Here is a 57671-nt window from a genome sequence, read left to right as displayed (position 1 = left end):
GAACCTCGGGATCGGGCTGCCGACACAGGTGGCGAACTATCTGCCGGAAGGCGTGCATATTACCCTGCAGTCAGAAAACGGGTTTCTCGGCCTCGGGCCGGTAACCACGCCGGATAAAAATCTGGTCAATGCAGGCGGGCAGCCGTGCGGCATCCTGCCGGGCGCGTCCATGTTTGACAGTGCCTTTTCCTTCGCCCTGATCCGCGGGGGTCATGTGGATGCCAGCGTACTGGGTGGCTTACAGGTGGATGAACAGGCCAACCTCGCCAACTGGGTGGTACCGGGCAAAATGGTGCCGGGTATGGGCGGCGCGATGGATCTCGTGACCGGTGCGCGCAAAGTGATCATTGCTATGGAACACTGTGCAAAAGACGGTTCCGCCAAAATCCTGCCGGAATGCACCATGCCGCTGACCGCGGTGAAAGCAGTGGATGTGCTGGTAACGGAACTGGCGTTATTCCGCTTTGAAAACGATCAGATGATTTTGTGTGAATACGCGCCGGGAACGGATATCGGTACCATCCGCGAAAAAACCGCCGCACATTTTATTGTGTCACCGGATGTCTGTGAAATGCCGCTGGTGAGTGCGGGGGAAGCCGTATGATAGGACGCATCTCACGAGTCATGACCCGTGTGGTGAGCCGCTATCTGCCGGATCCGCTGATCTTTGCAATGCTGCTGACCATGCTGACGTTTATTATCGCGCTGGCACTCACACCAAGCACACCGATGGATCTGGTGAATTTATGGGGGAACGGATTCTGGAACCTGCTGGCGTTCGGGATGCAGATGGCGCTGATCATCGTGACCGGTCACGCGCTGGCCAGCTCCCCGCCGGTTAAACGCATTCTGCGGCTGACCGCCTCACTGGCAAAAACCCCGGTTCAGGGAGTGATGCTGGTGACGTTTTTCGGCTCAGTAGCCTGTGTCATTAACTGGGGATTCGGACTGGTGGTCGGGGCGATGTTTGCCCGTGAAGTGGCCCGCCGTGTGCCGGGCTCTGACTACCCGCTGCTGATCGCCTGTGCTTATATCGGGTTTATGACCTGGGGCGGCGGTTTCTCCGGCTCCATGCCGCTGCTGGCCGCCACACCGGGTAACCCTGTCGAGCATATCGCCGGGCTTATCCCTGTCAGCCAGACCATGTTCACCGGGTATAACCTGTTTATCACCCTGACACTGATTCTGGTGATGCCGTTTGTCACCCGCATGATGATGCCGCGCAAAGACGACATCATGATGATCGACCCGGCACTGCTCGAAGAAGAGCCGGATTTTCAGAAAAAATTACCGGAAGACGCACCGGTTTCTCTCCGGATGGAAGAGAGCCGCCTTATTGCGTGGATTATCGGGATTCTGGGTTTCACGTTCCTCGGCATGTATTTCATCAAAAACGGTTTCAATATCACCATTAACACCGTGAATATGATTTTCCTGCTGACCGGTCTGCTGCTGCATAAAACCCCGATGGCGTATATGCGTGCCGTCAGTGCCGCTGCCCGCAGTACCGCCGGGATCCTCGTGCAGTTCCCGTTCTATGCCGGTATCCAGCTCATGATGGAAGGCTCCGGACTGGGCGGGCTTATCACTGAATTCTTTATCAACGTCGCCAACAAAGAAACCTTCCCGCTGATGACGTTCTTCAGCTCTGCGCTGATCAACTTTGCCGTGCCGTCAGGCGGCGGTCACTGGGTGATTCAGGGGCCGTTTGTTATTCCGGCGGCCCAGGCACTGGGGGCTGATCTCGGTAAATCCGTGATGGCGATTGCCTACGGTGAGCAGTGGATGAACATGGCACAGCCGTTCTGGGCGCTTCCGGCACTGGCGATCGCCGGGCTGGGGGTCAGAGACATTATGGGGTACTGCATCACCGCCCTGCTGCTCTCGGCACCGATTTTCATTCTTGGTCTCGTTTTCTTCTGACAGATAATAAACAGTAAGGATTTCGCAATGGAAAATATCGTTATTGTCAGTGCCGTGCGTACCGCAATCGGCAACTTTAACGGCGCACTGGCGGGTGTCAGTGCCGTGGAACTCGGCTCGGCAGTGGTCAGCGCGTTACTGAAAAAAACGCAGCTGGAACCGGGGCTGGTGGATGAAGTGATTATGGGGAATGTGTTACAGGCCGGACTCGGGCAAAACCCGGCGCGCCAGATCCTGCTGCGCAGCGGTATACCGGAAAGTGCCTGTGCTTTCACCGTCAATAAAGTGTGCGGCTCCGGCCTGAAGAGTGTCGCGCTGGGTGCACAGGCGATCAGCAGCGGTGACGCGGATATTATTATTGCGGGCGGCACGGAAAATATGAGTCAGGCGCCGTATCTGCTCGACAGCCGGGCCCGCCGGGGTTACCGCCTGGGTGACGGTGTGGTGCATGATGTGATCCTGCGTGACGGGCTGTTATGTGCCGAGAATAACTATCACATGGGGATCACGGCGGAGAACATCGCCAACGCCTATAATCTGACCCGCGAAGAGCAGGATGCACTGGCGCTGTCCTCACAGCAGAAAGCCGTCAGCGCGATTGAGCGTGGCGCCTTTAAGGCGGAAATCGTGCCGGTGACGGTGAAAAGCCGTAAAGGGGATATCGTGGTGGATACCGATGAGTTTCCGAAAGCCGGATCAACGGCAGAAGGGCTGGCGAAACTGCGTCCGGCTTTTGATAAAGCGGGAACCGTCACAGCCGGTAATGCTTCCGGTATCAATGACGGTGCGGCGGCGCTGATGCTGATGACAGAAACCCGTGCCAAATCACTGGGACTGACACCGCTTGCCCGTATCCGCGGTTATGCTTCCGGCGGGGTTGCGCCATCAATGATGGGTCTGGGGCCGGTTCCGGCCACGCGGAAAGTGCTGGAAAAAACGAGGCTGTCACTGAAGGATATCGATCTTATCGAAGCCAACGAAGCATTTGCCTCCCAATTCCTCGCGGTCGGCCGTGACCTGGGTTTTGATCCTGAAAAAGTAAACATCAACGGCGGGGCGATTGCCCTGGGCCACCCGATTGGTGCAAGTGGTGCCCGTATCCTGGTGACATTGCTGCATGCATTACAGGCTCAGAATAAAACCACCGGACTGGCGACACTGTGTATCGGTGGCGGGCAGGGGATTGCGATGGTGATTGAACGTCTGTAATCCGGTGAAATAACAGGCAGATATTCAGCTGGTGGCAGGATAACGGTCACCGGCTTTTTTGCGCCGTTTTCGGTATTTTTGACAAAATCTGAAGTAAGTTAATTTCCCGGGTAAAATATTTACATTAATTTAATTTATTAAATGTGGTTTGATAGTCATATTAGGATGAGTTTTCATTCTGTTATGCTGAAATCCGAGGTGTGGGATCAAACACACCTTTTCACATCCTGTAAAAGCTCGGAATTTTTATTCGAATGGAGTGAAAACATATTTTTTTTCTAATTATTTGGTATATAACACTTATTTTACCAATTCATTGTTCTTTCGATCGATTTATATTTTGTAATATTATCTCGTTACACTATGATTTTAAAGGTGAAACATATAGAAACATCCGGTCTCATTTTCCCTTTCATGTACTCATAAACAGTATAACCTTTGGTTTTTCAAAAATGCCCCTATCTGCGATAAACTACTTATAGTTTTAAGTGTTTTCTCCGGGATCAGTGAGCTAAACAAGGAATTTTAGTGATGGTCTTTATAGGGTTATTGATTAATGATGAAGAAATATGCGGTATCCGAAGCTATCGGACAGGTTATCAGACAATACCGGACCAATGCAGGTCTGACCACAAAGCAGCTGGCACACAGAATAGGGATCAGTCAGCAGCAGCTTTCGCGTTATGAGCGGGGGGTAAACCGTATTGATGTGGACACGCTGTTACGTATCAGTCTGGCGTTCAGACTCACTCCGGGGCGTTTTTTTGAGGAAATGAATACAACCGGCACCGGGCTGGATGACATTATTTATGAAAATGAAGACGGGGATATTCAGGAAATCCGGATGAGCCTTATTGCGGACAGCATTATTTCGCCGCGTGATTTTTAATTACGATTATTTCCGCTTTTAAATAAAAAAGACAGACCGGTACAGTTTATTTACGGATTACTGTACGGGTTTGCCGTGCCCGCCATCCGGCAGAAATAAAACAGTAATACCGATGACAGGGTGGCACCGGGATCGATTTCAGGCGAAAAAAAGCGGGAGAGGGTATCTCCCGCAATATACTGACCAATTAAGGAACTTAATAATATTGTGGTCAGAAGGACAGAGGTTTTTTTATTCAGACTGCGGTGCTGAGTTTTTTAACTTTCCGGAACCGGTGCTGTGACCGGTTCCGGGGTTTTACTTTATTTCAGTCAGTGCGGGGCACCGACGGATGGCCTGTTTTCTCTTACACGTCACTCAAGGTATTTGAAGAACGGTGCGATGAGCAGCAGGATACCGAAGCCCATAACACACCAGGCTTTCCAGTCTTTGAATTTTTTCAGTTTCGCGACACGGAATACCAGGTAAACAGGAATTAAGCAGGAAACGATAGCGTATAACGGGCTGCCAATCTGGAAGAAGACAACCACGGAGAACCCTGTTGACACCCATGCAGTCAGTAATGCAACGATGAAGACAGAGATACAGACGTTTAATACAGTATGGTTGATTTTCTCTTTATCCATGAAGCGGGAAAGGATGTTAACCGCAAGCCCTTTCACGGATTCCTGGAAGCCCAGATAGATACCGAAGAATGCTGTCAGAACCGCAAAGATGTTCAGAACGGTGGTCATCACACTCACGACCGCGCCCGGAATAACCTGAGCAGCAATAGCCAGTGCAGAGATGTTCTGTTCAAACGCGGATACGGCCTGCTCATGACTGATAGAAAACGTAAAGGAGAATGAGAAGAACAGGATGATAGTCACCAGGGTGATATAGGCCACGCGGTGGGCGCGGATAGCACGGTAGGTGGCAACACGTTTGTCTGATTCCAGTTTGCGGTATGCGATGTTCATCGGGTTCAGGATCTGAACGAAGACCGCAGAGAAGAACGCAAACGGTACAGTCAGCAGCACGTCACGGGTAAAGTCACCAATCGGCGGGAACGCAGTGATGTTATTGAAATCCCAGTGAGGGATCATCACCAGACCCAGCGATACAATGATACCGACTTTCACGATAACCATCGGACCGGAGATTTTAAACAGCAGCTTCTCGCCCTTGGAGGCAATGAAAATCAGTGCGGCAAAGACAGCCACACGATAGATCAGTGAGCTTGAAAGCACACCCTCTGTCACACCGAACGTATGGAGATAAGAGGCACTGTCGAAAATAACAGAGAGAGAGTAAATAAAGATACCGTGGATAAGCATCAGGAAGTAAATAACCCCCAGAGCCACACCCCAGTTACTGCCCAGATACTGTGTGATTATGTTTGTGTAGTCTTCACATTCTTCACTTTCAGACAGCGTATTCATGTACAGCTTCTGCAACATATAGGTTGCCGGATACGCAATCATGAAAGCTAAAATAAATACCCAAATACCTTTCAGACCGATCTGAATCGGCATTACAACGGTACCGGCACCGATCGCCATACCAATACAAAGCACTACCCAGCCGGCGTCATACATTGTAAATGGTATTTTGCCCAGCGCTTTCGCGGAATTCTCGGTTGAGGTCATGTCCGCCATACTAAGCCCCCTTGGTTTTCATAATAATTTATTGTGATTATGGTTTCTAAAAAATTTCAGCACTGCGTTGTTCTTTTTATTACCGCTAAAAATAACCTGTTAAATACTTAAAAAGCACGCCGGAGAGAATTCAGAGTGGCTCTCAATGAATTTTTCCGCGTGCTTCGTGTACTCACCCCGTCTGTGTGTTAACGGCAAATGAGGTGAGTACATACTGCAGGACTTAATTTTCCGCTCTGATCTTAAGCAACTGCTTTCGCAATAGCCTGTTCCAGGTCAGCAATGATGTCTTCAGGTGTTTCCAGACCGACAGAGATACGAATCAGACCATCGGTGATACCTGCTTTCAGACGCTCTTCAGCCGGAACCGGAGAGTGAGTCATTGATGCAGGGTGCTGAATCAGCGTTTCAGTATCGCCCAGGCTTACTGCCAGCATGCATAACTCAACAGAGTCCATCACTTTACGGCCTGCTTCGATACCGCCTTTGATTTCAAAGCTGATCATACCGCCGAAGTTGCTCATCTGTTTTTTCGCTAACTCGTGCTGCGGGTGAGACGGCAGACCAGGGTAGAATACCGCTTCCACGTTCGGGTTAGATTCCAGATATTCAGCCACTTTCATTGCGTTAGAGCAGTGGCGTTCCATACGGACGTGCAGTGTTTTCAGACCGCGCAGGGTTAACCATGCGTTGAACGGGCTCATGACACCACCGGTGATGTCTTTAACACCGACCAGACGGGCAGGAACCAGGAAGTCAGCAGGTCCGACAATCACACCACCGATAACATCACCGTGGCCGTTGATGTATTTGGTCACACTGTGAACCACGATGTCTGCACCTAATTCCAGAGGACGCTGGCAGTACGGAGACATGAAGGTGTTATCCACAACCAGCATTGCGCCGCCTTCGTGAGCAACATTTGCCGCAGCTTCGAGGTCGATCATTGCCAGAGTCGGGTTAGCCGGAGTTTCGACGTAAACCATTTTGGTGTTTGGTTTCATAGCCGCTTTGATGTTCGCAGGGTCATTTGCGCGAACGAAAGTGACTTCGATACCGAATTTAGGCAGGGTGTGAGACAGCAGAGCATAAGTACAGCCGTACAGAGTGTCAGAAGCAACGATATGGTCGCCCTGGCCGCACATAGTCAGGATAGTGGTAGAGATTGCTGCGATACCGGAAGACGTCGCCAGAGCTGCTTCGCCGTTTTCCAGTACACGCATTTTTTCTTCTAATGCTGCGTTAGTAGGGTTACCTAAACGTGAGTAGATATAACCTTCTTCTTCTAATGCGAAACGTGCTGCCCCTTGTGCTGCGCTGTCGAAGACGAATGTAGAGGTCTGATAGATTGGGGTTGATAACGCACCAGTCAGTGGATCAGCCTGCTGGCCGGCGTGAACAATCTTAGTGTCATAACCTTTATTCGTATAATCGTGCATAAATCCTCCAAAGAATAATTTTTTATTATGCCAACATGTGCTGTTGTTGCAGTAATAAAAGCAATAGCCGTGCCAACTCAGGATTTATTTTTATAACATATTGAATTAAAAGATATAAATAATTTTAAGACATAGCTTAGATGAAGTAAGAACAAAAGAAGTGGAAAGCAGAGTGTAAGTAAAAATGACAAGGTGTAAAGAAAATTGACAGTGGGTTGCCACTTTCTGATAGTGAGGTTAATCATATTGGGGGATAAAACCGGACTTGCGTCACATTATAGCCTCAAAAGGGAAGAGTGATCCAGATCTCTTTTTAAATTTTCCTCTGAATCGATACGTCCGGCGGTTGATAATGATCAACGTCAGGAATAATCAATTCCATTAGTTATCGCATTTTTAATGATTTACCACTTCAATTAATGCAGGCATAAGGCTGATAACGGATAGGCTTTTTTCATAGAATTGAGATATCTGGCGGGTACAAGGCAGCTGAACTTGTTTATAGTACAGAATGTAACAGAACCCAAAATAACAATTATACTCTGTATGATAAGCCCGCTTATTATATGGTTTTTTTATTGCGCACTATTTTGTTGTATTTCGCCCTTTGTTCACCTCTTCATGGGTACCTTAAATAGGTTAACTCTGGCAAGGTAGGTGAAAAATGAGCACTACATACACTAACCGGGAGTGACTAAACACATGTCTGCATATAGATGGTTAATTAATACCATTGACCGCGTCGCCATGGTGGAAGAAGTCATCAATGAGTTTTCGGCCTCCGGGATCAGCATTAATTCCATGGAAGTCTTTCCGTGCAAAATTTATGTCAAATTCAATACGGGGTGCGAACAGGATGTTAAGCTGCTGCTGAGCAAACTCCTGCTTAATCCTGATGTTATCAGCGTCACCCGTTCCAAATTACAGCCCTACGAGCGTAAAGAAAAAGAATTACAGGCAATTCTGGAATCCACCACGGATGGCATTATCGGTATCAATAATCAGGGTAATATCAACTACTTCAATAAAGTGGCGGAAGATTTTTTCTCGATCTCACGGGAAAATATTGTCGGCGTCAATATCAGCAAAATTCTCAGCGGTAAAAACCAGGCCGTGCTCACCAAACTGCTCGGCGGCAACAGTTTCGATCACTATCAGATGGTCACCGGTACCCCGAAAGGGGAGTTGTACTATATCTGTTCCGGTCGTCCGATTCTGAGTGAAGAGTCCCAGGTGATGGGGGCGGTGATCACCTTTAAAAGCCTGCGTTCAGTGCAGCAAATGGCATCGTCGGTGAATAAAAGCCTGCCGTTCAGCTTTGATGACATTATCTGTGAAAGCGAAGTCATGATGAATCTGATTGATTTTGCTAAGAAAATCTCAATAAGCCCGTATACCGTGCTGATCCGCGGTGAAACCGGTACCGGGAAAGAGCTGTTTGCCCGCGCCATTCATAACGCCAGCGATCGCAGTGCGCATCCGTTTGCACCGATTAACTGTGCGGCACTGCCGGAAAACCTGATTGAGAGTGAGCTGTTCGGTTATGAGGGCGGCGCGTTCAGCGGTGCCAGCAAGGGCGGAAAGATGGGGTTGTTTGAATCCGCCAACCACGGTACGGTGTTTCTGGATGAATTCGGCGAGCTTTCTCTTATCCTGCAAAGTAAATTATTGCGGGTATTACAGGAAGGTGTGATCCGCCGGGTCGGCGGGCATAAAGAGATCCCGGTGGATGTGCGGATCATTGTGGCGACCAACCGGAATCTGGAAGAGATGATCGAGAACAAATCGTTCCGTGAAGATCTCTATTACCGGATCAACGTGATCCCGATTAATATCCCGCCACTGAAAGAGCGGAAAACTGATATCCCGCTGTTATTGCAGCGTTTTATCAGTAAATATACAACGGAACTGAATAAACAGCTCAGTCTGTCCCAGGATGCATATCACCAGTTAATGGCCTATTCCTGGCCGGGCAACGTGCGGGAACTGCAAAACGTGATTCTGCGGGCCATTCATCTGGCTTCCGGGCGGGAAATTACCGTCGGTGACTTATGGCTGCCCCATGAGGAAGTGATGGCGTCCCCGGTGGGCCGGCCGCAGCCGGTACCGAAAACGGAAATACCTCCTGTGGCCTTACCGGTGCAGGCAGACATTAACCTGAAAGAGTCCCTTGCGCGGCAGGAAAAAAGCCTGCTGGAAGATTATCTGCGCCGCTATGGTTCAGCCCGTAAGGTGTCCCGTGAAATCGGGATGTCCCACACCACCGTACTGAATAAAGCCCGCTATTATAATCTGGAGCATCTGCTGACCTACAGCACGGTGCGCCGGTCAGCAGACAAAACAGATTAATACGGATTGTCATCCCCGCCGGCAGCGGCCCGGCGGGCGGTTTCGTAAGCATCGATAGCCCTGATCCTCGCCATCCGGTGATCAACCACCGGTTGCGGATAATCAATCTCCCGCCGGTTTTTCTCCGCCCATTCATGGGGCGTGTGAATGTATTTCGCAGGTACTTCTGCCAGTTCCGGCAGCCAGCGGCGGATAAAACTGCCGTCCGGGTCAAACCGTTTACCCTGGGTGACCGGGTTGAAAATCCGGAAATACGGTACTGAATCATGACCGGTGGAGGCCGCCCACTGCCAGCCACCGTTATTGGCGGCAAATTCACCGTCAATCAGCTGCGACATAAAATAGTACTCACCGCGCCGCCAGTCAGTCAGTAAATCCTTGACCAGAAAACTTGCCGTGATCATCCGCAGGCGGTTATGCATCCAGCCGGTTTCATTCAGCTGACGCATGGCGGCATCGACCAGCGGGAACCCGGTTTTTCCCTGCTGCCAGGCAAGCAACCCGCTGCTGTCCGGTGACCAGACAATGGCCTCTGTCCAGCGTTGCATCGGGCGGTGACGGCTGATATCCGGATGCTGTGCCAGCTGATGCAGATAAAATTCCCGCCAGATAAGCTCACTGAGCCAGGTATAAGCGCCGCTTTCCGGCTCATCGGCGACCATCGGGAAATGCAGGCGCAGGCTGGTCAGACACTGGCGCGGGGACAATATCCCGGTGGCAAGATAGGCGGAGATGCGGCTGGTACCGTCAATCGCCGGGAAATCCCGCTCTGTTTTGTAATCCGCAGCGTGCTTCTGACAAAAATCCGCCAGCCGCTGCAGCGCGGCATCTTCCCCGGAAGGGAAAAGAGCATGCTCCTGTTGCGGCAGGTTAAGCGGTACCGGGGAAACCGGCGGACCTTTGGCATCCGGCACCGGCAGCACACGGACGGTGGTCTGCATCAGTGCGGTGAGAAACGCGCGCCGGAACGGGGTGAATACTTTGTAGAGGCCGCCCTGTTGTGTGCTCACACTGCCCGGCGGCAGCAGAACACTGTCATCAAAGGCATAAAAACGGCAGGTATCCGGCAGACGGGCAGCAAAGCGGGCATCACGGCGCTGTTCATTCAGTCCGTACTGTTTATTGACATAGACAGCGGGGATACGATGTTCCCGGCACCATGCGGCCAGCCAGTCAGCGGCATCCTCAAAGGTATTGCACGGCTGCACATGCAGGGTGATCCCGAGTGCGGCTGCGGATGTGTTCAGTGCGTGCAGCTGACAGAAAATCAGCGCCTGCTGTGACGGGGACATAGCGTGCTGCTCCCACTGTCCCGGCGTGAGGGTAAAAATCAGTTTTACCTTCCGGTGTGCCTGACAGGCGGCGTAAAGCGCCGTGTTATCTGTCAGCCGCAGATCGTGCCGCAGCCAGACAACGGCCGGTGCTGAATCCGTCATAACGTTACCTCCCGCATAAATAATAAAAAGGCCCGCATCCGGAGAGGCGGGCCTGAGCAGGACATCAGTCCAGTTTAGGGTGCTGATCAATCAGTGACTGACGGCGTTTCTGTAACGCGGCAATCTCCTCATCAATCGCCTCAATCTTGTGTTCGATATTATCGTAATGCTCGAGCAAAATCTCTTTGGCTTCCGCACGGTCAGATGCCGCCGGTGTGGCTCCGCGTAACGGCTTATTGGCGGTTTCTTTCATCACAATCGCGGTAACGGCCCCGATAACGGCAATGACCATCAGATAATAGGCCGGCATATACAGGTTATTGGTCACTTCGACCAGCCAGGCGGCGGCTGTCGGGGTGGCACCGGCAATCAGCACGGAGATATTGAACGAGATAGCCAGCGCACTGTAGCGGATTTTTGTCGGGAAAATGGCCGGTAAAATAGAGGCCATTACACCGGTAAAGCAGTTCAGCAGCACTGCCAGGATCAGTAAGCCTAAGAAAATCAGGCCGATGACATCACTGTTAATCAGCATAAATGCCGGAATGGCCAGCACAAATAACCCGATACTGCCTGCGAGAACAAACGGTTTACGGCCGATGCGGTCACTCATCATCCCGATCAGCGGCTGTACAAACAGCATACCAATCATAATCGCGATAATAATCAGCACACCGTGATCCGCACTATAATTCAGGTTATGCGACAGATAACTCGGCATGTAGGTCAGCAGCATGTAATAGGTGACGTTGGTGGCAATCACCAGCCCGACACAGATCATCAGACCTTTACCGTATTGTGAGGCAATGCTGCGCAGTGAAACACGGGGCTTATCTTCGCCGGTTTCCGGGTTGGCGTTTTTCATATCCTCAACATGCTGCTGGAAAGCCGGGGTTTCCTCCAGGGCATGACGCAGATACAGGCCGATCACGCCCAGCGGCAGCGCCAGGAAGAACGGAATACGCCAGCCCCATTCGCGGAAGGTTTCTTCGCCGAGAATACTGGAGATCAGAACCACCACACCGGCACCGCAGACGAAACCGGCGATGGAGCCGAAGTCCAGCCAGCTGCCCATAAATCCGCGTTTACGATCCGGTGAATATTCCGCTACAAAGATAGCTGCACCGGAATACTCACCGCCCACGGAGAAACCCTGAGCCAGTTTTGCCAGCAGTAACAGAACCGGTGCCCAGATCCCGATACTTGCATAAGACGGGATCAGACCGATACAGAAGGTACTGACGGCCATAATAATGATGGTGACGGAAAGGACTTTCTGACGGCCGAATTTATCGCCCATAATGCCGAAAAAGACCCCGCCCAGCGGACGTACCAGAAACGGTACGGAGAACGTGGCTAACGCCGCGATCATCTGTATGCCCGGAGAGGCGGAAGGGAAGAAGACCTGACCCAGCACATATGCCAGGAAGCCGTAGACCCCGAAGTCAAACCACTCCATGGCATTACCCAGTGAGGCAGCGGTAATGGCTTTCTTTAATTTTCCATCATCAATAATAGTAATATCATTGATATTTAAAGGTTTTTGTTTTATTTTCTTGCGTCTCATCGTTGTATCCTTTTGTTTTATGACGGGGATTCACGTGACTGAGATTCACTCAAACCCACAACGACTCTTTATATATAGTGAATTCATCGGTAGCAGGAGATTTTTAATACCAACATAGTAAGTATAAATACGTGTTTTTTTCCCGTATTCATGTTTCCCGTTAAACAGATTGATTATCGGGTATAACGCCGCTAACGGCAGACGGCACAGGAAACCGAAGACAGGACAGGAAGAATAGGAAAGTAGTGTGTTGTAATAACCAAAAAAAGCCCCTTTCTTTTTAAACGAGGTCACCTAATTTAGCATAAATCATATTTTTTGTAAAACCAGTGGTTTTTTGTACTGATTAATACCGTGTATTTGGCATTTAACTCCCGTGATCACAATATGTTCAGTGCTGTTTTTTTCTTAAAAATCAGTGAAAATACAGTCTGTTCTGAAAATAATATCGTTTGGTTTGTTATTTTTTCAGCGGTTTTATTTCGTAAAAGGAGGAATAAGTGGCGTCAAAATCGGATGTATTTTAAATTATAAGTGAAATTATCATATAGTGGTTGAACGGTAAGCAAAATATAGGGCTGTTCCGCAAGACTGACAATGTTATCAGTATGTTTCACCTGATTTCTCAATTTTCTGTATACACTTTCCCGATAATTACATCCATTGTAATTAATACATAATCACTGTACTCAATGATTTCTTCACGTAATAATAAGATAAACTTTGGCGTTATATGCTGAATATGAAAATATTACAGTGATATCTGTTAATAGCAATTTAAGAAATATATAAATGTTTCAAGATATATCGTTTTTTTTCCATTTAATTGGGGTTTCTTACTCTATTAAAGCCAAATAATTACTATTTTATACCACGAATATGTCATTTTATTTTTAGTGATTTGTACCTAGTTCAGGGATGGGAGTAAAGGTAAATATACTATAATACAGTGGGTTATCACTCTTTCGCACACCGAATAATTCTTTTTTTTACAATCCGTTAAGTGCAGGAACGGCAGGTTTCAATTTGGTAAATGAATATGTAATATGTGTTTCAACATGTGTACGGGGATGGTTTGCATCAGTACATTCATGCGGAAGTTAAAACAACAACAAAGAGTAAAACTTTGTGAATATCAATTGGTCCACTTTCTTTAATAAACGCATATTTTTGTTAGTTATCAGAGAGGAATCTGATGATTATCACAGCCATATGTGAGGGATAGCGACATGACCAAAGCAAAAAACTCGATAGCGCGTGCTGTCGGGCAAAAAATTCAGGTGTTACGGAAAGATCACGGTATTACTGCCGCAAGACTGGCTGAAATGATCGAAATCAGTCAGCAGCAGATGTCACGTTATGAACGTGGTGTAAACCGTGTTGATGTGGATTGTTTAGTCCGTATTGCGGATATCTTTGAAGTGCCGGTTGGCTGGTTCTTCACCGAAATTGAAGGCCGGAGTAAACGCGACAGCGGGAATGAGCGGGAATCCTGGAAAGCAGAAACCGTTATTTTGCCGGTCGAATCTGAACTGATGTAATTTCGTGATATTGAGTGATACTGAATCTCATCTCAAAAATCCGTTATTAGTCCGCTAATAACGGATATCGCTTTTTACGGGACGTGTTTATTTCTTCATCACCCGCCTTGTGCTATCATCCTGATACACAGCATGTTGTATTACTCTTATAACCCTGTTATTAATCATTTTAATATTTTTAATCCGTTTTATAACTGGATAAATAAGCAATGAACATTAATCAGCTCAAAAGTTTTGTTGAGGTGGTCAGGAGTGACTTTAATATCACGAATGCCGCCGAGAAGCTGTACACCTCGCAGCCGACAGTGAGCAAACAGCTTAAAATTCTTGAAGATGAACTGAACGTTTCTTTATTCAACCGGAAAAATAATAACTTATTATCGCTCAGTCCGATTGGTGAAGAAGTTCATCGTGTTGCCTGCGATATTCTTGCGCAGTTTGATAAAATTAAAAGTCTGGTGTCTCATGAAGATACCACGACAAAACAGAATCTCCGTATTGCCACCACCCATACGCAAATCCGTTATAAATTACCGAAAGTGATTGAACGTTTTAATGCGCGTTACCCGAATATTTCGCTGCATTTCCATCAGGGAGCGCCGGCACAGCTGGCGGAAATGGTGAAAAACGGGGATGTGGATTTTGCAATCGCCACCGAATCCCTCCATCTGTATGACGATTTACTGACGCTGCCGTGCTATCAGTGGTCCCGCAGTGCGATTGTGCCGCACGATCACCCGCTGGCACAGAATGAGCAGCTGACGATTCAGGAGCTGGCTCATTATCCGCTGATCACCTATGTATTCGGATTTACCGGCCGTTCCAAGCTGGATCAGGTTTTTTACCAGAACCACCTGACGCCGAATGTGGTATTAACTGCAGTCGATACAGAAATTATTAAATTCTATGTGAAGCGGGGAGCCGGTGTCGGTGTTATTTCCTCCGTGGCGTTTGATCCGGCGGAAGACAGTGATTCGCTGCGCTGTATTAATATCGGGAATCTGGTGAAGCCGAGCTATACCCATATTTGTATCAGCCGTCATACACATCTGAAGGATTATATGTATGACTTTATTTCCTGTTATGCGCCGCATCTTGACCTGAATTATATTCATCAGCCGGAACAGTGGCTGCCGGTTGATCCGAAAGCCCGTGACCGGCTCTACCGTGCATTACCTGAACTCTGATTCATTCGGTATTCCGGATAAAAAAAGCCCGGTAACGTTTGTTACCGGGCTTTGTGTTTGCTGTGTGTTATCTTTTTTAGCGGGTGGCAATATTAATAAAGATTTGCGCACCGATCAGCAGGCAATCGTCATCAACAAAATACGGATTGGCATGCAGATAGTTATTAATTCCTTTGGCTTTGTTACCGCTGCCGAGGAAATACATGGCACCTAATCTGTCTTTGGTGGCATTAATCATATAGCTGAAATCTTCACTGCCGGTCATCGGTTTACCGTTTGAATCAATATTTTCAGCCGGTAAGAAGGCTGCTGCCGCGTTTTTAATGACTTCCGCTGCCAGCGGATGGTTAATCACTGCCGGGTAACCACAGGCTTCCAGAGTGGTTTTAAAACCACCGGCTTCACTGCGGGCCACAATCTCTTTAAAGCTGGCTTTTAAGATCTTATCGGTTTCTTCATCCATCGAGCGGATGGTGCCGCGCGCCTGCACATAATCAGCCAGTGCATTCGGAATGGTACCACCGTTGATCATACCGCAGCCGAAAACGGCCGGGCTGAAAGGATCGGTTTTCTTGGCGACAATATAATCCATGTAATCAATGATGCGGGTGGCTTCGCGGATAGCATCCAGCCCTTTGTGCGGGGTGGAGCCGTGCGCGGAAACGCCGTGTACGTCGAGCGTCCAGGCAGAGCCGTAAGAGGACATCACACCCGCGTTAAAACGGATGCAGCCGGTTTCAATCGCGGCATCGTTGTGGAGCCCGTAGACTTCATCCACGCCGTCCATGCAGCCCATTTCCACCATTTTATCCGCACCCGGCACGCGCATATCTTCTTCCGCCATCTGGAAGACAAAACGGACGTTATGTGTCAGTTCATCACGATGTTCGCTCAGGTATTTTGCCGCGGTCAGCGCGATGGTCATATGGGTGTCGTGACCACAGTTGTGGGCGCAGCCTTCGTGTACGGAACTGTGCTCGTTGCAGGTCATGTCCGGCATTTCCAGGCCGTCGATGTCGGTGCGGTACGCAATCAGGCGGTATGCCGGATTGACGGTCAGTTCAGCGGTAAAGCCGGTGTATCCCTCAAACTGACGGATGGTATAGCCGAAGCTTTCCATCAGTTCACGGCAGTATTTTGAGGTTTTATATTCTTCACCGGACAGCTCAGGGATTTTATGTAAATCCTGGCGCGTTTTTTTGCTGAACGCCTCAAGCGCAAAGAGTTTTTCACTGACATTGTATTTATTGGTCATTACATTTACCCCGTAACTGAAACCGGTTGGTGTGCTGATAAAGAATCCCTGATGTAAGCGCGGGTATGACCGGAAACCGGTCATACCACAGCGCCGGCGCAACATGAGTACATTTTATTTTTACGAAAAAAAGTCTGCTTTCCGGAACCGGCGGGTTTCTGTCAGCAGCTGTTTTCGTTATTATTTGCAGGAGGGATTTTAACGTCAGTATTAAAAAAATGAGCGTGACAGAGATCGTGTTTATATCATATCAGTATTTCATGGTGCATGAATAATAAGGATGATCTCTGTGATAAATAATATAAATCCGACGATTTATATTATATTTATCTTTAATATCAAACCATTAAATAGATTTTCATTTCCCGGGTTTTTATACTTAATTTGTGTGAAATATAAATCATCCTCCCGGAATGACAATAACATTAATATTATTAAACAGAAGTTAAGATAAGAGTATTTATATATCCTCGCAGCCATTTTTGTATTATTCCGCCGGTTCTCCGGAAATACCCTGAATTAGTGCTGTAAATTTACCTTATTACTGGTGGTTTTATCTGCGGCGAGCCCGGGCTACACTGAATTGACAGGATAAACACACAGAGCAGACCGGTATTGTTCTGTGCGGCATCTTATTGCGAATCAGATTTATCACCAGTAAGAGGGAAGATTTACGATGAAGCAGACTGTAGCGGGTTATATCGCCAAAATGTTAGCGGATGCAGGAATCAACCGTATCTGGGGTGTCACCGGAGACTCACTGAACGGGTTGAGTGACAGTTTACGCAAACTGGGCAGCATTGAATGGATGGGCACCCGGCATGAGGAAGTAGCGGCGTTTGCCGCCGGAGCGGAGGCGCATCTGACCGGTAAACTGGCGGTATGCGCCGGTTCCTGCGGGCCGGGTAACCTTCACCTGATCAACGGATTATTTGATTGTCAGCGCAACCGCGTGCCGGTGCTGGCAATTGCCGCACATATTCCTTCCGGCGAAATCGGCAGCCACTATTTCCAGGAAACTCATCCGCAGGAGCTGTTCCGTGAATGCAGCGTCTATTGTGAACTGGTTTCCAACCCCGAACAAATCCAGCAGGTGCTGGGTATTGCTATGCGCAAGGCGATTCTGGAGCGCGGTGTGGCCGTAGTGGTCATTCCGGGGGATGTGGCATTAAGACCGGCACCGGAATCGGCCCGCAATGTCTGGTATGAGCCGTCTCTGCCGCTGGTAATGCCGCAGCGGGATGAGCTGGTGAAACTGGCGGATGCCCTTAACGGCGCGAAAAATATCACGCTGATGTGCGGCGCCGGGTGTGCCGGGGCGCATGATGAAGTCATCAAACTGGCGGAAACCCTGAAAGCACCGGTGGTGCATGCGCTGCGCGGCAAAGAGCATATTGAGTATGATAACCCGTACAGTGTCGGGATGACCGGGCTTATCGGTTTCTCTTCCGGCTATTATGCCATGGAAAATGCAGATACCCTGGTGCTGCTCGGCACACACTTCCCGTACCGCGCGTTTTACCCGGCCAAAGCAAAGATTATTCAGGTGGATATCAATCCGGGCAGCCTCGGCGCGCACTGCGCGGTGGATATGGCGGTCATCGGGGATATCAAAGCCACACTCAACGCCATTCAGCCGCGCCTGCAGGCCAAAGAGGATCACACCCATCTCGATGCGGCGCTGAAGCATTATCAGACCGCCCGCAGTGACCTTGATGCGCTGGCAACCACAAGTAAGCGGGAGCTGATCCACCCGCAGTATCTGGCGAAGAAAATCAGTGAGCTGGCGGATGATGACACCGTGTTCACCTGTGATGTGGGTACCCCGACTGTCTGGGCGGCGCGTTATCTCACCATGAACGGCAAACGGCGGCTGATCGGATCCTTTAACCACGGTTCGATGGCAAACGCCATGGCGCAGGCTATCGGTGCTCAGGCACTCGACCGCAAACGCCAGGTGGTGGCGATGTGCGGTGACGGCGGGTTCAGTATGCTGATGGGGGACTTCATTTCCCTGGCGCAGATGCAGCTGCCGGTGAAAATCGTCATCTTTAACAACAGTGTGCTGGGCTTTGTGGCCATGGAGATGAAAGCGGGCGGTTATCTGACTGACGGCACCGATCTCCGCAATCCGGATTTTGCCGCAATGGCCAATGCCATGGGAATTAAAGGGATCCGCGTTGAAGACAGCGAATCACTGGATGATGCACTGAAAACTGCATTTGCCCATGACGGTCCGGTTTTAGTGGATGTGGTGACCGCAAAACAGGAACTGGCCATGCCGCCGGAAATTAAGTTTGAGCAGGCCAAAGGCTTCAGTCTGTATATGCTGCGCGCGATTATCAACGGGCGTGGTGATGAGATTGTGGAGCTGGCAAAAACCAACTGGCTGCGCTGAATCCGCAGAGAGAAAAAATGCCGCGATTGCGGCATTTTTTGCTCAGTACCCGGCGGCGGACTCCAGCCGCCACAGGTGGGCGGCCATCAGAGCCCGCCAGGGCGCGAAATCTGCCAGCCATTCCTGCGTTTCATCCGCCGTTATTTTTTCATCCCGCGCCAGCAGGCGCTGCAGATTACGCCGCACCGCAACATCGCCGTGCAGTGAGCCGTTCAGATAGTTAAAGCCGCGCAGCAGAGCATAGCTGACTGTCCAGGTACCGATACCCTTTATCGCCGTCAGTGAGGCGGAAACCGCATCCGCATTATCCGGTGTAACCACATCCGGCAGCATCAGCGCCCCGCTTTCCAGTTGTTCGCTCAGCGCCAGCAGGGCATTGGCTTTACCGACAGAAAAACCGCAGCTGCGCAGCCCGTCAAAACCGGTCTGTAAAATATGAGCTGCGTCCGGATAGCACCACAACCCGGAGGAGTGACGCAGGCCGGTATGCTGAATCAGGCGGCGGCGGATAGAAATCGCTGCCTGAACACTGATCTGCTGCCCGATAATCGCCCAGTTAATGGCTTCAAACGGCGTGGCGGACTGGTAGATCCGTAATCCTTTCTGCCGCCTGATCAGCGGCCCGGCCAGCGGGTGATCCTGATACTGTTCTTCGAATGCCTCTACCGGCTGGATCAGACCGAGCATATGCCGGGCGAGATGATGCATACAGGATTCGTCTTCCGGCAGGAGCCCGGGGCTGTCTGCACTGAGGGTGACACGGGCTTCCCCGGCGCGGATTTCCAGGGTCAGCAGGGCGGGATGACCATGCAGGCAAATCCCTTTCATCACCCGGTTCCCTGTGACTTCTTCAGCCACATGGTGGTTATCACGTAAATGAAATGCGAGAAAATCCGCTGTATGATAAGGCTCGGGTAACGGAACGGCAATCGTCAGATTTTTGTTATTATTCAACTTTTCATACCTCAGTACAGGGCGGGTAACTGACCGGATTATAGTCGTTTTCATGTCCGGGTGTGTCATTTCGGATGAAATGTTTATTTACAAAATAATAGGTGGATTATTCTGAATGAACTCCGGATATAAAATGTGGTACTTATACGTATGAACAAATGAGTTTTATTTCAGCATATTCATTTTTTGCCGTTGTCTGTGTGGCATAACCGGGACAAAAGCAGAGGTTATTGTTGCCACAATGAATATAATTGACGCCCGGTGTTTCATGTTCCCCGGAGGAAGAGTTCAGCCGGAGATAGTTACAGCACAGCAGTACAACTCAGAGCGGATAAAGGCATTACCGATGGATATAAAACAATATTACCTTGAGGTTGCGGAAGGTAAAGGTAAGAGGATGACGTCGGAGGTAGTGGCATTCCCTCCCTCGCGGCTCAACCTGGCAGAATTAGAAGAGCGTCTGGCATCACAAACCTTTTTCACACAGGGTGATATTGAATACGCGGAGCATGATGAGAACAGCTTTTATTACACCTGTCATTACGGTGATGAAAAACTGCTGTTTCTGGTGTCACTGGCACCGCGGGCACCGGAACTGGAAATTAATCCTTATTATTCAACCGATCCGCTTTCCCCCGGATTACTGGCCGAAGTCAACCAGACCGGGCAGGACATCTATGTTGAATGTCTTCTGCAGAATGATGTACTGAGAAGTTACCGGTATCAGCTGAAAATGGTGCAGATTCTGGTGCCGGATTTGCTGCTGGGTATTGATATTTCGGCAGCCGGGCGCGGGTTTACCCGTGAGTGGCTTAATTTTCAGCTGGAAAATGACGTGCAGCTGAACATTGAATCCCTGTATACCATTCATGCAATTTATGACACGGAAAATTCCCCGCCGACCATGTACTGGTTCCACACACACGGCCTGCTGCGCTGCGGGATCCCGGAAGTCGAACTGTTGCTGCCGCATACCATTAATGCCTACTACGGCATTCCTGATCTGCTGCGCAGTTTTATCGGGCAGAGTCTTAATGAAGGCAAAGTGCTGTTCAATGAGCCGATATTGTGTGGTCAGACTGAAAAACAGCTGGAATATATTGTGGCACTGCCGTATCAGGAAGGGATCCGTCAGATCAACAAAAATACCCCGATCGATCAGCTGAAGCCTCTGGAAGCGATTGATTACTCTCACGATAATATGCCGGAAAATGAATTTCTCGGTGATCGCGGTGATCGCGATGATCAGCATGACCATCCGTCCTGTATGCTGTTCCGGGTAAATGAAAGTTCGCCGGTGTTACAGACATTTTTCCGTGGTTTTGACGACGATGCAACCATTATGTTTTACCGCCCGAACAGTGAAACTCATGAAATGGCCGTAAAAGCACGGCTGCGCTGGCACTATTTTGCCCAGATGTTTACGGAATACGGGCAGCCGGTGGTTAAAACGAAAAAAAGTCTGCTCGGGGGATTATTCGGTAAAAAAGCCGGTGAGGAGGAGGATGAGCATCCGTGGGCGTTTATGGTCAAATGCGGCATTCCTTACGGGGATGATGATGACCTGGAGCACATGTGGTTTATCCCGGAAACACTGGATAATGACGTGTTTACCGGCAAACTCATCAACCAGCCGTTTTATGTTGAAGAGATGCAGGAAGGCGGTGTCTATCCGCTGAATACAGAAATGCTCACCGACTGGAATATCTATTTTTCCGGTGAAAAATACACCCCGGATACCATCTATCAGCTGCTCAGCCCGTCACAGGTTCACTGAGAACGGATTGTTCCGTAAAAAGCGCTCAAACGGAAATCGCCCCCGATAGTCGGACAACCAATTACCGGGGGTTTTTTGTACCTATGAGCAGTCTGACAGTGAACGGGCTGATTATTCGCAACAAGCCCGTTATAGCCAAAGCAGGTAATTACATGAATCTGTAATTTAAATTATCAGTTCGCCAATATCGTTACGATAATTCTGTTTCTTTAGAAAAATCAAAACCTAACAATCCAATTTCTTCAACAAGCTTTCTAAATTTATCTGTGACAAAGACACCGCTAATATTTTCATTTATTGAAAACAAGTATTCATCTGTAATATTATTTTTAACCAGAACTAATTTTTCAAACATAAATCCTTTGGGATATTCAGTATAAATGGATTTCTGTTTATCTACGCATTCATACAAAACATTAGTTGGATAGTACCCAATAAATTTTTTCCGTTTACTTGCTGTTCTAACATTCAAGAATTGCCCCCTGGGATTTAAAATATCAAATAAATGGTTAACACCTAATTCACTGAAAACAAAAAATGGAGATAGAGAACCACTAAAATCAAATTGATAGTTTTTTTTACCGAAATTATTTGATCTTAACTCTAACAATATTTCAATATAATCATTACCAAACCGTCTCCATCCCTGATCTCTCGACCTTCCCATAATACTCTCTTCACCATCAGGATAGTCTTGAATAAAAGAACAATAATTTACCGTATCTGATTTCAAATAATAGACGTTATTTATCATAATATTGTATACCAGCTTGCATCTCGATTTGCAGAAGACAGGATGTCACGAATTTTTGATAACTCATCCAGAACACCTTGTTTTCCATTTAATTTATCAGCATCAATAATTCTTGTATTTACTGCATCAATATAATCACTTGGATGTCTGCCGTTATGTTTTATTCCTGATAATGCTTCATCAACATTATTTCTATTTGGCAGGAAAACACCATTTTTTGCATCATCAACATCAATACCATGTTTTTTCAGGATGTCTCTGGCTGGCTGGGCACGTTTAGATGTATCACCAACTATATGATGAGCGGCTGTATTTTCTGGCCTTACGGTTCCATCTTTAGTCATGTTATTGGAAAGTTTAACTGCACACCAGCCCCAAGGATCAACCCACCCGACCGGATTCGGCGCATACTGATACAGATTAATTCCGCCCATCAGCCCTATCGGATCCTGCTGGGTAAAGCGTCCCGTATCCGGCGCGTAGTACCGGAAGGTATTATAGTGCAGTCCGGTTTCTCTGTCGAAATATTGACCCTGAAAACGTAGATTCTGCTGTCCCCGGAAGCCCGGCACCGGGCGGGTTTCACGCCGTAATTTTCCCCACAGGCTGTAGTCGCCGTGCCAGATTATGCGCCCCTGACTGTCCGTCAGTTCTTCCGGCAGGCCGTTCAGGGCAACGGGGTAATACGCAATATCCGTTGTCTGTTTTTCCGGATGGTCAAAGCTTTCTATTCGTGCCAGCGGGTTATAGCTGCCGCTGTTATAAACGTAATGCAGAGTCAGATGCGCGGATTTACTGCTCTTCTCCGCTGCCAGCCGCAGGCCGTTCCAGCAGAACTGCACCGTTTCTTCCGGCACCCGGTTTTGCGGCGGCTGGTTCAGCCGCTGTGCCTGTACCGACTGCCAGACCCGTTTGGCGATCCGGCGCCCGAGGATGTCGTAATCATATTCCGCCCGCTGGTTCCCCTGCGGGTCATGCGCAAAGGTTACTGCGGTGATGCGGTGCTCCGCGTCATAGTGATAATGCTGACACTCCGCACTGTCCCGCACCCGGCGCTGTGCCATGCGCCCGAAACCGTCATACGTGTAGTCGTACTCTTCACTGGTGGTGACCTGGTTATTAAATGCCACCTGCCGCTGATGCCCCAGTAAGTTCGCCGCTTCATCATACAGAAACAGCTCTTCACTGAACCCGTTCAGACGCCGGGTCAGCTGCCCCAGCGGGTCATAACGGTACGTTTCATACTGCCAGTGACCCTGTGTTAACGGCGAATCCGCCTGTCCGTAACTGACACTGCGCTCTGTCAGGTTATTGTGTTTGTCCCAGGTATAACGTTTATCAATGGTGGCCGCCGTGACCCGCGAACTGTTCGCCCGCCGTGCTATCTGCGCGGTGATACGCCCGCTGCTGTCATACTCCGTCCGCTGATCAAGCCCGCCGGAGAGCCGGTTGCTTTCCCGGTGCAGCCGGTCGCGGCTGTATTCCGCCAGTACCGTCTGTTTTCCGCGCTCCCGCCAGTTCATCTGCTGAAGATGCCCGGAGCCGTAATACAGATAACTCAGTGACTGCCCGTCCGGCAGCTCTGTGCTGCTGAGATTGCCGTTGTCATCGTAACGGTGACGGTATACCCCGGCGCTGTTCCGCTCGGACAGCATCTGTCCGTTCAGATCATACTCAAATTCCAGGATATCCTGCCACGGCACTGCCTCCCCGCTGAGCTGTGCCGCTGACCAGGCGGTCAGCGGCGCACGCCGCAGTGTCAGGGCCGTTTTGCCGTACTGATACTCGGTGCGGTAATCGCGGTTGTCCCGGGCGGTCAGACGGCCGGCCGGATCATAGTGATACTGTTTTTGCCGGCCGATCAGATCCTGCTCACGGGTCAGGCGGTGCAGCGTGTCATACTCAAAGCGGTAGGATTCCTCTTTTTCATTGACCAGCGCTTTCAGCCGCCCGAAACGATCATAACGGAACCCGAGACGGTGCCCAGCCGGATCGGTACGCTCAGTGATTTGCCCGAAAATATTACGGGCGACGGTGATTTTTTTGCCGCCGCTGTCGGTAAAGCCGGTGACACGCCCGGCATCGTCATAGGAATAGCAGTTATCCCTGCCGTCCGGTAATTCCTCACGCAGAAGTTGTCCGCTCTCCGACCAGTGATAGCGGGTGGTCTGGCTCAGTGCATCGGTAATGGTGAGCAGTTGCCCGCGATCATCATAGGCCAGCGAGGTGTGATAACCGGAGCAGTCAGTGTGGCGGGTCAGTTGCCCGCGGGCATTGTAGCGGTAACGGGTGACACTGCCGCCCGGGTCAGTCTGCTGAAGACAATCCCCCTGTTCATCCCACACCCGCCGGGTGGTATGCCCCAGCGGATCCATATACAGGTGGATATCCCCTCTGGCAGTGTAAAACCAGTGATGCGCCGCACCATCCGGCATCACCTGAATCAGCGGAAACGCAAAGTCTTTATTCCACTCAATGGTGATACAGTCGCCGTTCGGATCCGTTTCAGCGGTCAGGTTACCGCGTTCATCGTAGGTGTATTGTGAGGTGTGACCGAGAGGATCAGTGGCTTTTTTCAGTTTACGCAGCCATGCATAAACGGGTTTATTGAGCGTTTTAACGGCTTATTCTGCCGTGAATTTTTAAATGGGTATTTATTGGAATCACTCAGTCAGGTGAAAGACATGGCCTGGTTCCGGATGCAGGATTACAACCGGAACCGGACAGTACCATTGAACTTCCCTCTGAAAGAGACGCCGGCTTCAGTGTTTATCATCAACTCAATTTTTGCAGCAAGCCAGATTATTCTGATGGAAGGATTAGTTTCTGTTTTTATGACCGGCCTTGTGAGCCGGTCTGTGCGGGTATTGTTACTGCGCTTCCCGGCGGAGCCACTGCTCCACCTGAAGCTGTTCTTCCTGAGTAAGCCACATCCCCAGCTTGGTTCTGCGCCAGAGCGCATCTTCTGCGGTGATCACCCACTCGTGCTGTACCAGGTAGCGCAGCTCGGCTTCATACAGGTTATGGCCGAATAACTGCCCGAGATCGCTGAGGGATTGTGCATTACCGATGATTTTATCGGTCTGACTGCCGTAGGTGCGGGCAAGGCGCAACGCCAGCCCGTTCGGCAGCCATGACCAGCGTTCTGTCAGCACGCGGGCATAGCCGTCACGGCTCCGGCCGTTCAGCTCACCGCCGGTCAGTACCGCCTGTTTTGTCCATGCTTTTCCGGCGTGCGGATAGTAGGCCGCCAGTTTATCCAGCGCGTGCTCACCCAGTTTGCGGTAAGTGGTGAGTTTGCCGCCGAAGACTGACAACAGCGGTGCCTGCCCGTTGTCATCATGCAAATCAAGTGTGTAATCGCGGGTGATGGCCTGCGGCGAGTCCGATTCATCATCACACAGCGGACGCACGCCGGAGTATGTCCAGCGGATATCGTCGCGGGTCAGGGTTTTGCGGAAGTGATCGTTATATACATCCAGCAGATAATTAATTTCGTTATCATCGATTTTAACGTCTGCCGGATCGCCGTGATATTCCACATCCGTCGTGCCGATAATCGAAAATTCATCCATCCACGGGATGACAAACACAATACGGTGATCTTCATTTTGCAGAATATAGGCCTGCGGCTCATCGTGAATGCGCGGAACCACAATATGGCTACCTTTGATAAGACGGATACCGTAAGGGGATTTGAGCTGCAACCCGTCATCAAAGAAGGTCTTCACCCACGGCCCGGCGGCATTGACCAGCCCTTTTGCCTGCAGACGCAGGGTTTCACCGGTCAGGGTATTTTCTGCTTCCACCTGCCATAAGCCGTTTTCGCGCCATGCACGGGTGACTTTAGTCCGTGTGCGGACTTCGCCGCCCTGCCGTACGACTTCCTGTGCATTCAGCACCACCAGGCGGGCATCGTCCACCCAGCAGTCGGAATATTCGAACCCTTTTTTAAACTCCGCTTTCAGCGGGGAGGCGCTGCTGAAGGTCAGGCCGCGGCTGCCGGGTAGTGTGGTGCGTTTACCGAGATGGTCATACAGAAACAGCCCCGCGCGGATCATCCACGCCGGGCGCAGATGCGGCTGATGCGGCAGACGGAAACGCATCGGGAACGCGATATGCGGGGCCATTTTTAACAATACTTCGCGTTCAGCCAGCGCTTCGCTCACCAAACGAAACTCATAATGTTCGAGATAGCGCAATCCGCCGTGGATCAGTTTTGAGCTGGCCGATGAGGTGGCACAGGCGAGATCCCGGGCTTCCAGCATCAGCACAGACAGCCCGCGTCCGGCGGCATCAGCGGCAATACCCGCACCGTTGATTCCGCCTCCGATAACGATCAAATCTTTTGTTTCCATCCTCACTCCCGCATGACCACATTTGTTCTTTAATGTTCGTTATCGCTCATAATAGTGCAATGTGAACGATATTCCAACATTCCGGACATAAAAAAACGCTCTCCGTGACATGGATAACAATTTGTTAGCATATCCACACAAAGAATAGTGAATTAAAAGAGGGGAAAAAGGCAAAACAGCCGCGCCACCGGACGGTGACGCGGGCAGAGAGAATCAGCAGACTTCGAGCTGCACCTGTTGTTCATCCAGGATTTTGATGATGCTTTCCGGCGGGCGTTTGTCGGTAAACAGGCAATTAATCAGCCCCATATTACCGAGATTGACCATAGCGTTGCGACCGAACTTTGAATGGTCGGTAACGAGCATCACACAGCGTGAGTTTTCAATAATCGCCCGTTTGGTGCGGACTTCATGATAATCAAATTCCAGCAGGGAACCGTCATTATCAATGCCGCTGATCCCGAGAATACCGAAATCCAGACGAAACTGAGAGATGAAATCGAGTGTGGCCTCGCCGACAATCCCGCCGTCACGGGAACGGACTTCTCCCCCGGCCAGGATCAGCCGGAAATCGTCTTTCGCCATCAGCAGGGTGGCGACATTGAGGTTATTGGTGACGATGCGCAGATTTTTGTGCTCCAGCAGTTCATGCGCGACAGCTTCCGGTGTGGTGCCGATATCGATAAACAGTGTGGCACCGTCCGGGATCAGCGCCGCAACACGGCGGGCAATCCGGCGTTTTTCATCCGACCACATGCTTTTACGCTCATGATAGGCGGCATTCACTGAGCTGGACGGCTGTGCCGCCCCGCCGTGGTGACGGTGAATTTTATTCTGTTCCGCCAGTTCATTGAGATCACGGCGGATAGTCTGCGGACTGACCTTAAAGTGCTCGACCAGCTCTTCTGTGCTGACATAGCCCTGTTTACTGACTAATTCAACGATAGCATCATGACGCTGTGTTTGTTTCACAAAATCCCCCGGTCAGATCAGTACCGCCGCATAGTCAGAATGGTGCCGTGATATGCAGCGGTGGTGTCATATTTTCGTTATTATTCAGGCCGTCCGGCGGCGGTTATCCCATACCGCCATCAGCAGGCCGGTCGCGAGACCGGATGCATGGGCCATGTTTGCAATCGGCATTGTACCAAATAAATCAAAGTAACCGATAACCAGCCATAATACCGAGAACACCATCATGGCGGCAGGCAGGTAAATACCGGCTGACGGATTGCGCGCGCCGGTGTACCAGACATAACTGATCAGTGCGAACACCACGCCGGACAGGCCGCCGAAGGAGGACCCGCTGAAAAAGGATTGTGACCAGCAACTGACCAGGGCAGAGATAATGGTGATGACCAGCAGCCGTCCGCTGCCGAGTTGTTTTTCCACCTGACTGCCGAGATACCACCACAGCGCCAGATTCATCAGAATATGTGTCAGACCGAAGTGCAGGAAAACCGGGCTTACCCACCGCCACAATTCACCCTGCTGATCAGGCTGCGGCCATGCCAGGTATGCCATTACGGCATCAGTACCGCTTATCTGCATCCAGATATAGACCAGAATACACAGCACGGTGATAGTGATGGTCAGCGGCCCGGCAGGGGTCACCAGATTACTGAAAATATGAGAGGCCGGATAGCGGAACGGGGAATCGGTTTCACCGGATTCCCAGCTGGCCGCGAGATAGCGTTTGTTCATCGGATCACGCATAAAGGTGTCCAGCTCAGCCTGTGTCTGTGCCAGCTTGCTTTCGTCATCGAGCCACAATTCCGCGCCGCGCCCTTCGCGGGTGGCACGCATGGTGAGCTCAATATCCCGTGAGGCCATATAATCAATAAATGACTGGGCAATGCGCGGGTTGGCGATGGTGATCAGATAAACCATATAGCTGTCCGTTGTTAAGCGAGTGACCTGACTGTGTCCGGGTAGTTACGCAACCAGGCTTCAAAGCCGCCGTTGATGCTGTATACCGTTTCATAGCCGACATTAAGCAGATACTGAGCCGCGCCCTGACTGCTGTGTCCATGGTAACACATGACCATAACCGGCTGCTCATAATCTGTCTGATCCATGAAGGTATTCACGGTGTCGTTTGTCAGGTGGAATGCGCCGTCAGTGTGACCGGCCCGGAAGCTTTGCGGATCACGGATATCAACCAGGACAGCACCGTTCTGCTGCCAGAGTTCATACGCCGTATCCGGTGTGATTAAGCGGATTTGTTCCATAATGATTTTTCGTATGCAGATGAATATCAGCGGTGGCAGAGCACCGCCGGAAACCCGCCCGGCAGTTCACCGGGCGTGTATTATCACGGCCGTGCGATATCCGGCCGCTGCAGCACTGTCAGTAAACAGTGCTATCAGTAATAAGAGTGTTCGCCGCGCTGATGTTCAGTCAGGTCTTTAACGCCTTTCAGTTCACCGGCAAACATATTCAGTAACTCTTTTTCGATCCCTTCTTTCAGGGTGACATCCACCATGGAGCAGCCGTTACAGCCGCCGCCGAACTGGAGGATGGCATAGCCTTCGTCCGTGATTTCCATCAGGGAAACACGGCCGCCGTGCCCGGCCAGCTGCGGGTTGATCTGGGATTGCAGAACATACTCGACACGCTCGATCAGCGGGGCATCATCCGCCACTTTACGCATTTTGGCGTTCGGGGCTTTTAAGGTGAGCTGAGAGCCGAGCTGATCGGTCACGAAGTCGATCACGGCTTCGTCAAGGAACGGCGCGCTCAGTTCATCAACATAGGCGGTCAGCTGCTCAAACGGCAGCGCGGTATCGGTCGCTTCCACAGCATCAGGCGGACAATAAGAGACTCCGCATTCTGCATTGGGAGTGCCCGGGTTAATAACAAAAACACGGATTTGTGTGCCGGGTTCCTGGTTGGCAAGCAGTTTGGAAAAATGTGCCTGCGCAGCGTCAGTAATAGTAATCATAACATTGCCCAAAAATAGTTGACTGTTCCGGTTGGTTATAATACGCCCATTTGCGGGTCCACTACAAGGTGCGGCAAAGGCACCACACCCGGACTGCTGCCGCACCCGCACGAATGAGCAATTCAGACAGGGCTGTCATGGTCGCTCCTGTTGTGATGACATCATCGGTCAGCGCAATATGCAGTCCGCGGACATCGCGGGTGACGGCAAATGCAGAGGACAGGTTTGTCAGGCGCTGCGTGCGGGACAGCATCCGCTGGCTCAGTGTAGCACGGGTGCGGATAAGGCCGGAACTGTCATAAGGGCAGCGCAGCCATTTTGCCAGCGGACGGGCGATAAGGTCGCTCTGATTAAACCCGCGCCGCCATTGCCGGTATCGGTAAAGCGGCACACTGAGCAGCAGATCCGGCTTCGGACACTCCCCCGCGCGGTAAGCTGCCAGCACCCGGCGCAGAAGCAGTCGTGCCAGTGCACGGGCAATGTGGGTCTGCCCGCTGTATTTGAGGCGGTGAACCAGGGCGGCCAGCGGCGGCTGATAACCGGTCACGGCCAGCAGGCTCTGCCACGGCGGCGGGGATTGCAGACAGTGACCGCATTCCGGCTCCGGTGTCACCAGCGGCAGGCCGCAGCGACGGCAGACCGGCGGCATCTCCGGCAGCCCCCGTTCGCAGAATCCGCAGATACCGTGAACGGCAATGGCCAGCGGCTGATTGCACAGCAGGCAGTAATTCTCAATAATAACCATCCGTCTTCCCTCCGGATAAATAAGGAAACAATAACGATGGCAACGCTTTTTTGGCAGCAGAGCGGACAGGGTCCGCGCGATCTTGTGCTGTTACACGGCTGGGGACTGAACAGCGAAGTGTGGAACAGCATTGAATTGCGGCTCGCACCGCATTTCCGTATTCACAAGGTTGACTTACCGGGTTACGGGCGCAGTCAGGAATTTGGTGAAATGTCACTGACGGAGATGTCGGATACCGTTTTCGCGCAGATGCCGGAAAATGCGGTGCTGGCGGGCTGGTCACTGGGCGGACTGGTGGCTGCGGATATTGCACTGCGTTACCCGCAGGCCGTGAGCCATCTGGTGACAATCTGTTCGTCGCCCTGTTTTAGTGCGCAGGAAGAAGAGGGCTGGCCGGGGATCAAACCGACAGTGCTGAGCGGCTTCCAGCATCAGCTGGCGAACGATTTTCAGCGTACTGTCGAGCGTTTTCTGGCACTGCAGACGCTGGGAACCGCGAGTGCCCGTCAGGATGCCCGCACACTGAAATCGGTGGTGCTGGAGCAGCCGATGCCGGATGTGGCGGTACTGAATGCCGGGCTGGAGATTCTGAGAACCGCCGATCTGCGCAGCGGGCTGCCGTCTCTGACAATACCGTTCCTGCGAATCTACGGTTATCTCGACGGCCTGGTGCCGCGTAAAGTCGCATCACTGCTGGATGAGCAACTGCCGTCCTCTTTGTCCGTTATTATGCGTAACAGCGCCCACGCACCGTTTATTTCACATCCGGATGAGTTTTGTGAGGTATTGAAGGGGTTTGCAGGCCGATAATCAGAAAAAAGCCGGTCAGTTTAATTACCCACCGGCTTTTGCCGAATTCTGATTCAGATGAAGGACTCAGCTGCGGCCTTCTGCTTTACGCTGCGCCAGGCGTGCTTTAAGTGATGCGGCACTGAAGACTTTGCCCTCAGAAGAGCCTGATGTTTTAACGGCGACTCCCGGTGTTGTATTGGCGGTTTGATTCATGGAGTATCTTCCTTTGGCAGCCTGATTGTTTTTTGCACTATAACGCGGGGCAGAATTATCGTCAAAAACTTTTGACTCAAATTCTAATTCTTTTACATATTGTTTTTCTTCATCAATCATCATGGTTATCAGTTCAGTTAATGCGTTTTTACTTTCAAATCTCTCAGCGATCTTTTTTATTATACTATCATGGTAATTATTAATTTCTGATGGTTTTATCCAGTTAAGTTGGTTATCAATAATACCATCTCCATACCATATTATTTTTGCAATATTTCCGCCGGAACATTTATCTTTCTTAAAGGCATATTTCATACTTTGTGTAAGAAGATGCAGCCCATGTTTTATAAACTGATAGTGATTGCCTGACTCATTAATCACCCGGATACCGGTAATAAATGATTGGATGGCGCGGGCAGATCCCGAACCTGCACCGTAAAAAATGTGGCCGTTTTCTTCACTGACGGATGCATTCTGTGAGTAAACAACCCGCCCGTCAGTACGGTCTACCTCTATGATTTCACATTTATCGTTGTCGATTTCAGATATCTCAGCCATTCGTTCCGCATATTCTTCATCTACACCGAGAGCGGATGTCAGATATGAGGCCAGCGTTGCTAATATCGGATTAATATCACCGGAAAAAAACAGGATGCTGTCATTAAAGACATAGAATTTTTTAAAGGGAGGTTGGGCTGGCCGATCAAATTGATCTGTCCAGCGTTCATCCGCTGCGGAAAAAACTGTTTCTTTTGATATTATTGTTGTCATCTTTATTTTACTGGCTGTGAGCAGAAAATAAAAATATTTTATATTCTGAGAAAAATTGATGCTATTTATTTCGGATGTCTTAATAATATGGAATGTCAGTGCTTATTTTTAATAAAAAACGAATCATTTAATTAAAAATGATTCGTTTTTTATTATCGTTATGAACGGATCTGATACACCTTCGTGTCACAGCCCTGACTTTCCGGGCACTGTTTGCAGCTGCTGCTCAGACAGCTGCTGACATCCACCGCGTCGATTTTCCCCATCGCCGCCAGCTTTTCCATCATGGCCTGCACCAGGGCTTCCGGGGCATTCAGCTGGTGGCTGAGCAGCCGGGCGTCTGCCCGGCCATTCAGTGCAATGGCGTCACGTACTGCGATCAGGCTGATCATGTCCGTGTCCTTTTATCAGTGACACTCATTGCCGGAGCAGCCACCGCAGCGGCTGTGTGCATCACGGCGGAAGCTGAGACTCACCCGGCTGCGTGTGCGGCGCAGCAGTGCAAACAGGATCAGGTTGAAAATCACCACCACGCCGATAATCACTGAACTGCTGCCCGGATGCGCACTGAATGTGGCGGCCTGGTAGAACAGGGCGGCCAGTGAGTAAGCCACGTTCAGACCCCACAGGATGGAGAAGGTCATCCAGCCGCGGCTGGTTTCACGGGCGATAGCCCCCATTACCGACACACACGGTACATACAGCAGCACAAAGATCAGATAGCTGTAAGCCGCAACATCAGAGCCGAATTTCGCGGCCATAGTGCCCATGGTACCGCCGTCCATCTCGCCGTCGCCCTTACTGGCTTCGATCGGGTTAGATAAGGCTGCGAACGTGAAGGTTTCTGCCAGGGAATCCAGGGTTTCATTGACCGCATCACCCAGTTCACCCCATAAATCAAAGGATTCCGGATCAAACGGTTCGTTGGTGATACTTTCAGCGGTGTAGAGGGTATTCAGTGTCCCGACCACCACTTCTTTCGCCATCGCACCGGTGATCAGGCCGACAGTGGCCTGCCAGTTATCATTGGTGACACCAATCGGGCTGAGCAGCGGGGTGACTACTTTACTGACCGAGGCCAGCGCGGAATCATTAATGCTGTCCGCCGGTTTGCCGGAGAAACTGAAGCTGTTCAGTGCGCCGATTACCATACTGGCGACAATAATCACTTTACCCGCACGTACCACAAAGCCTTTCAGGCGCTGCCAGGTCTGCATAAACAGGGTTTTCATATGCGGCACATGGTACACCGGCAGTTCCATCACAAACGGTGAGGCTTCGCCGCGCATAATGGTGTGCTTGAGCAGCAGACCGGTGAGGATAGCCACCACAATACCGAGGATATACAGGGAGAAGACAATGCTTGCGCCGTTTTTGCCGAAGAAGGCGGCGGCGAAAACCGCGAAGATAGCCAGCCGCGCCCCGCAGGACATAAACGGTGCCATCAGGACAGTGATCAGCCGCTCGCGCGGCGCATCCAGGGTTCTGGCACCCATAATGGACGGCACGTTACAGCCGAAACCGACAATCAGCGGCACAAAGGATTTGCCGGGCAGTCCGAGTGCCTGCATCAGTCTGTCCATCACAAATGCTGCGCGGGCCATATAACCGGAATCTTCCAGGAAGGAGAGGAACAGGTACATCATCCCGATTTGCGGCACCAGCGGCAGCACGGTGTTGATACCGCCGCCGACCCCCTGGGCGAGGAATATGGTCAGCCAGTCCGGGAAGCCGAGCGTCATTCCCAGCCATTGTGTCCCGTTAATGAAAATGGCTTCCGAACCGCCTTCAAACAGCGGCTGTAATGCCCCGCCGATATTGATGGCGAGTACGAACATCAGGTACATCACAAACAGGAATACCGGCACGCCCAGCCAGCGGTCGAGGACAATTCTGTCCATCGCGGCGGTCAGTTTATTCGGCTCGGAATGGCTGTTATCAATCGTTGTTTCGCAGATATCCGCGATAGTCTGATAACGGGCATCCGCAATCACCAGTTCCGGCTCTTCCTGCTGCTGTGCCTGCATTGCGTCACGGACAGACTGCACATGCTCCGGGGTGAAACCGGCGCGTGCCTGGCTGTAGATATCCCCTTCCAGGCTTTGCAGTGCCAGCCAGCGGCGCTGTGTGGCGCTGAATTCTTCCGCAGGAATCGACTGCGCAAGCGTGTTCATGCTGTCGAGCAGAGCCGCCGGATAGTTCACCAGCACGTCATGCGGTGTCATTGTGTGTTTGTCGATCGCGGCTTTCAGCTCACAGATACCGGACGCGCGGGTAGAAACCAGCGGAATTACCGGGCAGCCGAGGCGTTCTGACAGCGCTTTGACATCAATATTGATATTCGCTTTGTCGGCGATATCCAGCATATTGAGGGCGATAATGCAGGGAACACCCAGTTCCAGCAGCTGCAGCGTCAGATACAGGTTACGCTCGAGATTGGATGCGTCGACAACGTTAATCAGCATGTCCGCTTCACCGCTGAGGATAAAGTGGCAGGCAATCTGTTCGTCTAAGGAAGTCTGTTCGGAGATGGTGGTCAGTGAGTAGGTGCCGGGTAAATCCACCAGCTCAATTTTGTGTTCCGGTGTGGTGAAATAACCGATTTTCCGTTCCACGGTCACACCGGCCCAGTTGCCGACGCGTTGTTTGGATCCGGTTAACTGGTTAAACAGCGTGGTCTTCCCTGAATTGGGATTACCGATGAGTCCCAGGGTGAGTGCTTTCATAGTGTCGTATGCCAATCAATAAATACAAACCCCTCGGCCGGCGGCAGAGGGAAAAGAGTGAGTCAGCGCGGGATGTGCGGCGGATTACGCCTGCACGTCATCAAGCATCAGCAGCGCCAGGTCTTTTTTTCTGAGCATCAGGTTGACGTGCCGGGTTTCGATTTGGATCGGATCGCCCAGCGGAGCGCTGCGGATCACCCGGAAAACAGAGCCGGGCAGCATGCCCAGAGACAATAATTTCTGACGGTATGCCGGGCTGATTTCCCCGGAAAAGCCCAGAATTTTATAACTGTGTTGTGGCTGAAGTGTCATAAAGGCTCCGGTTAACCATGCAAACAGGAATGATATTGCAAATGATTATCGCACGAACAGTTTGGCAGAAAAATATCCCTTACAAATTTAATTGATACTGTAAATGCAAATCATAACCAACAATATTTTACCTATTTAGCCCGAAAATTAACCAGCAAAGTTTGATATGCATCAAGATATCCGGCGTATAAAACAATTGAGAGCAGATATTTTACGTATTGATTTACGTTAATAACAATTTTTACCACTGGTTAACGCAATATGCGACTAACAGGAGGGAAATGTACGCGCAGCCGGGGCTGCCGCGTACATGATAGCAGGGGAATTACTTGCGCTTACCGAACGCAGCGGCGAGGGCATCACCCATCGCACTGTTACCGGCAGCGCTGTCATTTTTACTGTTACGGGCAGGGCGGTTGTTCTGACGTTTTTCCGATCGTGGTTTATCGCTGCCGCCACCACGGCGGGCTGCCGTTTCCGGCTCTTCGTCCATCCGCATGGTCAGCGCGATACGCTTACGGGCGATATCCACATCCAGCACTTTGACGCTGACAATATCCCCGGCTTTGACCACAGTATGCGGGTCTTCCACATAGCGGTTTGCCAGCGAGGAGATATGCACCAGTCCGTCCTGATGAACACCGATATCGACAAAAGCACCGAAATTGGTGACGTTGGTGACTGCGCCTTCCAGCACCATGCCCGGACGCAGATCATTCATGGTTTCGATACCATCGGCAAAGGTGGCGGTTTTAAATTCCGGACGCGGGTCACGGCCGGGTTTTTGCAGCTCTTTGAGGATGTCGGAAACCGTCGGCACACCGAACTGTTCAGTGACAAAATCCTGTGCTTTCAGATTGCGCAGCACATCACCGTTACCCATCAGATCGCTGAGGGTTTTTTGTGTGGCCTGCAGGATTTTTTCCACCACCGGATAGGCTTCCGGGTGAACGGTGGAGGCATCCAGCGCATTTTTACCGCCGGCAATGCGCAGGAACCCGGCACACTGTTCAAAGGCTTTCGGGCCGAGACGCGCGACTTTCAGCAGTTGTTTGCGGTCAGCAAAACGACCGTTCTCATCACGCCAGTCAACAATATTCTGCGCGATCACTTTGCTCAGTCCGGCAACGCGGGTCAGCAGGGCGACAGACGCGGTGTTGAGGTCAACGCCGACGGCGTTTACGCAGTCTTCCACCACCGCATCCAGTTTACGGGCAAGCTGTGTCTGGCTGACATCATGCTGATACTGGCCGACACCGATGGATTTCGGGTCGATTTTCACCAGTTCGGCCAGCGGATCCTGCAACCGGCGGGCGATAGAAACGGCACCGCGCAGCGAGACATCCAGATCCGGAAATTCTGCCGCCGCCAGTTCCGAGGCGGAATAAACGGAGGCGCCGGCTTCGCTGACAATCACTTTCTGGGCTTTGATATCCGGGAACTGCTTCTGCACATCGGCAAAGAAACGTTCGGTTTCGCGGGAGGCGGTACCGTTACCGATCGCCACCAGTTCCACATGGTATTTCAGGCAGAGCGCCGCGACGGATGCCGCTGCTTTGGCGGTCTGACCGGTGTGCGGGTAAATGGTGTCGGTGGCCAGCACTTTACCGGTGGCATCCACCACCGCGACTTTCACCCCTGTCCGCAGACCCGGATCCAGTCCCATGGTGGCGCGCATCCCGGCCGGTGCCGCCATCAGCAAATCACTGAGGTTGCGGGCGAAGACATTGATAGCTTCATCTTCCGCTTTTTCACGCAGCGCAGCCATCAGCTCAGTTTCCAGGTGCAGCAGCACCTTGACCCGCCATGTCCAGCTCACGACCGCTTTGCGCCAGCTGTCCGCCGGGGCATTGTTAAAGCGGACACCGAGGTAATCGCGGATTAATTCTTCACAATAGCTCTCTTTCGGCGGCTCTTCACACTGCGGATCAGCATTGAGGGAGAGTTGCAGAATCCCTTCATTACGGCCGCGGAACATCGCCAGAGCGCGGTGTGACGGGACATTGGCAATCGGTTCATGGTGATCGAAATAATCACTGAATTTCGCGCCTTCCGCTTCTTTGCCGCTGCTCACAACGGAAACCAGGTGTGCATTGCGCCACAGATAATCACGGACTTTCCCCAGCAGACCGGCATCTTCCGCAAATCGCTCCATCAGGATGTAGCGGGCACCGTCGAGGGCGGCTTTGGTGTCGGCAACCCCTTTTTCGCTGTCAGTATAGGCGGCGGCGAGGGTTTCCGGATCCTGTGACGGATCCTGCCACAGCGTGTCTGCCAGCGGTTCCAGACCGGCTTCCGCCGCAATCTGTCCGCGTGTGCGGCGCTTGGGTTTGTAAGGCAGGTAGAGGTCTTCCAGCTCCGTTTTGCTGAGCGTGCCGTTAATCGCGCCCGCCAGTTCCGGGGTCAGTTTGCCCTGGTCCTCAATGGATTTGAGGATGGTCTGACGGCGGTCGTTCAGTTCGCGCAGGTAGCTGAGGCGGGTTTCCAGCTGACGCAGCTGAGTATCATCCAGGCCGCCGGTGACTTCTTTCCGGTAGCGGGCGATAAAAGGGACTGTATTTCCCTCATCCAGCAGGGTAATCGCGGCGGTGACCTGGCGGGTTTGCGCCTTCAGTTCACCGGCAATAATCTGGCTCAGAGATTCATTCATCATGATATTCTTTCCGGCTGCGATAAATTGATGTAAAAAAATTTCAGGGGACAGTTATACGTGTTCAAAACGGGAATTACCAGCCGGGATAAAGTAATATAAATGAATTATTCATAGCTGTTATCTTTCAGAAAATGCATTTAGTATTACAATTTATTTAAATAATTTATTTTTTGTTTAGGTAACATATGGCAAAAAGTAACCTGATTACCCGTGAAGGGTGGGATGCGCTGGATCAGGAGTTAAAATATCTCTGGAAAACAGAACGTCCGCAGGTCACTCAGGCAGTGTCAGAAGCCGCTGCACAGGGAGATCGCTCGGAAAATGCCGAGTATATATACGGGAAGAAACGCCTGCGTGAAATAGACCGGCGTGTCCGGTTTCTTTCAAAACGCCTGGATAACTTAAAGATAGTTGAGCCGGATCCCCGCCAGGAAGGAAAAGTATTTTTCGGGGCGTGGGTGGAACTGGAAAATGACGATGAAGAAATTCAGACTTTTCGCATCGTCGGACCTGATGAGTTTTCCCCGGCAAAGAAATGGATTTCAGTCGATTCCCCTGTGGCCCGGGCATTAATCGGAAAACAGGCGGATGATGAAGTAACGGTAATAACACCTAACGGTGAAGTGAATTATGTCATTTTGTCTATCCGCTATCATCCGATTGCTGGGTAGGCACAATTAATCTGAAGAGTTGCATGAAAAAATGAACCCGGGAGTCAAACATGCAGGAAAGTTATAAGGTCCTTGTCGTTGATGATGACATGCGTCTGCGTGCGCTGCTTGAGCGCTATCTGAGTGAGCAGGGTTTCCAGGTCCGTACCGCCGCGAATGCGGAACAGATGGATCGCCTGCTGACGCGTGAATCAATTCATCTTATTGTCCTGGATCTGATGTTACCGGGCGAGGACGGGCTGTCTATCTGCCGCCGTCTGAGAAGTCAGAATAACCCGATTCCGATCATTATGGTGACGGCGAAAGGGGAAGAAGTGGATCGCATTGTCGGGCTGGAAATCGGTGCGGATGATTATATTCCGAAGCCGTTTAACCCGCGTGAACTGCTGGCACGTATCCGCGCGGTGCTGCGCCGTCAGGCGAATGAACTGCCGGGTGCGCCGTCCCAGGATGATGCGGTAATTCAGTTCGGTAAATTCAGACTGAACCTCGGCACCCGTGAGATGTTCCACGAAGATGAAAATATGCCGCTGACCAGCGGTGAGTTCGCGGTACTGAAAGTGCTGGTGTCTCACCCGCGTGAGCCGCTGTCCCGCGATAAGCTGATGAGTCTGGCACGCGGTCGTGAGTACAGCGCAATGGAACGTTCAATCGACGTGCAGATTTCCCGTCTGCGCCGCATGATTGAGGAAGATCCGACACATCCGCGTTATATCCAGACCGTCTGGGGGCTGGGTTACGTCTTCGTTCCGGACGGCAACAAGGCATGAAGCGGCTGCGGTTCTCGCCGAGGAGCACCTTTTCCCGCTCGTTATTTCTGGTCATTTTCCTGTTGTTTGCAACCATAACAACAAGTTATCTGGCCGTTGTGAACTTTATTGTGATGCCCAGCCTGCAGCAGTTTAACCGGGTGCTGGCCTATGAAGTACGCACACTGATGAGTGACGAAATGGTGCTGAAGGACGGAACCGCAGTGCGTGTTTCTCCGGCGCTGCGTAAGAAAATTTATGAAGAGCTGGGGATTACCTTTTTTACCGAAAAAACAGCCGATGAGGGCGGATTGCGCTGGGCGCGTCATTTTGAGTCCCTCAGTAAACAGATGAGTCATTATCTGGAAGGTTATGCGGATGTCCGGCTGGAAGTCAGCCGTGATTATCCCGTGCTGTGGCTGAACTCCTATATCGCCCCGGATGTCTGGGTGAGAGTGCCGCTGACCGAAATCGGTCAGGATCAGTTCTCACCGGTCTTTCGTTATATTTTTGCCTTTCTGCTGATTGTCTTTGCCGGGGTCTGGGTGTTTATCCGCTATCAGAACCGTCCGCTGACTGAACTGGAATCTGCTGCACGGCAAATCGGCACCGGCGGCCCGCTGGTCCCGGTACGGGAAGCCGGGGCGGCTGAAGTGCGTTCGGTTATCCGTTCTTTTAACCAGATGTCCAGGGATATCAAAACGCTGGAGCAGGATCGCACTGTGCTGATGGCCGGTGTCAGCCATGATTTACGCACGCCGCTGACCCGAATCCGCCTGGCAACAGAAATGATGAACCCGGACGATGACTATCTGGCGGAATCCATCAACAATGATATTGAAGAGTGTGACGGCATCATTGAGCAGTTTATGGCGTATCTGCGCACCGGCCGTGAGATGGAGATGGTGCATCTGGAACTGACGTCTGTTCTCAATGAGGTGATTGAAGCGCACATCCACTCGGATGTCACACTTCAGAATGATGTTATTCAGGCACCGGTTTATCTCACCGGTAACCCGATTGCGATTAAACGCGCACTGGGCAACATGCTGGTCAATGCTACCCGCTACGGTAACGGCTGGATCCGTGTCAGCAGCGGCGAAGACGGGCATTTCGCCTGGTTTCAGGTGGAAGATGACGGCAACGGTATCGATGAGGCGGATATTCCGGACCTGTTCCAGCCGTTTGTGCAGGGTGAAAAAGCGCGAAGTAATAAAGGCACCGGGCTGGGGCTGGCGATTCTGCGCCGGATTGTGGATGCGCATGACGGTAAAATCGATGTCGGCCGCAGTCAGCGCGGCGGATTCCGTATCCGCGTGATGCTGCCGCTGCCGGATGACAGAGATGATTAATTATGATGACAGCCGCATGTCATCGTAATATGGCTGTCATAATTCCCCGCAGGACGTCCTGTTCTCCGGAGTCTTGCTTTTAATAACAATTAAATCAACGAATTAAATTTATTCCCCGGTATTGTTTCTTTCCGCTATTTTTCCGGTTTTGTGCCCCCGCGCACCTGCAGTGTCATAAAACTGTCATATAACCTACATATTATTGTCACCAGATTGTCCTATTTTCCCTCATGTTCCGACATTAACCAGATACAACGTTTATCGTCATTATCTACAAATCCCGTCAGGAGGGATCATGAAACCGATGCGTACCGCAGTAGCCACTGTTATGGCAGCGACACTTTCTCTCTCTGCATTTTCTGCATTTGCCGCGACCAGTCTGACCGGGGCGGGTGCAACATTCCCGGCGCCGGTATATGCGCAGTGGGCTGATACTTACCAGAAAGAAACCGGTAACAAAGTTAACTACCAGGGGATTGGTTCCTCCGGTGGTGTGAAGCAGATTGTGGCCAACACCGTTGATTTCGGGGCGTCAGATGCGCCGCTGTCCGAAGATAAACTGGCCGCAGATAACTTATTCCAGTTCCCGACCGTGATCGGCGGTGTGGTACTGGCCGTCAACCTGCCGGGCCTGAAGTCCGGTGAACTGGTACTCGACGGCAAAACCCTGGGTGATATCTACCTGGGTAACATCAAAAAATGGAATGACCCGGCAATTACCAAACTGAACCCGTCAGTGAAACTGCCGGATCAGGATATCGCTGTTGTCCGCCGTGCGGATGGTTCCGGTACCTCGTTCGTCTTCACCAGCTACCTGTCAAAAGTCAGCCCTGACTGGAAAGAAAAAGTCGGTGCAGGCTCTACTGTTAACTGGCCGGTTGGTCTCGGCGGTAAAGGTAACGACGGTATTGCTGCATTCGTTCAGCGTCTGCCCGGCTCTATCGGTTACGTGGAATACGCTTACGCCAAACAGAACAAACTGGCTTACACCAAGCTGATTTCCGCGGATGGTGATGCGGTTTCCCCGACCGGCGAAAGCTTCAGTAACGCAGCGCGTAAAGCCGAGTGGTCAAAAAGTTTCGCTCAGGATCTGACTAACCAGCCGGGTCCGAATGCATGGCCGATTACCTCCACCACCTTTATTCTGGTTCACACTAACCAGAAAGATGCCGCCAAAGGGCAGGAAGTTCTGAAATTCTTTGACTGGGCATACAAGAACGGCGGTGAGCAGGCAGAGAAACTGGATTACGCGGTACTGCCGCAGGAAGTGATTGAACAAATCCGCGCATCATGGAAAACCAGTGTCAAAGACAGCAGCGGTAAGCCGCTGTACTGATACGGCAGATGATGAAGTAACGATTTATCAGTAATTGATCCCCCCGTACCGGGGGGATCAGGCCGTTGACAAACCCGCAGGGGTTGGCGACGACCGAAGAAGTTGTAAAAATAAACCAGGAAAATCAATTTATTGATTTTCGGCTGATAACACAAAGCAGGAAAAACCACGTTTTATCCTGCTTTGTCAGCAATTTCATCCCCCCGTACCGGGGGGATCTGTGTAAAAACGGAAGCGACTATGGCCGAACTGAAAACGGCAATGAAACCACCAAGCAAACGCGGCGACCAACTTTTCAGTGCCCTGGTAAAACTGGCGGCGCTGATTACGCTATTGTTGCTTGGCGGAATTATTATTTCACTGATTATTGCGTCATGGCCGAGCATTGAAAAATTCGGCTTAGGTTTCTTATGGAATAAAGAGTGGAACCCGCCGGCGGAAGAATACGGGGCACTGGTACCGATTTACGGCACTATCGTGACCTCGGTGATCGCCCTGCTGATTGCGGTCCCGGTGAGTTTCGGGATTGCGCTGTTCCTGACCGAACTGGCACCGAACTGGCTGCGCCGTCCGCTGGGTATCGCGATCGAGCTGTTAGCCGCTATTCCGAGTATCGTTTACGGCATGTGGGGACTGTTTGTCTTTGCCCCGCTGTTTGCCACCTATTTCCAGCAGCCGGTCGGCGAGGTGATGTCGAGCATCCCGATTGTCGGCGAGCTGTTCTCCGGCCCGGCCTTCGGGATCGGTATCCTGGCGGCGGGCGTTATCCTCGCCATTATGATTATTCCGTATATTGCCTCGGTGATGCGTGATGTGTTCGAGCAGACGCCGGTGATGATGAAAGAATCGGCTTACGGCATCGGCTGTACCACCTGGGAGGTGATCTGGCGGATTGTGCTGCCGTACACCAAGAACGGGGTGATCGGCGGTGTGATGCTGGGTCTGGGCCGTGCCCTGGGGGAGACCATGGCAGTGACCTTTATCATCGGTAACACCTATCAGCTGGACAGCTTCTCGCTGTACATGCCGGGCAACAGTATCACCTCGGCACTGGCGAACGAATTCGCGGAAGCGGAATCCGGGCTGCACACTGCAGCACTGATGGAGCTGGGGCTGATTCTGTTTGTCATCACCTTTATCGTCCTTGCTATCTCCAAATTTATGGTGATGCGTCTGAATAAGAAAGAGGGGCGCTGAGATGACTGACATGAATATTCAGCAACCGAAAGTGGATATCAGCGCACGGCAGAAACGTCAGTTCTGGCGTCGCCAGAAAAACCGCATTGCCCTGTTTTTATCCATGTCCACGATGGCATTCGGGCTGTTCTGGTTAATCTGGATCCTGTTCTCGACCGTCACCAAAGGGATGGACGGCATGTCACTGGCGCTGTTCACCGAAATGACACCGCCGCCGAATACCGAAGGCGGGGGTCTGGCGAACGCCATTGTCGGTTCCGGCCTGCTGATCTTATGGGCGACCGTTATCGGGACACCGCTGGGCATTCTTGCCGGCATTTATCTGGCGGAATACGGCCGTAAGTCCTGGCTGGCGGAAGTCACCCGGTTTATTAATGACATTTTGTTATCCGCACCGTCGATTGTGGTCGGGCTGTTTGTTTACACCATCGTGGTGATGCAGATGCAGCACTTCTCCGGCTGGGCGGGGGTGATTGCCCTGGCACTGTTACAGATCCCGATTGTTATCCGCACCACGGAAAACATGCTGCGTCTGGTGCCGGACAGCCTGCGCGAAGCGGCGTATGCCCTCGGCACACCAAAATGGAAAATGATTTCAGCGATTACCCTGAAAGCCTCGGTCTCCGGGATTATCACCGGGGTGCTGCTGGCGATTGCCCGTATTGCCGGGGAAACGGCGCCGCTGCTCTTTACCTCCCTCTCCAACCAGTTCTGGAGTACGGATCTGATGCAGCCGATTGCCAACCTGCCGGTCACCATCTTCAAATTTGCCATGAGTCCGTTCGCGGAATGGCAGAGTCTGGCCTGGGCGGGTGTCCTGCTGATCACACTGTGTGTGCTGTTAATTAATATCGTGGCGCGTGTGCTGTTTGCGAAGAAAAAGCACTGATTAAATGACTGCGGATGAATGAGAGAGAGTCATGAGTAAAATTCAAAACGTAACTGAAAGCAAAATTCAGGTCCGTGATCTGAACTTCTATTACGGCCAGTTCCACGCGCTGAAAAACATTTCGCTGGATATCGCCAAAAATAAAGTCACGGCCTTTATCGGCCCGTCCGGTTGCGGGAAATCGACCCTGCTGCGTACCTTCAACAAAATGTACGCACTGTATAATGAACAGCGTGCGGAAGGGGAAATCCTGCTGGATGGCACCAATATTCTGACCGATACCCAGGATATCGCGTTATTACGCGCCAAAGTCGGTATGGTGTTCCAGAAGCCGACACCGTTCCCGATGTCCATCTATGACAACATTGCCTTTGGTGTCCGTCTGTTTGAAAAACTGCCGCGCGCCGAAATGGATGAGCGGGTGCAGTGGGCGCTGACCAAAGCGGCGCTGTGGAACGAAACCAAAGATAAACTGCATCAGAGCGGTTACAGCCTCTCCGGCGGTCAGCAGCAGCGTCTGTGTATTGCCCGCGGTATCGCTATCCGCCCTGAGGTTCTCCTGCTGGATGAGCCGTGTTCGGCGCTGGATCCTATCTCCACCGGGCGTATTGAAGAGCTTATCAGCGAGCTGAAATCGGAATACACCGTGGTGATCGTCACCCATAACATGCAGCAGGCGGCACGCTGTTCTGACCATACTGCGTTTATGTATCTGGGCGAACTGATTGAATTCAGTGATACTGATACCCTGTTTACCACCCCGGGCAAGAAACAAACCGAAGATTACATCACCGGTCGTTATGGCTGATGCGGAGACAATCATGGAAAATCTGAATCACAATAAACATATTTCCGGGCAGTTTAATGCTGAATTAGAGCATATTCGCACAGAAATGATGACGATGGGCGGGCTGGTGGAAGAGCAGCTCAGCAAAGCGATCACCGCCATGCATAACCAGGATGAAGACCTGGCGCGTGAGGTTATCGCCGGTGACAAGCAGGTCAACATCATGGAAGTGATGATTGATGAAGCCTGTGTCCGCATTATTGCCAAACGTCAGCCGACGGCGAGTGATCTGCGCCTGATTATGGCAATTTCAAAGACGATCGCCGAACTTGAGCGTATTGGCGATGTGGCGGATAAAATTGCCAAAACTGCGCTGGAAAAATTTTCACATCAGCATCAGCCGCTGCTGGTCAGTCTGGAATCCCTCGGCCGCCATGCCATTCAGATGCTGCATGATGTGCTGGATGCCTTTGCGCGTATGGATATTCAGGAAGCTATCCGCATCTACCGCGAAGATCAGAAAGTGGATCAGGAATATGAAGGGATTGTCCGTCAGCTGATGACTTATATGATGGAAGATCCGCGCACTATCCCGAGTGTCCTGACCGCGCTGTTCTGTGCCCGCTCTATCGAGCGTATCGGTGACCGCTGCCAGAATATCTGTGAATTTATCTTCTATTACGTGAAGGGACAGGATTTCCGTCATGTGAAAGGGGATGATGTGGAACGTATCCTGCTCGGTGAGCATGTGATTGAAGTTTCCGCGCACAGTAATAACGGCGAAAAAGGGAATGATCCGGCATAGCAGGATTGCTTCTCCGGCGATATTGTCTGTTTTTGTAAAAGTACCCGTTTTGATTTGACCCCGGAGTTAACTCCGGGGTTTATACTTTCTGAAACAGACAAAACAGTGTTTCCGGAGGTGCACGATAGGTTTATTCAGCCGGTTTTTTAACAGCGGAGGCGGCTCTGGTCACGGGAACCACCGCAGCGGCCAAGGCAGCAAGCACGGTAATACGGGTTACAATAAGCATGGCCGCGACAATAATGGTTATCCGGAGCAGTTAAGCAATAACGCTCCGCAGACTATCGCCGGATATTGTCAGAAGTGCGGTACCGGTTATCCGCCGGACAGCCGTTTCTGCGGCCGGTGCGGTAATGCACTTAATCCGTAAGGCAAATGCCGGTCATTACCTGGCCGCATGTTCTGTTCAGTTTTTTCTCTGTCCGCACATTGCGTCCTTTATCATTAATGCTGATCAGCGTGACGGACTCTCCTGCAGATAATTGCCCTGTATATGCCACCCGGCTCTCTGAATAAGGGGCGAGCATCACGGTGCTGATATGTGACGGTGCATTATCTCCGCCGGAGACGAGTGCGGATAATGTGAAATAGTAAGGTGACGGGTTGTTCAGAATCAGTATCTTTTCTGACAGAGAAACAGAAATTTGTCCGGGGACGTCATCCGGCGTCAGTGGCAGCGTATCCGGCCGGTAAAACAGCTTTATCCGTGTCCGCAGGGCAAATTGCAGAGTATTGCCGGTAGTAACCGTTTTCGCCGGAATATCCACCACATTGAGATAAAAAACCGATTCCCGGTCGCGGGGCAGGCTGTTTTTCAGAACACGGATTTTCAGCTGCTGCCCGCCGCCTCCGGCTAACCGCGTCACCGGCGGTACCACCATAAACGGGGCGCTGCTGGTTTCCGGCGAGGAATTGATATCCCCCTCATCCACCCAGCTCTGCACCAGCGACGGTATTTCCCCGCTGTTGGTCAGCTGGATCTCTGTCTTTTCCTGATTGCCCGGGAAAATCACCCTCGTGGTATTGATGACAACACCGGCGTATCCCGCCTGCATGCACAGGAGCAGAATGATAAGAATGCCTGTCCGCATCGTGTCCTCCGGCGGTTCAGTTGTAGGAAAAAACCAGGGTCGCGGAACTGCTCAATTTTCCCTGTGTCACCGCGCCCGGATTGTAGGGATAGTAATACGCACCGAGGTCAACAGAGAAAGCCGGTGAGACTGCGCTGCCTTTGGCGGCAGTGAAAATACTGGTGGCACTGCCCTGAGCATTGGCACTGTCAGAAAACTGCACCGGGCTGCTGAGGTTACCGGCTTTCACCACGCGGAAGCCGACACCACCGGCACCGCCGGAAACGGTATTGGTCAGCACGGTTTTGTCGGACGGCTGTAAATTGGACGACGACAGGAACATGGCAATATCCCGGGACGCAGTGTTACCCGGGAGGAGGCCATCACAGGTAAAATTGAGGCGGAACGGGGTATATCCGGCTTTATCGGTGGTTTTAACGGCATTGATACTCATCAGCGGCAGACTGACAGTCAGCCCGGCATTGGTAAAGGTACAGGTGGTCACCGGTGGATTGTAAGTAACCTGCACCGGCTGCAAAAACATATCATTTGTATCGGTCGGCCACTGCAGTGTCAGCAGAAACTGCAGAATTTTACTGACAAGCGCGGCCAGCCAGCCCACCAGCCCCAGCGTGGTGGCATCAGAGGCAAAAATAACCGGTGTAATTGTCACGGAACTGCCCGCTACTTTGGTGTAGTTACCGGTCGGCGTGGTGACCAGGTCAAAACGCAGAGTGAAACCGGTATTGAGTTCAGTTCCGTTGTGGGGGCCGGCCGCCAGGCCGGAAACATTATTTTTTGTCAGTGCAGTCAGGGTGATATTGACGAGTTGTGCGCCGTTATTAAATCCGATTGTTGCTGTCCGGCCATTAAAAGGAGAGTCGATTCCGATGGTATTCGGGAAAAGGGGCAGCGCGGCAGTACAGGTGAACGGGCCGCTGAAGTTGGTCTGAGATACTTTGGATACAGTTGTGGTGGCGCCGACCAGATCAGCCGAAAGATCCAGCACCACGGCCGGTGCTGTCTGGGTGGATGTTGCGGAGCAGGTGGCATAAGCGGCCCTGCTGCTTATCACCGTCAGGAATAAAAGTAATACAGCGGCGGATGTTTTCATCATTGTTTCCTTTTACCGGCAGATGTTGTGATTTTTATCCGGCGTGACCACCGGATTGCGGATAACACACTGCTGTTTCCCGTCTGCCGTCAGTTTTATAATCAGTGAGGACGGCAACTGCCCGCTTTTCAGATAGAGCAGTCCGGACTGCCCGACATACCCCAGCGGCTGATGCTGCGCATCGGTCACTTCTGTGCCGAACGGCAGTGTGCCGTCGTTTTCCCGCGCCGCCCGCAGAATGAAAGTCTGGCGCGGGTCGGTTTCCATGCGGATATAACTGACCGCACCTTTATACGGGCTGACCTGGCCGATATTGCCGGTCACTTCGGCACCGGCACTTTTTTCTGTGTCTGACAGGGTGTAAGAATTGGCACGGTAAGGGACGGATTGTGTCATCAGCACCACACCCTCACTGTTTGTCAGGGATGCTTTATCGGAATTCACCATCCGGTTACCGGCCTGCGGGGCATCAATAATGGTATAGGTATTGCCGGTGTCACCGGACATGGCAATATGGCCCGGGATCGCGACGATAGTTCCTTTTGCCCCGGCACCCGCCTGACGGTAATCGTTACCCTCACTGAATGAGCCGGACAGGGTGCTGTACGGGTTGCGGTAAGTGAGGTTCGCACCCGCCAGATTACTGCCGCCGTTCTGGTTTGAGCCGGTCAGCGTGTAGTTAACCAAATCATCTTTACCGGCTGTTCCGCTCAGGCTGACCGTTGTTTGCTGATAACGGGAATCGGTGGCGTAAATACCGCTGCTGAGAGAGGCATTTTTGCCGAAAACAGAAATCGGCACGCTGACATTCAGGTAAAACCGGGTTTCATTTTTATCATCAAAATTGCGGGTGCGTGATGCAGACACGGTATAACTGATCTCGTTATAACTGTTTGAATATCCAAGCTGATATTCCCGGTTGCTGCCGCCGGAATTCCAGTAATCCCGGTGTGTGCCGGAGATATAAATCACCCCCCGGTTCTCTCCCAGATACTGATTTAAATTCACGGTGAAGGTATTTTTAGCCCGCGCACCGCGCATGGCATCCATTGTCATCAGATCCGGTATCTGACGCGGCGTGTTATCGGTGAGGTTTTCCTGTTCATTACGGTAAGCATCCCACGCCCGGTAGTTATCCTGCTGATAGACAGCATCGGTGAAACTGTAAAAATTCCCGGTGGAGTAGCGGTATGTCGCGAGAGTCAGGTTTGTTGAGGTGGTGCTGACAAACTTACTGTAGGCGATACGATAGCTCTGGCCGCTTTTGCGACCGGTTTTAAAGTCCGCATCCGCCTGCGTCACATCAACAGAAAGCGCACCGAACGGCAGATTCCAGGCGCTTCCCGCCAAAAGGGAGCGGTAATCTTTTCCGGCAATCCCGCCGGTATACAGTGTCACGGTATTATTCAGCCCGTAACGGAATTCGCCCTGCACAAACGCCGGGCGGTAGTGTGTATTATCCGGCCGGGCCTGACCGGCGGTCAGACTGTAATTATAAATTCCCTCTTTCAGCATATCGGGCACAGCGGAGAAGGGGACGGTAAATGATTCTTTCCGTCCGTCCGCTTCCTGAATAATGACAGAAAAATCACCGCTGCCGCCGGTCGGCTGAATATCACGGAACATAAACTCACCCGGCGGCACGTTTTCCTGAAAAATAAGATTTCCGTTCTGGTAAATACTGACGAGGGCGTTGGTCTGGGCAACTCCCCGGATGATTGGTGCGAATCCCTGGCCGGACGGCGGCAGCATATTCATATCCGTTGCCAGTGATGCGCCTCTGAATTTAAAACTGCCGAACAGAGAAGGTGGTGTATAAAAATCCCCCAGCGTCAGCGCAGATAAAATACGGCTGATCGGGCGGTAAAGGTAACGGCTGTTATTTTTCCAGCCTTTCTGTCCGCCGGAATAAGAGGTATAAACCGATTCATCGCGGAATTGCCAGACACCGAGGTTCAGCCCGGAATTTACCGTGGCAAAAAAGCTGTCATTACTCTGTTTGTTATTCTTTTTTTGTCTGGCGTTATAGTAATTGACGTTATAGCCGAGAATAACGGCAGGCTGCCCGTGATCCCATAATTCCGGGTCAATATAACCGGCATCGGCAGTCTTTACCCCGATTTGCGGCACGGACAAATCTAACCGCAATGTACTTTTATTCAGGTGATAAGTCAGTCCGGATGTCAGATCATCTGCCGGTACCGGTTGTTTCTCTGCGGATAATTTTTTCGCATCATCTGAAAGATTCAGTCCGAGCTTATTAATATCCGCCGGCTGAAAATTCAGGGCATTATTATGCTCTCCCACTTCAACGGTAAACTGGCCTTTCCAGGTATTATTGACATAAACGTCCATCAGCTGATCGCCGGACGGCAGTGTATTTTCCTGATATAAACGTGAAATATCCCCTTTAGCGGATTCACCGGCCAGCAGGGTGGTATCGAATTCTTCCGTGAAGCCTTCGCGGGGATAGCTCCATAATCCGGCAATAATCAGAATCGGCAGGCAGTGTTGTGTTTTCACGTTATTATCGTCCGTCAGAAGGTAATATTCTTCGACTTATACACACCGTAATCATCCACATAGGTCACTGAGGCATTACGGGCCGCGGGTTTATTTTTCAGCGGTAATTGTTTTTCAGAAAATGGCGGGATCATGTCGGAGGCGGCCAGCCATGTGTGGCTGCTGTCATTAGCATTGACCGCCGCAATAGTAAAATGATACGGGGAATTATTGGTGACGGATAAATGGTCACCATTGAGCTTCCACTGAATATTATCAATAACCGTTTCCGGATTTGCCGTCAGCCCGGCAGGGCGGTAAAACAGCTTTATCCGTGACCGCAGAGCCACCTGTAACACACTTTTTCCTTTGGCATTGGCGGGTGTGGCCGGAATATCCAGCACACTGAGATAAAAAACACTTTCGCGGTCATCCGGTAATTTTTCATTATTTTTCTTTATTTTAAGCTGCTGTCCCTGCATACCGTCTATTTTGACAATCGGCGGATAAACATAAAACGGCGAACGGCTGTTTTCCGGTGTGGCATTAATATCACCGTCATCCGTCCAGCTCTGGGCTAATGATGATGTCTGGCTATTGTTATTCAGCTGAACAGTAATGCTGTCATTTTCTTCATGATAAATAAGCCGGGTGCTGTTAATCACGATATTGGCAGCGGCATCAGCGGATAAAATAAGCATCACCAGAAAAAAGAATCGGCGTTTCATTATATTCCCCTGTAAACAGTCAGGCTTTTTGACAAGCCTGACTGTCTGACAATGGTTATAAATAAGAGACTGTATAAATCACGTTGGAATGTACAGGCCCGACTTTTGCAGGAGAGGTATTGGTTTTGTAATAACTGGCAATTAATGTCACCTGATCCGATGCCGGTGCCGTTTTATCGCCTTTCACCCCGGTGTCATACGCTGCATTCAGTGAAAGTGCCACTGACGGTGCGGTTGTTGACGATAAACTGAACCCGACATTTTTCGCGACGGACGGATCCCCTTCATTAACGGTATCGTTAATCAGATAGTTTCCGGTTGACGATATATTATTAGGGGATGCGAAATGTATTTTCAGGTTACTTCCCGGCGGTACTGATGCCGGCGCACAATCAGAGAATGTCATGGTAAAGGCTTTCTGATTTTTGGTAATGACGGTATTTGCGGTTACCCCGGCATCCGTTACGGTAATCGGATCTAATAATACGGCGAAGTCGGCGCTGTTGCCTCCGTTAATGGTACAGGTGGTGTCACTGATAGCACCTGTGATGTTTATAATTCCGCCCGCAGCAGTGACCGCAGACGCTGAACCTGAAAAAAGGCGGCAGAAACTAATGCCGTAATAAGCGTTTTCTTTAACATGGTTAACTCCGGTAAAAATAAGATACCAGACTGACAAAAATAAGAGGCTATTTTTGCGGATTTTCATTTAAAGAGACCAATAATAATCAGTCTCTTTAAATTTAGAATCATCAGGTATATTTACCAGTGCTTAATTTTGAATTTTACAGATATGTGATTATTGTCAAGATTTATAAATTTACACATCTCAGGATGTGTATTTTTTTCATAAGTTAGAATTCATTTTTTATTTTGGTGACAATGGAAAGATAAATATACAGATAATAAGATATGATTGTTTATTAACAGGTTGCTGATAAGTAATTTCTTTTGGATATTAATTTTAATTAACGATGGTATGGGTTGTTAAGTATCGCTTATCAGGATCATGAAATATTTCTGCGGGAAAAATCACGTATGATTTTATTTCAATAAATAATTATAAGTCATGTAATTAGTTTTTTTAATAAGAATGGATGGGTTACAAATAGCAGGTGTAATTGAGCAAAGTAGTCTGTCCTGCGTTCATCTTAGAACAATCAGTTATGGAATTATTCTTTCTTAGTATTTCAGGAACTAAGCCGGAGTTGATAGCGTGAGATGGTGATTTACACAAATTGACGTTTTCCGTGACTGATTCCAGGGGTGTGTATGAAACCGACATTATTTGTTCCGGCTCTGCTTGCCGGTTTAGCATTAGTAAGTGGTACAGCACAGGCTGATAAGCTTGATGACATTCAGAAAGCCGGCGTGATCCGTATTTCGGTTTTTGACAGCAACCCGCCGTTCGGATTTATCGATCCGCAGACCAAAAAACTGGCCGGTTATGACGTGGATATTGCACAGGCCGTTGCCGATGACCTCGGCGTGAAGCTGGAACTGCGTCCGACCAACCCTGCAAACCGCATTCCGCTGCTGGTCTCCGGCAAAGTGGATTTAATCGGGGCGAACTTCACTATTACCGATGAGCGTGCCAAACAGGTGGATTTTTCCATTCCTGATTTTCAGACCGGACAAAAATTTATTGCCCGCAAAGGCGTGCTGAAAACCCCGGAAGATGTGGCAAAACTGCGCATCGGCGCGGATAAAGGTACCGTTCAGGAAGTGACACTGCGCGAGAAATATCCGGGCACCAAAGTGATTTCTTATGATGACACCCCGCTGGCCTTCGCCGCGCTGCGTAATGGTAACGTTGATGCTATCACGCAGGATGATGCCAAACTGGTCGGGCTGCTGGGTAACCTGCCGGAGTCAGTAAAAGCGGAGTTTGAACTCTCGCCGTTCAGTCTGACCCGTGAATACCAGGCACTGGCAGCACCGAAAGGGGAAACCCGTCTGGTGGAAGCGGTAAACAAAACCCTGCTGAAACTCGAAAGTGAGGGCAAATCACAGCAGATTTATAACCAGTGGTTTGGTCCGGGTACCAAAGCCGAACAACCGCGCGGTGAATTTAAATTCGCTCCGCTGGCTGACCAGCCGAAGTAATGTGAGTGTGCTTTCTGAATCAGGCCTCACTCCGGTGAGGCTTCCTGCATTTCTGCGGCAACAGACGGGATGAGCGGATGTTTGAGCAATTTATAAGTGCGCACTTACTTGCGCCGGAATATCTGGGGTGGCTGGGGCAGGGGTTTGTGATCACCCTGCTTATCTCATTCTGGACGATTCTCGCGGCGACACTGCTGGGTTTTCTGCTGGTGGCCGGGCGGGACAGTCAGTTCGCACCGCTCCGCTGGTCAGTCAGTGCTTACACCAGTGTATTCCGGAATACGCCGCTGCTGGTGCAGCTGTTTTTCTGGTATTTCGCTTCCGGGGAAATTCTGCCGCAGGCGCTGAAAATCTGGCTGAATACGCCGCATGAAATTGAGCTGGCCGGGCTGACACTCGCCTGGCCGTCATTTGAATTTATCGCCGGGTGGTTCGGGCTGACACTCTACTCCGCGCCGTTTATCGCGGAAGAATTACGGGCGGGGATTGCCGGGATCGGGCGGCAGCAAAAATCAGCCGCGCTGGCGCTCGGGCTGACACCGTGGCAGTCCATGCGTTATGTGGTGCTGCCGCAGGCGGTCAGGATCGCCATGCCGCCGCTGCTCGGGCAGTATATGAATGTGGTGAAAAACTCGTCCCTGACGATGGCAATCGGTGTGGCTGAACTCTCTTATGCATCGCGTCAGGTGGAAAGTCAGTCCTTACAAACCTTTGAAGCCTTCGGGGTTGCGACGATCCTTTATATCGCTATTATTGCCGTGATGGAAGCCTTCGGGCAGTGGCGGACACAACGGGCACTGGCACAGGGGCATTAAGATGGATTTTTCCGTAATTCGTGATAACTGGGAATACCTGCTGTTCGGTACGTTCCCGGACGGTCCGCTTGAGGGCGCGGTACTGACGCTGGTGATCAGCCTGATTGCCGGGGCCATTTCTGTCGTGCTCGGGACTATCGGCGGGGTGATGCTGGCAATGCTGCGTGGCTGGTGGGTAAACCTGTTCGCGGCATTTCTCGGATTTTTCCGCGCTATTCCCATCATTATGCTGATATTTTGGGTCTATTTCCTGCTGCCGATCGCCTTTGGTGTGGATGTGTCGGAAATCACCACGGTAGTCTGCGCACTGGCGCTGGTCACCTCTGCTTATATTGCCCACGGTGTGAAGGCCGGTATTCTGGCGATCGGCAAAGGGCAGTGGCAGGCGGGGATGTCTCTCGGCTTCAGCCGGTGGGAAGTTCTGTGGCATATCGTGTTGCCGCAGGCGCTGCGGATGATGATCCCGTCCTTTATTAATCAGTGGATTGCGCTGATTAAAGATACCTCACTGGCCTATATCGTCGGTGTGGGGGAGCTGTCGTTTCTTGCGACTCAGGTCAATAACCGCAGCATGGTCTACCCGACAGAGATTTTCCTGTTTGTCGCTTTTATCTATTTTGTGATGTGTTCGGGGCTGGAGTTGGGGGCAAATGCCCTGATGCGCCGTTATTCATTACAGCGGCAGCCCCGTCAGTCATGGCTTGCCCGCCTGTTTGGCAGGGGAAGAGAGAAACCGGTGCGGTTGTCAGAAAAACCGGCATCCTGTTCATCATAAGTTTGATCAATAACAATCCCGGCATCGTTAATGGCCGGGATTTTCCCGCAATGAAACGCAAACGTTTTCTTTTTTAAAATGATGCGGTAGGATAAGCCGAAAAAAACAAATTTCCGGGACTCCTTATTCATGACTACTCCGACTTCCGGCACTGATCCTCATCAGGGCCTGCTCCAGCGCGTGTTTAAATTACAGGAACACGGCACCACTGTCCGCACAGAAGTTATTGCCGGGCTGACCACTTTCCTCACCATGGTGTATATCATCTTTGTAAACCCGCAAATCCTCTCGTTCGCCGGGATGGATATCAAAGCGGTGTTTGTCACCACCTGTCTGATCGCTGCCATCGGCAGTATCGGGATGGGGTTATTTGCTAATCTGCCGGTGGCGGTTGCGCCGGCAATGGGGCTGAATGCCTTTTTCGCCTTTGTGGTGGTGGGGGCGATGCACTACTCCTGGGAAGTGGCGATGGGCGCGATTTTCTGGGGTGCGGTCGGGTTGTTTATCCTGACCTTACTGCGTATCCGTTACTGGCTGATTGCCCATATCCCGCTGAGTCTGCGGGTCGGGATCACCAGCGGTATCGGGCTGTTTATCGCCATGATGGGTCTGAAAAACGCCGGTATTATTGTGCCGAATCCGGATACCCTGGTGACTATCGGTAAGTTTACCGATCACAGTGTGGTGCTGGGGGCGCTGGGCTTCTTTATTATCGCCATTCTGGCTGCGCGCAATATTCACGCGGCAGTACTGGTGTCGATTGTGGTGACAACCTCCATCGGGCTTTTCCTCGGGGATGTCACTTACAAGGGCGTATTTGATGTGCCGCCGGGAATTACCTCGGTTGTCGGCCATGTCGATATCATGGGGGCGCTGGATGTATCCCTCGCCGGGATTATCTTTTCATTTATGCTGGTGAACTTGTTTGACTCCTCCGGTACCCTGATCGGCGTGACTGATAAGGCCGGGCTGGCGGATGAAAAAGGCCGTTTCCCGAACATGAAAAAAGCGTTGTATGTGGACAGTATCAGCTCCGTTGCCGGTTCTGCGATGGGGACATCCTCTGTGACCGCATTTATTGAAAGTACCTCCGGGGTTTCTGTCGGCGGACGTACCGGCCTGACCGCCATTGTGGTCGGCCTGCTGTTCCTCGCGGCGATCTTTATTTCGCCGCTGGCAGCCATGGTACCGGCTTATGCGACTGCCGGGGCGCTGATTTATGTCGGCGTGCTGATGACCTCCAGCCTGGTGCGGGTGAACTGGAATGATCTGACCGAATCGGTTCCGGCGTTTGTGACTGCCGTGATGATGCCGTTCAGTTTCTCTATCACCGAAGGGATTGCATTAGGGTTTATCGCTTACTGCGCAATGAAGCTGGGTACCGGACGCTGGCGTGAGCTGAACCTGTGTGTGGTGGTGGTATCGCTGCTGTTTATTCTGAAAATGGTGTTTGTGGACGCCTGATTCAGGCCTGTCAGTAAGATGTGAAAAAACCGCGCGGTTAATACCGGCGCGGTTTTTTTGTCTCTGCTTTATTGCTCCGGATAAACAATTCCCAGGCAGACGGCTTCTTCTTTCGCGCCGGGCTGTGACTGAAATATTACCTGTTTACGCTTCGCGATAACCAGATCCGGCCAGTCTTCCAGTGCGCCGGCAAAGGATTCCTGCGCACAGGTACGATTCTCGTTTCCGATCAGCAGTGCGCCGTGACGGCGGATATCATCACGGGTGACATGCAGGTTATAAATATTGGTTACCCGGTAGCCATGGCCAGGTTCATTGATCCACGGCTGGAGTGTTTCCGGCTGGTGCTTACCGTAAAATGTCACCCATTCATGCAGATATTCCCCGCCGGTGTATGTCAGCGGTTTTCCGGTTTCCTGCTCCCACCAGCTTTCCGCCTCTGCGATAAAGGTTTTCAGTCCGATATTTTTCTGTCCGGCGTCACGGATATTGAATCCCATCACTGCGGCATAGCCCGTGATAACGATAACGGCAAAAATTATCAGCCCGTTCATTACATTTTTCAGTGGTTTGACCGGCGGGGTAATCACCGAGCAGATCAGTGCAGGAATACACAGCAGAACAAAAGGCTGCAGCCACTCGGTAATACGTCCGCCCTGATGGAAGGTGAACCAGACATAAATCACCGCGAGTGGTGCCAGAATCATAATATTGATAAGCCGTTTTGCCTGCTCTTTCGGCCAGCCGAAACGGCCGCCCTTCAGGCGGATAATGACGGCGATAATGATCAGCGGATAGAACACGGTAAACAGTGACCCGGTGGTTTTCAGGGTCAGGCCGGTTTTAATTTGTGAATCAACCCACTTAAAGGCGGCAAAATCATTATTGACCAGCCAGATAACATTCGGGACGACCAGTGCAAACCAGATGGCCAGCGCAGCATAAAACCAGGGGGAACGGTAACTTTCCCGTGCTTTCGGCACAAACAGGGTGAAGAGAAAGACCATCCCGACCAGTGCGAGCGTGGAATATTTCCCCATGGTCGCCAATCCGGATGTCAGTGCAAAGCCCGTCCACCAGGCAGGATTGTCATAAACGGCGCGGACAAAAAAGTACAGCATCCACGGCCAGAAGGTAACCAGGATATAGTTATCATTGTAAGGGATTAAATCGAAATTAATGATCCCTGACAGATTCAGCGACAACAATGCCAGCCAGGCAAAATCAGTACGCTGTGTGAGGCGGTGTGTCAGATACCATACGCCCCCCATACCGATACCGATGCCGGTAAAATGGATGAAGTACCAGTAGAAATCGGCGGCAATCAGATCAGGGAAGGCGATGACCGGATACATCAGCATGCCGACCAGCCACGGATTTTTCGGCGCACCCCATTCACCGGTTTTGCCCCAGTTCAGGGCTTCCACGGCATCGTAGGGCACCGTCGGATCCAATCCGTAGCTGACAATAATCCAGAGCGTG

At 51.1% G+C, this 57671-nt stretch carries 48 protein-coding genes and 1 pseudogene (2 of these 49 cut by a window edge); 24 read left to right on the top strand and 25 right to left on the bottom strand.

Annotation, left to right across the window (positions count from 1 at the left end; all coding sequences use genetic code 11):
* From U868_RS0100530 to U868_RS0100515, 4 genes are all read left to right on the top strand, one after another.
* Positions 1–604, top strand: the 3' portion of a protein-coding gene (locus tag U868_RS0100530) for a 3-oxoacid CoA-transferase subunit B (RefSeq protein ID WP_025151575.1). Its footprint begins 62 nt before the window's first position; the window shows 604 of its 666 coding nt (coding positions 63–666); its start codon lies off the left edge, out of view; its stop codon occupies positions 602–604.
* Positions 601–1923 (top strand): TIGR00366 family protein, encoded by a 1323-nt coding sequence (locus U868_RS0100525; protein ID WP_025151574.1) that lies wholly within the window; start codon positions 601–603, stop codon positions 1921–1923. Before U868_RS0100530 ends, U868_RS0100525 begins: the two co-directional genes overlap by 4 nt.
* Positions 1924–1950: 27 nt before the next feature.
* Positions 1951–3132: an acetyl-CoA C-acetyltransferase gene (locus U868_RS0100520; RefSeq protein ID WP_025151573.1), complete on the top strand. Its 1182-nt coding sequence runs from the start codon at positions 1951–1953 to the stop codon at positions 3130–3132.
* 556 nt (positions 3133–3688) lie between these two features.
* Positions 3689–4021 (top strand): helix-turn-helix domain-containing protein, encoded by a 333-nt coding sequence (locus U868_RS0100515; RefSeq protein ID WP_025151572.1) that lies wholly within the window; start codon positions 3689–3691, stop codon positions 4019–4021.
* A gap of 353 nt (positions 4022–4374) precedes the next feature.
* Here the strand turns inward: U868_RS0100515 and U868_RS0100510 are convergent, their stop codons facing one another.
* Both U868_RS0100510 and megL read right to left on the bottom strand, forming a co-directional pair.
* Positions 4375–5658, bottom strand: a complete 1284-nt coding sequence (locus U868_RS0100510; RefSeq protein WP_025151571.1) for an amino acid permease — start codon at positions 5656–5658, stop codon at positions 4375–4377.
* Positions 5659–5900: 242 nt separating this feature from the next.
* On the bottom strand, positions 5901–7097 hold the full coding sequence (gene megL, locus U868_RS0100505) for a methionine gamma-lyase (protein WP_025151570.1): 1197 nt from the start codon (positions 7095–7097) through the stop codon (positions 5901–5903).
* A gap of 702 nt (positions 7098–7799) precedes the next feature.
* Between megL and U868_RS0100500 the strand changes: the two genes are divergently transcribed.
* Positions 7800–9446, top strand: coding sequence for a sigma 54-interacting transcriptional regulator (locus U868_RS0100500; protein WP_025151569.1), 1647 nt, complete (start codon positions 7800–7802; stop codon positions 9444–9446).
* Here U868_RS0100500 and phrB read toward each other — a convergent pair.
* Together phrB and proP are read right to left on the bottom strand one after the other, a co-directional pair.
* Positions 9443–10882 (bottom strand): deoxyribodipyrimidine photo-lyase, encoded by a 1440-nt coding sequence (gene phrB / locus U868_RS0100495; RefSeq protein ID WP_025151568.1) that lies wholly within the window; start codon positions 10880–10882, stop codon positions 9443–9445. The genes U868_RS0100500 and phrB overlap by 4 nt on opposite strands.
* Positions 10883–10946: 64 nt before the next feature.
* Complete coding sequence (proP, locus tag U868_RS0100490) at positions 10947–12449, bottom strand: glycine betaine/L-proline transporter ProP (RefSeq protein WP_025151567.1); 1503 nt, start codon at positions 12447–12449, stop codon at positions 10947–10949.
* A gap of 1229 nt (positions 12450–13678) precedes the next feature.
* Here proP and U868_RS0100485 point away from each other — a divergent pair.
* The gene (locus U868_RS0100485; RefSeq protein WP_024474721.1) at positions 13679–13990 is read left to right on the top strand and encodes a helix-turn-helix domain-containing protein; all 312 of its coding nucleotides are present in this window, start codon (positions 13679–13681) and stop codon (positions 13988–13990) included.
* A gap of 209 nt (positions 13991–14199) precedes the next feature.
* Positions 14200–15177: a LysR substrate-binding domain-containing protein gene (locus U868_RS0100480; protein ID WP_025151566.1), complete on the top strand. Its 978-nt coding sequence runs from the start codon at positions 14200–14202 to the stop codon at positions 15175–15177.
* 76 nt (positions 15178–15253) lie between these two features.
* Here U868_RS0100480 and U868_RS0100475 read toward each other — a convergent pair whose 3' ends face one another.
* Complete coding sequence (locus U868_RS0100475) at positions 15254–16432, bottom strand: M20 metallopeptidase family protein (protein ID WP_025151565.1); 1179 nt, start codon at positions 16430–16432, stop codon at positions 15254–15256.
* 676 nt (positions 16433–17108) lie between these two features.
* On the opposite strand from U868_RS0100475, the gene poxB reads away from it, so the two are divergent.
* On the top strand, positions 17109–18830 hold the full coding sequence (gene poxB / locus U868_RS0100460) for a ubiquinone-dependent pyruvate dehydrogenase (RefSeq protein ID WP_025151564.1): 1722 nt from the start codon (positions 17109–17111) through the stop codon (positions 18828–18830).
* A 42-nt stretch (positions 18831–18872) separates the two neighbouring features.
* On the opposite strand, the gene U868_RS0100455 is transcribed toward poxB, so the two are convergent.
* Positions 18873–19784, bottom strand: a complete 912-nt coding sequence (locus U868_RS0100455) for a DNA-3-methyladenine glycosylase family protein (RefSeq protein ID WP_025151563.1) — start codon at positions 19782–19784, stop codon at positions 18873–18875.
* Between the two features lie 346 nt (positions 19785–20130).
* On the opposite strand from U868_RS0100455, the gene U868_RS0100450 reads away from it, so the two are divergent.
* Positions 20131–21561 carry a DUF4026 domain-containing protein gene (locus tag U868_RS0100450; RefSeq protein WP_025151562.1) on the top strand — a complete coding sequence of 477 codons (1431 nt, stop codon included), beginning with the start codon at positions 20131–20133 and terminating at the stop codon, positions 21559–21561.
* Between the two features lie 190 nt (positions 21562–21751).
* On the opposite strand, the gene U868_RS0100445 is transcribed toward U868_RS0100450, so the two are convergent.
* Together U868_RS0100445 and U868_RS0100440 are read right to left on the bottom strand one after the other, a co-directional pair.
* Positions 21752–22315 carry a hypothetical protein gene (locus U868_RS0100445; RefSeq protein ID WP_025151561.1) on the bottom strand — a complete coding sequence of 188 codons (564 nt, stop codon included), beginning with the start codon at positions 22313–22315 and terminating at the stop codon, positions 21752–21754.
* Positions 22312–24750 carry an RHS repeat-associated core domain-containing protein gene (locus tag U868_RS0100440; protein WP_051583000.1) on the bottom strand — a complete coding sequence of 813 codons (2439 nt, stop codon included), beginning with the start codon at positions 24748–24750 and terminating at the stop codon, positions 22312–22314. The genes U868_RS0100445 and U868_RS0100440 overlap by 4 nt, the downstream gene beginning before the upstream one ends.
* A 150-nt stretch (positions 24751–24900) precedes the next feature.
* Here U868_RS0100440 and U868_RS24300 point away from each other — a divergent pair.
* Positions 24901–25041: pseudogene (locus tag U868_RS24300) on the top strand (integrase core domain-containing protein); the annotation flags it as partial.
* A 144-nt stretch (positions 25042–25185) separates the two neighbouring features.
* Here the strand turns inward: U868_RS24300 and glpD are convergent.
* The 6 genes from glpD to U868_RS0100405 form a co-directional block, all read right to left on the bottom strand.
* A complete protein-coding gene (gene glpD / locus U868_RS0100435; RefSeq protein ID WP_025151559.1) occupies positions 25186–26673 on the bottom strand; it encodes a glycerol-3-phosphate dehydrogenase in 1488 nt (495 codons plus the stop codon).
* 213 nt (positions 26674–26886) lie between these two features.
* Complete coding sequence (locus U868_RS0100430; protein WP_025151558.1) at positions 26887–27645, bottom strand: DeoR/GlpR family transcriptional regulator; 759 nt, start codon at positions 27643–27645, stop codon at positions 26887–26889.
* A gap of 84 nt (positions 27646–27729) precedes the next feature.
* Positions 27730–28563: a rhomboid family intramembrane serine protease GlpG gene (gene glpG, locus U868_RS0100425; RefSeq protein ID WP_025151557.1), complete on the bottom strand. Its 834-nt coding sequence runs from the start codon at positions 28561–28563 to the stop codon at positions 27730–27732.
* Between the two features lie 14 nt (positions 28564–28577).
* Complete coding sequence (gene glpE, locus U868_RS0100420) at positions 28578–28904, bottom strand: thiosulfate sulfurtransferase GlpE (RefSeq protein WP_004237957.1); 327 nt, start codon at positions 28902–28904, stop codon at positions 28578–28580.
* 134 nt (positions 28905–29038) lie between these two features.
* Positions 29039–29617, bottom strand: coding sequence for a Fe-S biogenesis protein NfuA (gene nfuA, locus U868_RS0100410; RefSeq protein WP_004237958.1), 579 nt, complete (start codon positions 29615–29617; stop codon positions 29039–29041).
* 61 nt (positions 29618–29678) lie between these two features.
* Positions 29679–30362: a phosphoribosyltransferase family protein gene (locus U868_RS0100405; RefSeq protein WP_025151556.1), complete on the bottom strand. Its 684-nt coding sequence runs from the start codon at positions 30360–30362 to the stop codon at positions 29679–29681.
* 36 nt (positions 30363–30398) lie between these two features.
* Here U868_RS0100405 and bioH point away from each other — a divergent pair, with 36 nt between their 5' ends.
* Positions 30399–31172 (top strand): pimeloyl-ACP methyl ester esterase BioH, encoded by a 774-nt coding sequence (bioH, locus tag U868_RS0100400; protein WP_025151555.1) that lies wholly within the window; start codon positions 30399–30401, stop codon positions 31170–31172.
* A 66-nt stretch (positions 31173–31238) separates the two neighbouring features.
* On the opposite strand, the gene U868_RS0100395 is transcribed toward bioH, so the two are convergent.
* From U868_RS0100395 to U868_RS0100375, 5 genes are all read right to left on the bottom strand, one after another.
* Positions 31239–32138, bottom strand: coding sequence for a hypothetical protein (locus tag U868_RS0100395; protein WP_025151554.1), 900 nt, complete (start codon positions 32136–32138; stop codon positions 31239–31241).
* A 158-nt stretch (positions 32139–32296) separates the two neighbouring features.
* A complete protein-coding gene (locus U868_RS0100390) occupies positions 32297–32530 on the bottom strand; it encodes a FeoC-like transcriptional regulator (protein ID WP_025151553.1) in 234 nt (77 codons plus the stop codon).
* Between the two features lie 15 nt (positions 32531–32545).
* Positions 32546–34864 carry a Fe(2+) transporter permease subunit FeoB gene (gene feoB / locus U868_RS0100385; RefSeq protein ID WP_025151552.1) on the bottom strand — a complete coding sequence of 773 codons (2319 nt, stop codon included), beginning with the start codon at positions 34862–34864 and terminating at the stop codon, positions 32546–32548.
* Positions 34865–34948: 84 nt separating this feature from the next.
* Positions 34949–35176: a ferrous iron transporter A gene (feoA, locus tag U868_RS0100380; protein ID WP_025151551.1), complete on the bottom strand. Its 228-nt coding sequence runs from the start codon at positions 35174–35176 to the stop codon at positions 34949–34951.
* Between the two features lie 325 nt (positions 35177–35501).
* Positions 35502–37829, bottom strand: coding sequence for a Tex family protein (locus U868_RS0100375; RefSeq protein WP_025151550.1), 2328 nt, complete (start codon positions 37827–37829; stop codon positions 35502–35504).
* A gap of 185 nt (positions 37830–38014) precedes the next feature.
* On the opposite strand from U868_RS0100375, the gene greB reads away from it, so the two are divergent.
* The 9 genes from greB (at position 38015) to U868_RS26285 (ending at position 45985) form a co-directional block, all read left to right on the top strand.
* Positions 38015–38500 (top strand): transcription elongation factor GreB, encoded by a 486-nt coding sequence (gene greB, locus U868_RS0100370; RefSeq protein WP_025151549.1) that lies wholly within the window; start codon positions 38015–38017, stop codon positions 38498–38500.
* 50 nt (positions 38501–38550) lie between these two features.
* Positions 38551–39270 carry a two-component system response regulator OmpR gene (ompR, locus tag U868_RS0100365; RefSeq protein ID WP_025151548.1) on the top strand — a complete coding sequence of 240 codons (720 nt, stop codon included), beginning with the start codon at positions 38551–38553 and terminating at the stop codon, positions 39268–39270.
* Complete coding sequence (envZ, locus tag U868_RS0100360) at positions 39267–40601, top strand: two-component system sensor histidine kinase EnvZ (RefSeq protein ID WP_025151547.1); 1335 nt, start codon at positions 39267–39269, stop codon at positions 40599–40601. The genes ompR and envZ overlap by 4 nt, the downstream gene beginning before the upstream one ends.
* Positions 40602–40896: 295 nt before the next feature.
* A complete protein-coding gene (gene pstS, locus U868_RS0100355; protein WP_025151546.1) occupies positions 40897–41937 on the top strand; it encodes a phosphate ABC transporter substrate-binding protein PstS in 1041 nt (346 codons plus the stop codon).
* Positions 41938–42177: 240 nt separating this feature from the next.
* Positions 42178–43134, top strand: coding sequence for a phosphate ABC transporter permease PstC (gene pstC / locus U868_RS0100350; RefSeq protein WP_025151545.1), 957 nt, complete (start codon positions 42178–42180; stop codon positions 43132–43134).
* 1 nt (position 43135) lies between these two features.
* The gene (gene pstA, locus U868_RS0100345) at positions 43136–44023 is read left to right on the top strand and encodes a phosphate ABC transporter permease PstA (RefSeq protein ID WP_025151544.1); all 888 of its coding nucleotides are present in this window, start codon (positions 43136–43138) and stop codon (positions 44021–44023) included.
* 31 nt (positions 44024–44054) lie between these two features.
* The gene (gene pstB / locus U868_RS0100340; protein ID WP_004237979.1) at positions 44055–44831 is read left to right on the top strand and encodes a phosphate ABC transporter ATP-binding protein PstB; all 777 of its coding nucleotides are present in this window, start codon (positions 44055–44057) and stop codon (positions 44829–44831) included.
* Positions 44832–44844: 13 nt separating this feature from the next.
* The gene (gene phoU, locus U868_RS0100335; protein ID WP_025151543.1) at positions 44845–45615 is read left to right on the top strand and encodes a phosphate signaling complex protein PhoU; all 771 of its coding nucleotides are present in this window, start codon (positions 44845–44847) and stop codon (positions 45613–45615) included.
* A gap of 88 nt (positions 45616–45703) precedes the next feature.
* Positions 45704–45985 (top strand): zinc-ribbon domain-containing protein, encoded by a 282-nt coding sequence (locus U868_RS26285; protein WP_430623529.1) that lies wholly within the window; start codon positions 45704–45706, stop codon positions 45983–45985.
* On the opposite strand, the gene U868_RS0100325 is transcribed toward U868_RS26285, so the two are convergent.
* Genes U868_RS0100325 through U868_RS0100305 form a run of 5 tightly spaced genes read right to left on the bottom strand, consistent with a single transcriptional unit; the run spans position 45975 to position 51546 of the window.
* The gene (locus U868_RS0100325; protein WP_025151542.1) at positions 45975–46706 is read right to left on the bottom strand and encodes a fimbrial biogenesis chaperone; all 732 of its coding nucleotides are present in this window, start codon (positions 46704–46706) and stop codon (positions 45975–45977) included. The genes U868_RS26285 and U868_RS0100325 overlap by 11 nt on opposite strands.
* A gap of 16 nt (positions 46707–46722) precedes the next feature.
* Positions 46723–47802, bottom strand: a complete 1080-nt coding sequence (locus U868_RS0100320) for a fimbrial protein (protein WP_025151541.1) — start codon at positions 47800–47802, stop codon at positions 46723–46725.
* 9 nt (positions 47803–47811) lie between these two features.
* Positions 47812–50322, bottom strand: coding sequence for a fimbria/pilus outer membrane usher protein (locus tag U868_RS0100315; protein ID WP_025151540.1), 2511 nt, complete (start codon positions 50320–50322; stop codon positions 47812–47814).
* 14 nt (positions 50323–50336) lie between these two features.
* Complete coding sequence (locus U868_RS0100310) at positions 50337–51029, bottom strand: fimbrial biogenesis chaperone (protein ID WP_025151539.1); 693 nt, start codon at positions 51027–51029, stop codon at positions 50337–50339.
* 55 nt (positions 51030–51084) lie between these two features.
* Positions 51085–51546 carry a fimbrial protein gene (locus U868_RS0100305; protein ID WP_338420810.1) on the bottom strand — a complete coding sequence of 154 codons (462 nt, stop codon included), beginning with the start codon at positions 51544–51546 and terminating at the stop codon, positions 51085–51087.
* 755 nt (positions 51547–52301) lie between these two features.
* Between U868_RS0100305 and U868_RS0100300 the strand changes: the two genes are divergently transcribed.
* The 4 genes from U868_RS0100300 (at position 52302) to U868_RS0100285 (ending at position 56189) form a co-directional block, all read left to right on the top strand.
* A complete protein-coding gene (locus U868_RS0100300; RefSeq protein ID WP_025151537.1) occupies positions 52302–53135 on the top strand; it encodes an ABC transporter substrate-binding protein in 834 nt (277 codons plus the stop codon).
* A 77-nt stretch (positions 53136–53212) separates the two neighbouring features.
* The gene (locus tag U868_RS0100295; RefSeq protein ID WP_025151536.1) at positions 53213–53950 is read left to right on the top strand and encodes an amino acid ABC transporter permease; all 738 of its coding nucleotides are present in this window, start codon (positions 53213–53215) and stop codon (positions 53948–53950) included.
* Position 53951: 1 nt separating this feature from the next.
* On the top strand, positions 53952–54725 hold the full coding sequence (locus tag U868_RS0100290; RefSeq protein WP_025151535.1) for an amino acid ABC transporter permease: 774 nt from the start codon (positions 53952–53954) through the stop codon (positions 54723–54725).
* Between the two features lie 129 nt (positions 54726–54854).
* A complete protein-coding gene (locus tag U868_RS0100285; RefSeq protein WP_025151534.1) occupies positions 54855–56189 on the top strand; it encodes an NCS2 family permease in 1335 nt (444 codons plus the stop codon).
* 68 nt (positions 56190–56257) lie between these two features.
* Here U868_RS0100285 and U868_RS0100280 read toward each other — a convergent pair whose 3' ends face one another.
* Positions 56258–57671 carry the 3' portion of a glycosyltransferase family 39 protein gene (locus tag U868_RS0100280; protein ID WP_025151533.1) on the bottom strand. The gene runs 59 nt beyond the window's last position, so 1414 of the gene's 1473 nt are visible here — the last part of the coding sequence; its start codon lies beyond the right edge, outside the window; its stop codon occupies positions 56258–56260.

Source organism: Morganella morganii H1r (genome assembly GCF_000633515.1).
Classification (GTDB): domain Bacteria; phylum Pseudomonadota; class Gammaproteobacteria; order Enterobacterales; family Enterobacteriaceae; genus Morganella; species Morganella morganii_B.
This window is presented reverse-complemented; position numbering and strand designations above follow the sequence as displayed.

Bases quoted from the DNA above. Each gene is read 5' to 3' on its own strand.
- U868_RS0100525 (WP_025151574.1), top strand. From the start codon at position 601: ATGATAGGACGCATCTCACGAGTCATGACCCGTGTGGTGAGCCGCTAT.
- U868_RS0100520 (WP_025151573.1), top strand. From the start codon at position 1,951: ATGGAAAATATCGTTATTGTCAGTGCCGTGCGTACCGCAATCGGCAAC.
- U868_RS0100515 (WP_025151572.1), top strand. From the start codon at position 3,689: ATGATGAAGAAATATGCGGTATCCGAAGCTATCGGACAGGTTATCAGA.
- U868_RS0100510 (WP_025151571.1), bottom strand. From the start codon at position 5,658: ATGGCGGACATGACCTCAACCGAGAATTCCGCGAAAGCGCTGGGCAAA.
- megL (WP_025151570.1), bottom strand. From the start codon at position 7,097: ATGCACGATTATACGAATAAAGGTTATGACACTAAGATTGTTCACGCC.
- U868_RS0100500 (WP_025151569.1), top strand. From the start codon at position 7,800: ATGTCTGCATATAGATGGTTAATTAATACCATTGACCGCGTCGCCATG.
- phrB (WP_025151568.1), bottom strand. From the start codon at position 10,882: ATGACGGATTCAGCACCGGCCGTTGTCTGGCTGCGGCACGATCTGCGG.
- proP (WP_025151567.1), bottom strand. From the start codon at position 12,449: ATGAGACGCAAGAAAATAAAACAAAAACCTTTAAATATCAATGATATT.
- U868_RS0100485 (WP_024474721.1), top strand. From the start codon at position 13,679: ATGACCAAAGCAAAAAACTCGATAGCGCGTGCTGTCGGGCAAAAAATT.
- U868_RS0100480 (WP_025151566.1), top strand. From the start codon at position 14,200: ATGAACATTAATCAGCTCAAAAGTTTTGTTGAGGTGGTCAGGAGTGAC.
- U868_RS0100475 (WP_025151565.1), bottom strand. From the start codon at position 16,432: ATGACCAATAAATACAATGTCAGTGAAAAACTCTTTGCGCTTGAGGCG.
- poxB (WP_025151564.1), top strand. From the start codon at position 17,109: ATGAAGCAGACTGTAGCGGGTTATATCGCCAAAATGTTAGCGGATGCA.
- U868_RS0100450 (WP_025151562.1), top strand. From the start codon at position 20,131: ATGGATATAAAACAATATTACCTTGAGGTTGCGGAAGGTAAAGGTAAG.
- U868_RS0100445 (WP_025151561.1), bottom strand. From the start codon at position 22,315: ATGATAAATAACGTCTATTATTTGAAATCAGATACGGTAAATTATTGT.
- U868_RS0100440 (WP_051583000.1), bottom strand. From the start codon at position 24,750: ATGCCGGATGGTGCGGCGCATCACTGGTTTTACACTGCCAGAGGGGAT.
- glpD (WP_025151559.1), bottom strand. From the start codon at position 26,673: ATGGAAACAAAAGATTTGATCGTTATCGGAGGCGGAATCAACGGTGCG.
- glpG (WP_025151557.1), bottom strand. From the start codon at position 28,563: ATGGTTTATCTGATCACCATCGCCAACCCGCGCATTGCCCAGTCATTT.
- glpE (WP_004237957.1), bottom strand. From the start codon at position 28,904: ATGGAACAAATCCGCTTAATCACACCGGATACGGCGTATGAACTCTGG.
- nfuA (WP_004237958.1), bottom strand. From the start codon at position 29,617: ATGATTACTATTACTGACGCTGCGCAGGCACATTTTTCCAAACTGCTT.
- U868_RS0100405 (WP_025151556.1), bottom strand. From the start codon at position 30,362: ATGGTTATTATTGAGAATTACTGCCTGCTGTGCAATCAGCCGCTGGCC.
- bioH (WP_025151555.1), top strand. From the start codon at position 30,399: ATGGCAACGCTTTTTTGGCAGCAGAGCGGACAGGGTCCGCGCGATCTT.
- U868_RS0100395 (WP_025151554.1), bottom strand. From the start codon at position 32,138: ATGACAACAATAATATCAAAAGAAACAGTTTTTTCCGCAGCGGATGAA.
- U868_RS0100390 (WP_025151553.1), bottom strand. From the start codon at position 32,530: ATGATCAGCCTGATCGCAGTACGTGACGCCATTGCACTGAATGGCCGG.
- feoB (WP_025151552.1), bottom strand. From the start codon at position 34,864: ATGAAAGCACTCACCCTGGGACTCATCGGTAATCCCAATTCAGGGAAG.
- feoA (WP_025151551.1), bottom strand. From the start codon at position 35,176: ATGACACTTCAGCCACAACACAGTTATAAAATTCTGGGCTTTTCCGGG.
- U868_RS0100375 (WP_025151550.1), bottom strand. From the start codon at position 37,829: ATGATGAATGAATCTCTGAGCCAGATTATTGCCGGTGAACTGAAGGCG.
- greB (WP_025151549.1), top strand. From the start codon at position 38,015: ATGGCAAAAAGTAACCTGATTACCCGTGAAGGGTGGGATGCGCTGGAT.
- ompR (WP_025151548.1), top strand. From the start codon at position 38,551: ATGCAGGAAAGTTATAAGGTCCTTGTCGTTGATGATGACATGCGTCTG.
- envZ (WP_025151547.1), top strand. From the start codon at position 39,267: ATGAAGCGGCTGCGGTTCTCGCCGAGGAGCACCTTTTCCCGCTCGTTA.
- pstS (WP_025151546.1), top strand. From the start codon at position 40,897: ATGAAACCGATGCGTACCGCAGTAGCCACTGTTATGGCAGCGACACTT.
- pstC (WP_025151545.1), top strand. From the start codon at position 42,178: ATGGCCGAACTGAAAACGGCAATGAAACCACCAAGCAAACGCGGCGAC.
- pstA (WP_025151544.1), top strand. From the start codon at position 43,136: ATGACTGACATGAATATTCAGCAACCGAAAGTGGATATCAGCGCACGG.
- pstB (WP_004237979.1), top strand. From the start codon at position 44,055: ATGAGTAAAATTCAAAACGTAACTGAAAGCAAAATTCAGGTCCGTGAT.
- phoU (WP_025151543.1), top strand. From the start codon at position 44,845: ATGGAAAATCTGAATCACAATAAACATATTTCCGGGCAGTTTAATGCT.
- U868_RS0100325 (WP_025151542.1), bottom strand. From the start codon at position 46,706: ATGCGGACAGGCATTCTTATCATTCTGCTCCTGTGCATGCAGGCGGGA.
- U868_RS0100320 (WP_025151541.1), bottom strand. From the start codon at position 47,802: ATGATGAAAACATCCGCCGCTGTATTACTTTTATTCCTGACGGTGATA.
- U868_RS0100310 (WP_025151539.1), bottom strand. From the start codon at position 51,029: ATGAAACGCCGATTCTTTTTTCTGGTGATGCTTATTTTATCCGCTGAT.
- U868_RS0100300 (WP_025151537.1), top strand. From the start codon at position 52,302: ATGAAACCGACATTATTTGTTCCGGCTCTGCTTGCCGGTTTAGCATTA.
- U868_RS0100295 (WP_025151536.1), top strand. From the start codon at position 53,213: ATGTTTGAGCAATTTATAAGTGCGCACTTACTTGCGCCGGAATATCTG.
- U868_RS0100290 (WP_025151535.1), top strand. From the start codon at position 53,952: ATGGATTTTTCCGTAATTCGTGATAACTGGGAATACCTGCTGTTCGGT.
- U868_RS0100285 (WP_025151534.1), top strand. From the start codon at position 54,855: ATGACTACTCCGACTTCCGGCACTGATCCTCATCAGGGCCTGCTCCAG.